Consider the following 57,671-nt stretch of genomic DNA (forward strand, 5'->3'; position numbering starts at 1 on the left):
GGCGCGCCAACAAATACTGTCCCTAGCCGCGATTGTTCAAGCTGCAATATTAGTCGACCAAATCGCCCGCACCGGCCAGGCCGAACCGCAGGCAGTAGAAGCCTCAATTGAAAGTTTGTTCGCATTTTCAGCGGCTACCGCCGAAGAAGCCTACGGTAGCGTTGAGAATCTCGAGATTGGCATTCGGGGCTTGCGCGACTTATTGAGTGGCAATGATTACGGCGAACGAAAGAGCGTCATGCGCTATTGTTTGGGCGTATTACACCTTCATAAAAAGCTACGGAGCGACTCCGACACTGCCGCATTACTCCGCAGTCGCTTGCAACACACCGCCAAACAGAAAGAATTTAATGGCAATGATATCAATGCGTTATCAAACGCTCTTTCAGCAATTTATCAAGATACAATTTCGAAGTACAACTTTAGAATACAGATAACAGGCAGCGCTCAAGAGTTACAAAACCCCAATAATGCCGCCCGTATTCGGACCCTGTTGCTCGCCGCTATACGAGCTGGCTATCTATGGCACCAAGCTGGCGGCAGTCGCTGGAAGTTGGTGTTACAAAGAAATCGTATTTTCACCCAAACCAAACACCTGCTGGCAACTGAAATTCGTCGATAAGTCGTGTACTATTACGCGCTTTCCGAACTGCCCGCCCCGCTCAAGAAAAGGTATTCAATATGGACTTATCCGCGCTATCTGCCATCTCACCTGTCGATGGCCGTTACGGCAGCAAAACAGCTAGCCTGCGCCCTGTTTTCAGTGAATTCGGACTGATCAAATATCGCTTAATTGTTGAAGTGCGCTGGCTCCAACAGCTGGCCGCAAATCCGGCAATCACTGAAGTGCCCAGCCTAAGCAGTGATGCCAATGCAGTATTAGAAGCCCTGATAAGTAATTTTGACGAAAGCGGCGCGCAAAAAGTAAAAGACATTGAGGCCACCACCAATCACGACGTAAAAGCGATTGAGTACTTTATAAAAGACGCTATTAGCGGAAATGCCGAATTAGCCGCGGTGTCTGAATTTGTGCACTTTGCCTGCACATCAGAAGATATTAACAACCTTTCCCACGCTTTAATGCTCCGCGAAGGTCGCGAGTTAATGCTGGCAGAATGCGATGCCATTATCAGCAAGCTGACCGAACAAGCGCATGAATTTGCCGAAGTCCCCATGTTGGCCCGCACACACGGTCAAACAGCCAGCCCAACCACCATGGGCAAAGAGTTCGCCAACGTCGTGGCACGCCTGCGCCGCCAACGCCAAGTGATTGCTGAGGTTGAGTTACTGGGCAAGATCAACGGCGCGGTAGGCAACTACAACGCTCATCTTTCCGCTTATCCAGATATCGACTGGGAAGCCAATGCCGAAGACTTTATTGGCAAGCTCGGCATCAACTGGAATCGCTACACGACCCAGATTGAGCCACATGACTATATCGCCGAATTGTTCGACGCCATCGCCCGCTTTAACACCATTTTGATTGATTTAGACCGCGATATTTGGGGCTATATATCTCTTGGTTACTTCAAGCAGCGCACCATTGCCGGTGAAGTGGGCTCATCTACCATGCCGCACAAAGTAAATCCGATTGATTTTGAAAACTCCGAGGGTAACCTCGGCATCGCCAACGCGGTTCTGCACCATCTCGCGGTAAAACTGCCAATTTCTCGCTGGCAACGCGACCTCACAGACTCTACCGTGCTCCGTAATATGGGCGTGGGTATTGCCTATAGCATCATGGCATATCAAGCGACAATGAAAGGCTTGAACAAACTAGAAATCAATGTTGCGCGTATTGCTGCAGACTTAGACGATAGCTGGGAAGTCCTAGCGGAGCCTATCCAAACGGTTATGCGTCGATACGGTATCGAAGAACCGTATGAGAAGCTTAAAGCCCTTACCCGCGGTCAGCGCATCACCGCCGACATCCTGAAGGCGTTTGTCGACAAGCTAGATATGCCAGACGCAGCCAAGGCGGAATTACGTGAGCTGACACCGGCGCGCTATATCGGCAACGCCGTTGCCCAAGCTAAGCGGATTTAATGTCATGGCGCTGCAAAATTTTGATCAGCAATGGTTTTTAGATCAGGTTTGGCAGCGCGAAGCGCTTTTGATAAAGGCGGCTCTACCTGACTATGAATGTCCGCTGGACGGCAATGACCTCGCTGGCCTCGCCTGCGAAGACGATGTGGACAGTCGTATCATTATTGAATCCGACGGGGCATGGGACTTACGTAATGGCCCCTTCAAAGAAGACGATTTCAGCAAGCTGCCGGACACCAAATGGACGCTGTTAGTACAAAGTGTCGACCATTACCTGCCTGAATTAGCTGAGTTATTAGCGCACTTTCGTTTCATTCCTCGCTGGCGTACCGAAGATATTATGGTGAGCTACGCCTGCGATGGCGGCAATGTTGGCCCCCACTACGACCAATACGATGTCTTTTTAGTACAGGGAAGCGGACGCCGTCGCTGGAAGATTGGTGGACACTGCAGCAGTACCACACCACTATCAAGCAATGCCGGGCTGCGGCTATTACAGGATTTCAGCGCTGAGCAAGAGTATCTACTCGAAGCGGGTGACATACTCTACGTGCCGCCGGGTGTGGCGCATTGGGGCGTCGCAGAAGGTGACGACTGCATGACCCTATCTGTTGGCTTTAGAGCGCCATCAGAAGCCGCCCTGCTCAGTGACTATAGTGACGATATCGCCAGCTATTTAAATGAAGCCCTGCGATACAAAGACCCGCAACTCGATGCTAGCGCGCATCCGGCTGAAATTTCTAGCAATGTTCGCCGGCATGTTAAGTCATTAATTTTGAGCCACCTAGATGATGACGCACATTTAGCACGCTGGTTCGGCGAAATGATGACACGCATCCCCGATCAAGAAAGCATGATCGACGATTCCTTAAGTCCCGAAGAGTTTTTGCTAGAATTGGCCGAAGGCGCTGTTTTACAGTTACGCTTAGGTGCAAGACTTGCTTTTGATGAACAATATCTGTTTGCCGACGGACTGGCCTTCCCCTACCCGCCAGAACAGCAGGACGATGTTAAAGCACTGTGCGAGATAGAGTGCGGAGTTACCATTGATACCGCGCACCGCCTAAGCCCAGATATGATTTACGCCTTATTCTGCAACGGTACATTGTGCTTCTATGATGATACGCAAGACTGACTGGCAAACCGACAGCGCCGAGCTAACGTCGATACGCCACGAAGTTTTCGTAGACGAGCAGCATGTCCCGATTGAATTAGAAGTCGACGAACAAGACTCCCATTGCCACCATTGGCTGGCCATCGAAAATGCTGAAGCCGTCGGCACAGTTCGTCTGCTAAATAACGGTATCATCGGCCGCATGGCGGTTCGCAAGGATTTTAGGCGGCGCGGGATTGGCAAAGCGCTTATACAAGCAACCATTGATTACGCGCGCCAGCAGGATTGGCGAACACTTAGCTTATTTGCCCAAGACCACGCTATCGGTTTTTATGCCGACGCCGGCTTTGTTCCCTACGGCCCGATATTTATGGACGCCGGTATTCCGCATCAATCCATGCAATTACTACTGAGAGAAAACCGAAAATTAGGCGTAGACGGTCAACAGTTTCATCCCGCAGATAGCACATCAACTGTTCTAGACTTATGCCGCCAGACTCGTCGCACTATCCGGGTCTTCAGCCGGGCGCTGGAGCCCGCTTTATTTGCCAGCGAGGAAATAAGCAACGCTCTATCAGCGCTGGCGAGACGCCATCGTCAAAGCGAAATACGCTTATTAATATGCGACGAAGAAGCGCTAAAAGAAAGCCGTCATCCCTTATCTGAGCTGAGTCAGCGTTTGCCAAGCGCCATTCCACTTCGCCTACTATCGCCAGATTATCGCGCGGAATTGGACGAGTTTTTTCTGTTAGCTGACCGCAGTGGTATTTTCGTATATTCGAATGACGCACCCGAGAAAAACTGGTGCAGCTACTACCTGCCACCCAAGGTCAAAGACTATCAGGAACGATTTGACCGAATGTGGGCACATGCAAAGCAGCCAAGTTACTTAAAAAGGCTCTATTAATACTGATAAGCGACGATCCGCCGAACGAACTCCTAGCCTAATGCTAGCGCAGTCATTTCATCAAGCTGCTGAAAACACAGAATATTCACCCCAATTTTGTTAGCAAACTCTAATATTTCTGTCTGCTAAGCACTATTACGAAAAAAAAATGAGGCAATCGCCCTGTTCTTTGTTTTTATACGAGCAAAATCGGTCGATTTGCTGTACATTACCCGCCTATTTTCAACCCAGCTTATCTAGAGATCGCTATGACTGATTTATCCCTTTACAGAAATATTGGTATTTTCGCCCACGTCGATGCCGGTAAAACCACTACTACCGAGCGTATCCTTAAGCTGACCGGTAAAATTCATAAAATCGGTGAGGTTCATGAAGGGGAATCAACAACCGACTTCATGGAACAAGAAGCTGAGCGCGGTATAACCATTCAGTCTGCTGCGGTAAGCTGTTTTTGGAAAGGATATCGTTTCAACGTTATCGACACACCGGGCCACGTTGACTTCACCGTAGAAGTATATCGCTCGCTGAAAGTACTCGATGGCGGTATCGGCGTATTCTGTGGTTCTGGCGGCGTTGAGCCTCAGTCAGAAACCAACTGGCGCTACGCGAACGATTCAAAAGTATCGCGTCTTATCTTCGTAAACAAACTTGACCGTATCGGCGCCGACTTCATCCGTGTTACAGATCAAGTAACCAAAGTACTTGGTGCCAAGCCATTAATCATGACTCTGCCTATCGGTCGTGAAGACACGTTCAAAGGTGTTGTCGATCTGTTAAGCCGTAAAGCTTACATTTGGGACGAAACTGGGCAGCCAGAGAACTACTCTATCGAAGACGTACCAGCCGACATGGTTGATGACGTTGAAATGTACCGTGAGCAACTGATCGAAAATGCAGTTGAAATGGACGACGACGTGATGATGGCGTACATGGAAGGTGAGCAACCTTCTGATGAAGACATCAAGCGCTGTATCCGTAAAGGTACTTTGGAACTCGCGTTCTTCCCAACATACTGTGGTTCGGCCTTTAAAAACAAAGGCATGCAGCTGTTACTTGACGCTGTTGTTGACTACTTGCCAACACCAACTGAAGTTAACCCACAACCGTTAACCGACGAAGAAGGTAATCCAAACGGCAATTACGCAATCGTATCTGCTGACGAGCCTTTCCGCGCGTTAGCGTTCAAAATCATGGATGACCGTTTCGGCGCACTCACCTTCGTACGTATTTACTCCGGTAAATTGAACAAAGGTGACACCATTCTGAACTCGTTCACGGGTAAATCTGAGCGCGTTGGCCGTATGGTTGAAATGCAAGCTGACGAGCGTAACGAATTAAGCTTTGCACAAGCCGGTGACATCATCGCGATCGTGGGCATGAAGAATGTGCAAACTGGTCACACCCTGTGTGATCCAAAGCACCCATGTACTCTTGAAGCGATGGTATTCCCAGAGCCTGTTATCTCGATCTCTGTTACACCAAAAGACAAAGGCTCTACCGAGAAAATGGGTATCGCCATTGGTAAGATGGTTGCTGAAGATCCAACTTTCCGCGTTGAAACCGACGTTGACTCAGGCGAAACCATCCTTAAAGGGATGGGTGAACTTCACCTAGATATTAAAGTAGATATTCTGAAGCGTACCTACGGCGTTGATTTGACTGTAGGCCAACCGCAGGTTGCTTACCGCGAAACCATCTCTATGCCTATCGAAGACAGCTACACGCACAAGAAGCAGTCTGGTGGTTCTGGTCAATACGGTAAAATCGACTACAAAATCAAGCCAGGTGAGCCAAACACAGGCTTCACCTTCAAGTCTTCTGTTGTCGGCGGTAACGTTCCTAAGGAATTCTTCCCTGCAATCGAGAAAGGCTTTAAGTCTATGATGGGCATTGGTCCATTAGCGGGCTTCCCAGTACTAGACGTAGAAGTTGAACTGGTAGACGGTGGATACCACGCGGTTGACTCCTCGGCTATCGCTTTCGAAATCGCTGCAAAAGGCGCATTCCGTCAGTCTATGCCCAAAGCCGGCCCGCAGCTTCTTGAGCCGATCATGAAAGTGGATGTGTACAGCCCAGAAGATCACGTTGGTGATGTTATTGGTGACTTGAACCGTCGTCGCGGCATGATTTCTGGTCAAGAACCAAACACTACTGGCGTTCGTATTAAGTCAGATGTACCACTTTCAGAAATGTTTGGTTACATCAGCACGCTGCGTACGATGACTTCTGGTCGTGGTCAGTTCTCAATGGAGTTCTCCCACTATGCAGCATGCCCAGCAAACGTAGCTGAAGCAGTCATTGCCAAAGAGAAAGAAAAGAAAGCAGCTGCCGCTAAGTAATTAGCTCAGCCAAACAAAAAGCCCTGTCAGCTCTCACTGACAGGGCTTTTTTTATGCTAACAAATTTTGGTAAGCCAATTTAGTTAGCCGTCCAGCATCACGCCAACTTCATTGTCTCGATCAATGACCTCATAGCAACGCAAGTTTCGGCACGGTTCCTCGCTAAAATGTGTTAATTCGCCATTTCGAATATCGAAACGGTATGCGTGTTGGGGGCAAACCAGTTCCATACCAGACACGTCGGAGCTACTTAGCGGATACTCCCGATGGGGGCAGTTGCTCTCTATCAAATAACGAGCGCCATCTAGCTGCAACAGCATCAAATTGTGACTATCGATCTTGAATACCTTTCTATAGCCATCAAACAAGTTAATGTACTTTTCTAAACTGTAATAACGCATAGGCACAATGAGCAGGGAATTTCCCAAAGCTTACCGCAAACCATGTGGCGACAGTAATTATTTCAATCTAAGACTCTGTTTATGCTTACTGAAAGTGGAATCCCAAGAGCACGACGTTACGTGCAACTACCCATTTACTTTGCTATTCACAGGGCTAAACTGAGAGGCAGAGTTAAAATCATACAATAACTGCACTCGATACTATTGGTCTGATGTAGTAATAATCGTTCGATAGCGGACTCAGGAAGAGAGAATCCCAATGGACACTTACAAGCGCGCCAACTGGCACTCCAACATACTCACCATCACTCTTCTCAGCACTTTACTGGCAGCCTGTGGCGGTGGATCCGGCAGCAGTTCTACTACCACGAGTACGGATACATCAAACAGCTTATTACGATCAGTGAGCAGCGACGAAGAATTCGTGGCGCGTTTTAAATCTGCGTATACACAACCCAATGGCAATAACAGGGATCAACTTACACCACAGGCCGCAGAGGGTACTGCAACAGACAATAGCGGATCAGCTGAGGGATACTCTAGTACCTATACTCTGGAAAATAACGTCGATGAATTTGATGTACTCAAATACGATGGTGATTACCTTTATATCGTACCAACCATCCAGCAAACCTGTTGTTTTGTCAGCCAAGGCAACGCCGCTTTCGCGAGTGATGCCCTAGTCGCGCCGCAAAATCCTCAAAATCCAGGTAGCATCCGAATTTTAAGCACCAACCCTGACGACGCCAGTGCGCAAGAAGTGACCACAATTCCGTTGGCAGACGGTGAATATGTGCAGGGATTGTACGTGCAAAATAATCGCCTCATCAGTATTGGCACGAGTCAGTTTTATGGCAGCTACGGTGATGCGTGGCAACAAATAGCGCCGTGGGGACAACAGTCAGTCGCGGTAAAAATTTACGATACTAGCAACATCAACAATATCTCACGGCCTTGGAATATTAGTATCGAAGGTGGTTTTGTAGACAGTCGTCGCATTGGCGACACCCTCTATCTCATCAGTCGCCACACGCCTTACTGGGATAATATTTACTACTACCCTTCTAGCCAGCAAGAAGCGAATGCCAATAAGCAAATTTTAGCGAACACAACATCGGCAGATATCATTCCTAACATCACGATCAATGAACAAACTAAATCTTTATTCACAGCGCAAGACTGCTTGATCACCCGGAACGATCAAACGAATGAATACGCTTATCCGGTTATTACCAGCATTACGGCAATTCCACTCAACGATCCGAACAATACCCAAACCACCTGCTATGACGAAGATGCCAACGGCATTTATATGTCGCCTAACGCCCTGTACTTAAGCCAAGCGCGCTATGGCAGTAGCGAAGGTCAAACTCGGGTACATAAATTTGCACTTGGTGCAGGTAAACCTAGCTACCGTGGCTCGGCTGACTTACCGGGATATTTATGGAATCGCGGTCAAGTCGATTTCAGAATGTCAGAAAAAGGCGATCAACTTCGCGTCGTCACCACCCTTTACACAGGCGATAGCGCAGACATTCGTGATCATCAATTAACTATTTTGCAAGAGGCCGCTGACGACTTACGCTTAGACCAAGTGTCTACCCTACCGAATAGCAGCAGACCCGCCGAACTCGGTAAGCCAAATGAATCACTCTACGGCGTACGCTTTTTAGATGACCGTTTATACCTCGTTAGTTTCGAACAGATTGACCCTTTGTACGTTCTGGATCTTAGCAACCCAACAGATCCCTATATTGCGGGTGAGTTAGAGATACCTGGTTTCTCTGACTTTTTGCATCCAGTGAATGACAATTTGCTACTTGGCTTGGGCCAAACAGCACAAAATCAGGGCTTGGTAAAACTTAGCTTATTTAATGTCTCCGACATCTCAAACCCAATCGAATTAACTACCGTCCTCCTCGGCAAAGACGGCGGCTGGAATTATTCAGAAGCCCAATACAATCGCCACGCCTTTACTTACTTGCAACTGACGGATGGTAGCGATCGATTAACAGTGCCCGTACAGAGTTCTTACAATAGCGATCAAGGCGCGTATATCAGCGAAAACCGTGTATACCTGATGGAGATAAACGACAAATCGAATCCTGCCGCCGCTAGCTTAGATTTAATCGGCAATATCATTGCCAGCCCCAGTCCTAAAGAAAATTGGTACGGCGGCCAGAATCGCTCAGTCATTCATGATGATGCCGTGTATTTTCTGTCTGGCGACCATATTTGGTCGGCATTATGGACCGATCCTAGCCTGCAAACTGGGCCTCAATAACATATCGTAAAAACCCGCAAGGGCGTTTAGGAGGTGTTTTCTAAGCGCCCTTTTCTCTTCCCAAAACCCTGCTAATTGCTATACTGCGCGACCTTAAAAATTCACTGCGCGCCAGCACATGTCCGATACCATTCTCTATACCGATTTGTCTGGCTTTTACGATCTCATGTGCGCAGATATTGACTACCAAGCCCAAAGTGACACGGTACGTAGACTCAATCAGATATTTGGAAACCAAGGTAAAAATCACCTCGATTTAGGCTGCGGAACAGGCCCCCATATCAGACACTTCATTGACCACGGCTACAACAGTAGTGGATTAGACTTAAATCAGCCCATGTTAGACATCGCTAAGTTACGCTGCCCCGAAGCACTGTTTAGCCAGCAAGACATGTGCAATTTTAAGCTAGAAAACGCCGTTGACCTTATTAGCTGCTTTCTCTATTCAATTCACTATAGCGGCAGCATCAATAGGCTGAGTGACTGTATTCAGCAAGTCAATAACGCCCTAACACCGGGAGGCGTATTTTGTTTTAATGCAGTCGATAAAAACAAAATCGATAACAGCTCATTTACTAGCCACACCGCAGTACATAAAGACAGTCACTTTGTTTTCAGCTCAAAATGGCACTACCTTGGTAAGGGAGAAAGGCAGTCACTCAAACTCAGCATTCAAAAAACCTCAAACAATAAAACCCAAACTTGGGAGGACGAACACTCAATGGTGGCAGTGAGCTTCGAGGAATTAACGGCGCTACTCAGCCCCTATTTTGAGGTTCATGTTTTTGAACACGACTATGAAAAACTTATACCTTTTGAAGGGGCTAACGGTAACGCTCTTTTTGTTTGCGTCAAAATAAACACATAAGTGCCACACAGAGTGCTCTGCACAAAGAGATAAATAGCAGCGAGGATTTACACAGCTAAACACTGAAGGTGGCTAGCAAGGGTCAGTTACCCGTGATTGCTTCATCGGCAATCGTCGCTTCTAAGAGCAGCTCCTCAGTTTGTCCAACTAACTGCCGAAGCAAAAGTCCACTCCCACTCGAAATCCAAATATCACTACCTTTTTCGCCACCGGCTATCTCAATAATAGCACCGTCAGATACTGACTCCTTGCGCGGGCCGTTATACAAAGAGAACTTACAAGCCTCAAATGCACCCGCAGGAACAATAATTGTCTCGCGGCCCTCATATAGAATCTCATATTCGACTTCAGTCGAGGCGTCTTGAACAGGAACACCATTCGCCTCTACCTTCCGACGCTGCTGAAAAGTTTGACTATAGCTATCACCTCGGCTCAGATCAAAACGACTTAATGCACCAGGTGTATTGGATTCAATGGTTTCTATATTGAAACCATCTTGCATTGTAGTTTCAACAAAACCATGAGTCAGCAATCTGGCATTTATTTCTGCCGCGCTAAAATAGCGTTGATCGACGCTTTCAAACACTTGATCAGGCGCAATACTAGAAACTACTTCGACCACCGAACGGGCCTCAAATGTTTGCTCACCGTTAAACTCAACACCACTTTTTGTCGTTGTGTCGGACGACGTAGTTGTTTTGATACCATTGTCCAAGTTAGTGACTTCATAAACCATTTGATAAGCCAAACCATCGACAAGCTGCCAAGTTTGACTGCAATCCTCTGCAGTACTAGTTCCAGTTTCTGGCTCCCTCAATACCAAAATCATGTCCGAAACATTACTTTTATTTGTATCACCCTGGTATGCATACGTAGCGGCCGCATCTTTCAGCGCCATATTAAAATCAGACATAAATGAGTTATAAGGCAAATTGGTGATTGCCTCATCATTTTTACGTCCATCAACACGACCATCGACAATATCCTGCGCTAGCGCTTTTAATGTTGCGATTGCCGGTTGACCAGAGGTATCGTCATCACCAAGTAATGCTAGAGCAGCTAGCACAAGTGCATAATTACCGGCGTCATCATCAGCCAAACTATTTACCGCTGTATCGCCAAGTAAAACCGGCGCAGATAAAATACTGGCAAGATTGGGAGCGAAAACTGACTTTATTGCATCATTCAACATAAGTGCTGAAGCTGTGCTTAGAGGAAATGAATCAAGAACCAAAGCATACTGGTAGGCTAGCTCTGTTAGGGGTGTAATCGCTATATCATTAACACTACTGCTGAGCGCATGCAGAATTAGACCCTCAGGCAAATCAATAGTCGTTGCCAACGCCTCATCGAAATACTTAGCATTTTCTAACGCAGTCAATTTTGCCAGTATTGGACCTTCATAGCCCTCGATACTAATTTCAGCGTTTCCCTCCCCACCAATTATTGAACTAGCCAAAAGGGACTCACCATCGGCTTGGTAAACTTCAATTTTCACTTGGCTAACCTTGCCTAGCGAAGGCGTTGCCATAATACTCTGGGTACTAATACTAGAAACGCCTGCCCCACTATTGCTCCCGCCGCCACAGGCAAGTAGAACAGACGATAACAAAATAAGTGAGTTATTTCTGAGAGAAATGACCATCGCAAACTCCATGTAATTTGAAATTAAAAATCCGTTTTAAATGCGCCAGAAATTGGCTGAGAGACGTTGCAACTATGCTTTAGAGCGTAAAAATTCACGAGCCATTTCGGAAACCAGAATCCATTATTTTTTTAAGTTTCCGAACGATCACCTAAGACCAATTACCTTAAGTACTTCTCAGCAAAATATAGAAAAAAGTAGCATTCACTACGACAATATAAACTGCACTTGATACTCAAACTGCGACAAAAGAGCATCACCTTCAGCCGATGATTCCCGCGACAAGTCCAGTAAATCAGGAATCAAGCCCAAACCCAAAGAGACAATCGCCGCTACTGCAGCTTGCTTCTCTGGCAAACTGAACCGTTCAAACAACCCCCGCGCATGAAAGTCACTTGCCATCTCATCTACTATCTGACGAACTTCATTCCGAATTGCGCTACGAATCAAGGCCGAACTTCCTGCCCTCTCCCGTGCTATAAGAATAAAAAGAGACTCATTGCCACGAATATAACCAAATGCGGCGTTAACAGACGCGGCAATGACTGATGCCTCGGTATCAGCATCTCTAACCCCTTTCAATAGCGCTCTAAGCGTACTTCCTACATCGCTAACGAGTGCTAAGCCTAGCTCTTCCATAGATGCGAAGTGGCTATAAAACGCCGGAGGACTTAAATCGCAGGCCTTAGTAATCCTCCGCAAGCTTAAACCGGACAAGCCGCTTTGATCCTCTAAAAGTAACTCTAGAGCCGCGCCCATTAACTTCTCTCGATTTCCCTTTCGGCTCTGTTTGGGCTTGCTAGAACTCATATTTTCCTCGATTTAAAAACATACAACTCCGCTAAATAGTATGGCTAGAGAGCCGTACTACGGCAAACAAATACTTTTGACGCGCTGAATAAGAAATACCTCAATGCTCAACTTGACACATGTAAAGTTATAACCTAAATTATCAACTTAACACTTGTAAATATAATAAAGGGTGATGGTAAATGAATACAAGCACTGAAACACATTGGCGCGATCCTAAACGTTACCTATGGTCATTGGGACTTCTCGTTCCTCTATTTCCAATTTTCGGTGCAATCGTTTACATGCAAACCGGACATATATGGGGTTGGTGGCTTACTCCGGCCATCGTCTATTTCATTATTCCAGTGCTCGATTTTTTGATCGGAACAGATCGTTCAAACCCTCCCGAGTCTGCGGTTAAACAACTCGAAGCCGATAATTACTACCGCTATATCGTTTACGCCTACATTCCACTCCAATACGCAGGCACCATAATCACCGTCTGGTTTGCCTGCACTGAACTTGGCCCCTTAGGTATTATCGCCGGCTTATTCAGCTGCGCTTATGTAAATGGAATCGGTATTAATACAGGACATGAATTAGGTCATAAGCGTGACGCGCTTAGCCAATTCCTCGCCAAGCTTGCACTCGCCCCTGTTGCCTATGGTCACTTTTATGTTGAGCATAATTTTGGTCACCACCGCAGGGTAGCAACACCGGAGGATCCAGCAAGTTCAAAAATGGGTGAGAGCTTTTGGCGGTTTTTACCGCGAACGGTCATCGGTAGTTTGCGCTCTGCTTGCGAGATTGAGCGTCTACGCTTACACCGTAAAGGTATGGGATTTTGGCATTGGCGTAACGATGTGCTGCAAGCCTGGGCAATGACAATTGTTCTTTTCGGTATCTGTACGGCACTCTTAGGGTGGCCTGCCCTCGCTTTTCTGGTTACACAGGCAATTCTCGGTGCGTCTCTACTAGAAGTGATTAATTATGTTGAGCACTACGGCCTTCTTCGTCAGCAAGGTGCCAATGGACAATACGAGCGGTGCCTACCCAAGCACTCTTGGAACAGCAATCATATAGTCACAAACCTTGTACTCTATCAATTGCAACGTCATTCAGATCATCACGCACATCCGAATCGCGCCTTTCAAGCCCTGCGCCATTTCGAGGACAGCCCACAGCTGCCCTCCGGTTACGCGTCAATGATGATGCTCGCCTATTTCCCACCCCTTTGGTTCAGGGTTATGAATCCTCGTGTTGTGGCGCACCATCAAGGTGATTTCAGCAAAGCAAATGTACACCCGAATAAGTCCGAAAAGCTGAAAGTGTATTTCAGCTCGTTTAATCAAGGCGTGAACGCGTAATAGCGAAACAACAATAATTAGCTTGGTGCAGTGCCAACAGGCGCTAGCATGGGAGTAGCAATATGATTAAAAGAATCTCAGTTATCGGCGCGATATCTGCCTGCGCAATGCAAAGTCCACATCTTTCAGCTGCGCAGCTCGAAGAGGTGATTGTTACTGCACAGATAAGAGAACAAAGTCTTCAAGATGTTCCAGTGTCAGTCAGCGCTATCAGCGGCAGTAAAATGATGGAGGCAGGTCTTTCTAAAATCGAAGATCTGCAAGCCTACGTTCCTAACTTTACAATGACCGAATCCAGTATCGGCACAGATATCTATATTCGCGGCATCGGCTCAGGTGAAAACCAAGGCTTTGAGCAATCAGTGGGCATGTATGTAGACGGTGTATATTACGGACGCGCACAGCTTGCCCGCGCGCCCTTCCTCGATTTAGAACGTGTCGAGGTATTACGTGGCCCACAGAACATTCTTTTAGGCAAAAACAGTATCGCAGGTGCGATCAATATTAGTAGCGCATCACCAAGCAACGAACCAGAGTTTCTTGTTTCGGGCACTTACGAGCCGGATCTAAACGAACAAGTAATCGATTTTGTTGCCTCCGGCCCAATAAACGACGACCTCAGCGCACGATTTGCCATGCGCCAACGCCACACAGACGGATTTGTTAAAAACCAAGTATTAAATCGCGACGAAGCTGAGCGTGATGAAGCTACCTACCGGATCAAATTTGCATGGGACGCAGGCAAGGACTTCGACGCCAAACTCAAGCTAGAAATGGGCAGCTTTGATGTAGTCGGAAGGCAATCTGAAATTCTTACTGACAACCCGTCGGACTCAGATATCTTTCTGTTCACGGGACGTACCTACGGCGAAATACTCAACGATACCGTATTTCCTGACTTTGGTGCAGCAGGTGCTTTGCTTGGTTCATTACCTGCAGGCATACGCAACCTGATACAACTGCAGCCCAATGGCTCTATTCTGAATATGCAAGCTGATGACTCGGTGTTAGATTCCACCGCGGACCGAAAACGCTCTTCAAATGGCGATTTCAGTAATAACGACACCCAAAATATCACCTTGAATATGAACTGGTATTCCAACGGCAATACCTTCACATCCATTAGCGCTTACATGGCCTATCAGTACGATGAAGAATGTGACTGCGACTTTACCGGCGCACCGCTATTTCAGGTTGTATTTGAAGAAGAATACGAACAGTTCAGCCAAGAGTTTCGCTGGGTGTCGGCACCAGGTGAAAACTTCGACCTGATCGCCGGTGCATATTTTCAATATAACGAACTCTACTTCTTTGACTCCATCGTTCTGCCATCCACTCTTATTCCTCAGTTAATTAATGCTGCAGATATCTTAGAAGGTGGCGCCCGCGGTGACATTGATCCCGGCGCGAACGGCAACACAGGCTTTGAACTACTGGGTATCGGCGACGCAGGTAACTCGCTCATAGATATTCGATCACCGCGTGATTTTAAAAGTGACTCCATCATTGCATCTACTTTTATGCAAGGTACGTGGATAATAACCGACACCTTGCGCCTTACTTTAGGCGGGCGTTATACCTACGAAAAGAAAAGTGGTAGTAGGAAACTAGAGTTTGGTCTACCAGATGGCACCATTTTGCCAATCGGTGAAACCGACACTGCCGCAGCAGTCACCTTTGCCGCAGAACGTCATGATTTGGCCGGCAAGCGAACAGAATCACAGTTCGCGCCGCTGTTAAATATCCAATGGGACGTGAGCGATGAGGCGATGGCCTACTTTTCAGCCCGACGTGGTTTTAAATCCGGCGGTTACGATGCTAGATCAAACGCATCGCCGAGCGCTGAGCCAACGCCCACCAATCCAACGGCAACCTCTGCTAATCCCCGCGTATTAATCGGTAGTTTTGAATTTGAGGAAGAGCGTGCAACCTCCTATGAATTTGGCTTGAAGACTTCGCTGTTCGACGGTGTCGCTGAACTGAACTCCGCCCTTTTCTACACCCAGTTCGATAACCTACAGGTCAGTGTTTTCGATGGCACACTAGGCTTTAACGTGGGCAATGCCGCAGGTGCTGTGACCCAAGGTGTGGAATTCGACGGTCGTATCGCATTAAGTGAGCATATTATTCTTGGTGCGGGGCTGGCATTTTTGGACTTCGAATTCCAAGACCATAAATTTGGCACCTGTATTCAGGATCAAGTACCGGACAACCCAAACGGCATAAACTGTGATTACACGGGTAAAACCAACCAGTACGCTGCAGACTATTCTGGCAACATACTACTGGGCTACGAGCGAGAAATTAGTGATTCACTCATCCTAAGAGCTAACCTTGACGCTATATTCAGTGACGAGTACCACCCCTCACCCAACCTTGATGACCGTGTAAAACAGGATGCGTTTATTCAATACAATGGCCGGATTTCACTATCGTCGAATGACGGTGAATGGGAATTGGCACTGGTTGGGAAAAACTTAACAGACGAACTGATCATTCTGTACGCGATTGACACACCGGTCGCTAAAAAAGTTATCGCGGGTACCACTACTCATCACGGTTTTACCAACCCACCTAGAACCTTTGCACTTCAAGCGACGTATCGCTGGTAGGCGACCGAGTAACCTGCTTGCCGATTTTGAGTTTGGACGCTCAAAGTCGGCTTTTTTTAACTCTCCTCTAATACATAGCAAAGCCCACAGCTCCCACCTATAAACAATCTCATAAGCTCGTATTTAGCGATTCTTCAACAACGATAGCGATTGCATAATTGCTACATAGGGCTATAAGGTCTTAACCATTCGTTTTGCAAGGATGCTTGGATTCTTGAACTTGGTTGTAACGACGAGCCAAAAAGGTCACTACACGCTATCTGATAGTAAGCTCAAAATACTGCTATTGTTATTGCTGCTACTAAGATGGCACAAGGGCATGTTCTATGGCTGGTTTGGGCACACTAAAAAGTGTTAATTCTTTAGTCATATGCTTTATTTGATCAATGAGTGTATATCCTATACCGCTCAGCTGTAAGATTAACCATGTTAAATGGACAATCACTACTCAACCACCAAATCTAATGTCGATGCCGGACAACGGCAGTTTACTCAGTAATATAATATTTAAATGGCTGCATGTTATGAAAAAATTCACCTTCCATATTCTGCTACTGACTAGCCTGTTTTTTAATCATGGTGCGCTAGCCGGTGCGCAGCTTCAACAGACTATCGAAAGCTGGCTTGGCGGCTACCCCGCTATTTTGAAAGAAGAAACAGTATTAAATAAAGATATACTGAATAAGTTTTATATAGAGCGGAATTTTGAAGCAGCGTGGCTTGATTCTAAGGGATTAACAAAACAGGGTCGTGAACTACTTGGGGCTATTGCAAGTATCAATGAAGAGGGGCTGCTTCCTGCCGACTATCACGGAGCCCGTGTTTTAGCGATATTGACGGCAAGTATTAGCCCTCAGGATACCGCCACTTACGATTTACTTCTAAGTGATGCCTTTCTTACATTGGCCAGTCATTTAATTTCGGGCAAAGTTGACCCAAAGGATTTAAACGCAGAGTGGGAAGCTAATCGACGACACAGTGATTTGCAGTTACTACTCGAAAACGCGCTTAAACAGGGTGATATATCTGCAGCACTCGACGGATTACGCACTAAACAGACCCGCTATTTCCGATTAAAAAAAGCACTCGCAACCATGCGGTTACTGCCAAATACCGCATGGAAACAGAAACTCGCAGAGTCACCAGCAATAAAACCTAGCGCTAGCGATAATCGCATACCCGTAATTGCCAAACGCCTACAGGTATGGGGAGATTTATCACTTCAACAGCCTAGTAATGAAACCGCTCAGACTTATAGCGCCGTATTGGTAGAGAGTATTAAGGCGTTTCAAGGCCGACACGGCTTGGATGCCGATGGCGTCATCGGTAGAGAAACCATTAAAGCCTTAAATATATCTCCACGGGAACGGGCAAAACAGATCGTTGTCAATATGGAACGCTGGCGTTGGCTGGCGGAAAACTTAGGCGATAAGTACTTGCTTGTGAATATTGCCGCGTTTGAACTTAAAATAATCGACAACAATCAAACCGTGTTTGTTAAACCGGTTGTTGTGGGTCGCAATTATCGAAAAACACCTGTTTTCAGCAATAAGATTCGTTACATAGTATTAAACCCAACGTGGACCGTGCCCTATAAATTGGCGGTAGAAGATAAACTTAGTGAAATACAAAAAGATCCGGCTTATTTAAACCGCTTGGGTATTCGTGTTTTTAAAGGCGACTCCCCAGTGCCAATTGATCCGTTTTCAATTTCATGGAATGAGATTAATAAACGCAACTTCCCGTTCCGTTTAGTACAAAGTCCGGGGCCACAAAATGCATTGGGGCAAGTAAAGTTTATGTTTCCTAATCCGCATGATGTCTATCTTCACGACACTCCCTCTCGGGAGTTATTTAAAAAGGCGGAGCGCGCGTTCAGCTCAGGCTGCATAAGAGTGTCTGATCCACTCGAACTCGCTGAATTTTTATTGCGTAGTCAGGGCTGGGATAAAACAAGAATCGCGGCTGTAATTGAAAATGGTGAAACGGAAACTGTGACATTAAAAACACCGGTGCCAATTCATATTGAATACTGGACCACTTGGGTCGATCGCGAAGGTGTCAATCATTTTAGGAATGACATATACGACCGTGATCAGCCGCTATGGCAAGCATTAAGCAAGCCCTTGAATCATGTAGAGCACTAAATGAGAAAAAACTCAGTTTTCTTTAACGATCCAAATTTACTAGTAGCGTGCTGTTTCTTAGCCAGTTTTATTGGTAGTTTTGCTAACGCGGGTGAGATTCAGGATTTTGATCCTGGTCTCGCGCCTTTCAATGTTGTCATTGAAAAGCACTCGCTACGCCTAGCCGTAAATATGAAAACTGTGTTGCCCGGTAAAACACTCTCTATCGCCGTAAAGCAGAAAAATGCCGGGGAATTTTCACTCTATCAAGGTCCTAATAAACTGACGCTGAATGCGACAGGTAGCCACAGATGGATTGCGCCTAAGAAGCCCGGCTATTACCCACTTACCGTTATCCGCAATCGAGACGAGGCGCAACTTACACTCAATATTTTTGTTTTACACCCAGCCAGTCAACTTATAAATGGAAAGTTGAATACATATAGAATTGGTCAGTATCCCAGCGCCTTAAACGGACTTGAAGCTTACAAAGCGCCAAAAGGCTATATTGAAGTGACTCGCGATGAGGAAAATATACTGGTTTCACCACATTTCAAGCTAGGTCAATTTTTATGCAAACAAGATGGAGGCTATCCAAAGTATCTAGTATTGCAGCCAGAGCTACTCGACAAACTGGAGTTGTTACTAGAGCACGTAAACACCAAGGGCATACGTACTGACGGCTTCACAGTAATGAGCGGCTATCGAACGCCTTTTTACAACAAAGCCATAGGAAACGTGCCGAATAGCAGTCATATTTACGGCCGGGCAGCCGATATCTTTGTGGACGTTAAACCAGCCGATGACTATTTAGATGATATAAATGGTGATGGCGTAGCAAATATCAAAGACGCCGAAGCGCTTTATGATATGGCCGATCAATTAGTGAATCACAATAGGCACCCGCAATTAATGGGTGGCGTCGGCCTTTACGATAAAACGCCCGCCCACGGCCCCTTTATACATGTTGACGTGCGCGGTATGCCAGCACGCTGGGGGCACAAGTAAGTCAAACGCCCTTTTAATAGCGTAGGAGCCGATGCAATCCACCAAGAGGGGCACGTCCCTCCCCTCTAACCCCGCGCTTTATATCGCCACCTGCGTCCTAGATAGAAAAATCTAAATCACTCCGTCGACTTGTCCTCGAAACTGAATAATTTATCTTCGTGATAGAACGGATAAGGAGGCCCACCAAAGCCATACCAAGCAAATAACAAAAATGACCATCTGAATCGATACTTTCTTTGAAACCTGCCATAGTCCCCTAAGAAACAACAAGACGTATTACTTTCTAGAATTGAAAACATATTGCGGTTGTCACACGTTGTTCATACTGGCAGCCTACCCTCGACCCGATTGATTTGAATCATCGACCGATCTTGACCGGCTATCACCGTGGTAGAAAACTATGTCTCACAAAGTAATACTGATCGTGCTCGATGGCCTTGCCTATAACACTGCCGAACAGTGCATGGGTTTCCTACAAGGTTTAAATGAACAGAAAACAAGCACACTGTACAAGCTACAGTGCGAGCTACCGTCAAAGTCTCGCCCTCTTTACGAAACTATTCTCACTGGCGTTCCGCCGGTGCTAAGTGGCATTGTGCATAACGACGTGGCGCGCAACTCTAATCAGCAAAGTGTCTTCAGCTTGGCGCGCCAACAAGGTTTGACCACCGCCGCCGCTGCGTTTCATTGGTTTAGTGAATTGTATAACCGTAGCCCCTATGACACTGTCCGGGATCGCCATACAAACGATCCTGCGCAACTGATTCAGCATGGCTGTTTCTATCATGGCGACCACTACCCAGATAACTATGTGTATCTAGATGCGGAATCCTTAAGACGTCGGCACAACCCTGATTTTTTGTTGATACACCCCATGAATATAGACAATGCCGGACACCACGAGGGCGTAGATAGCTCACACTACCGGAATACTGTTCGCAACTCAGACGGCGAATTATCAAAATATCTACCGACGTGGATCGAGGAAGGATATCAAGTTTTGATCACCTCTGATCACGGTATGAATTCAGATAAAAGTCACGGCGGCACTCTCCCAGAAGAACGGGACATCCCCTTATTCGTCATCGGCGAGCGTTTCACCCATCTCACTGATTGCGAGCCCAAACAAACCGAAATCTGTGGTTCCGTTTGTGATCTGCTTGGTCTTACTAACCACAATAAACCAAGCACAGAAAAACTGCTTTTTAAGCAAAATACGAACAATCAATACATGGTCGCGCTCGCCAACTAGGCATGTACTTTTCAGCAGCGCGCGAATGGTTTTAATATTCAATGCTGATTTTTTGCTGGGTTCTGCTTAAAGAAAAAGATAAAAAACAGGATAAATACCATTAGAGCAGCGGTCGCTGAATAACGGCTCAATTCAAGACCGCCCGCACTCACGGGCTTGTCGAGCAAATCACCAACGACCGCGCCGAGGGGTCTTGTCAGAATGAATGCGGTCCAAAACAAGATTGTCCGCGAGATATTGGTTCTGAAATAGGCCAGTGCAGTTAGCGACAACAGTCCGCCAAATATCAATGCGCTCGCGGCGTACCCCAAGCCTTCGGAATCTGCGACCCAGTCGCCTAGAGCCGTACCGAGTGTTTGTGAGAACATAATCGTTAGCCAATAGAATGCTTCAGATTTTGGCGAACTTACCGTTTCTACGGCAACTGAACCCATAATCCGCTGCCATGCAAACAGAGACCCCAGCAACAGAACTAACAATATGCTTGAGCCGCCCGCATAGCCAATACCTATAGAACGATCTGCAAAATCTGCCAGTGTTGTACCTAAGGTAGTTGTCGCTATTATCGTCGCCCAATAAGTAGCAGGATGGAATTTCTTCGAGTACATTTGTATCGCTACTGCGACGATAAATACCAAAGAAAATATTCCTGTACCGACCAGATAACCTAAGTCCATTGACATCGAAACGACATCACCGCCAGTCTCACCTAAAGTGGTTGCCAATATCTTTATAACCCAGAAAATTAGAGTTACTTCTGGAACTTTGCTGAGCATAACTTTATCTGCTGCATTCATTTCATGAACTCAATACTGACTAATGACTGTATTTTCAGAAACACACTTTTACTATCTCACTGAAAGCCTACGACAAATATTTTGGCATAAAGATTCACTGTCTTTTGTAACTCAATCATCGCATCAACATTAAACTCACTACTAAAACTGCCAATCTGCCCGCAAATACATAAAATAGTCATTGCGATCAAACTGAAATCCACCGCGGTCGGAACTCAGCTGTTCTGCGCTGAATTCAAACTCGAAAGTCCAATTCTCAGTTGGTTCGTATTGCAATCTCATACCCGGCTGTAACGAAGTTTGACTCCCCGCCAAATCACTGTAGTCGCGCTGATAAAACTGTAACTTTGGCCGCAGGCGCCAGTGCTGGCCTATTGGTAGACGGGTTTCCAAGCCTAGAGAATATAGCTTACTTCTGGTCAATTCCGAGTAACGCAGTGTAATCCAGCTTATTGTGCGCTCCTTCCAAATATCGTTTGCGATAAGTTGTGCACTGAAATTACCTTCCACATCGGTTCCGTCAAAGCCGGGCACCCCAAATGATTCTGGCGTACCTGTAAGCTGCCAGAAGCTTGTATCAAGAGACCAGCGCCAATGTGTTGAAAACCGACGCGATGCACCGAGCGCCAAAGATTTACTAATCGCAGTACGGTCAAGTGCGATGGTCTCAAAATCATTTTGACTGATCCCACTTGCCTCGAGCTGATTCAAATCGGTGACGGCCTGCCCAATAAGCGCATTGGACACACTCAGCATTGGCGAACGCCGATAATCTGCCGAAAAATAATAATGAGATTCGTCATCACCAAACCAGTTTGCACTAAGCAACGCGGTATTGAGTTCTGCGAAACCGGTGTCGTAATCCAAATAGGAAAACCAAGAGTAGCGCTGGGACTGGTAACTGACCTCCGCTCCCAGTGCTTCACGCTCAATAATATTGCCGCGTTCCTGCTTAGTAACAAACACATTGCTGCGCCACGGCGATTGACGGGCTGCGAGATCCAGACTAAGGCCATAGACCTGTGCATCGGAGTTCACCGACACATCACGACTAGACAGCACTGGATAGCCCCAAACCAAATTGACGCCAAAACTGTCGCCAACGTCGGAGTGGTACCGAACGCCATCGAAACGCCCCAAGATGCCTTCCCCACTCACATTTTGCCTGCCGATGCGTATTTGCTGTCCCGCAGGTTTATACAATGTGTCGATATAGGCTTTGCTCAAACGTTTCGGGTTGAACGTATCAAACTCAAAATCCTTCCAGTAACCACCAGAAACGACCAAGCGGGTGTCGTATGTATCGCTTCGATAACGGCCATTCAGGTTTAAATCAGTTATCCACGCCGATTGAAGCACCTCGCTTCCGCTTCCACCATTGTCTGTACTGTAGTATTGATAGGCGTTGCTGAGCACACCGAACCAGCGTAGTGAAGAGGCTTTTTCTGCGCTTTTCTTGTCCGGTGCCGCCGCCACTTCGTCTACGTCCATTAGTGAAATACCCGCCAGACGTTGACGTACACGATTGACCCCGTTTGATTGAGGATAGCGCTCCAGAAAAAGACGGTAGCTCGTTGCTGCCTCATCGAACTTGCTTAGCCGTTCTTGGGCCACACCAAGATATTCCAGTGCTTTTTCCTGCAAGGAATTTGGTGGGCCACGAAGGACTTCACGATATAAAACTTCCGCAGCGGCTGCATCACCTTTGGCAAGTGCTGCGCGTGCGGCGGCGAATTTATCTTCAATTCCTTCGGGTAGTTGTTGGGTCGGTGAATCCACAGCAGTCCATAGACTTTGCTGATCGGCACTGATCTGAAAGCGGCAATTCACATTGCGGTTAAAATCGAAGCGTAACCATAGTTGGCCGGCAATCCATTCTGAATTCACCCGATTAAGGGGCAATGATTCACTCGCCTGCCAAGGCAAAAATTCATTACCACTATAATCAGTGGCGGCATTTTGCCCGGTAAATGCGGGCTGCAATCTCACCACACAAGAATTACCTGTTTCCGACTCCACGGCGGCAAGCTGAAATCTATTTGCCAGATCAAGTTGGAAGGCCGCGCTGCCCTGCTTTTCAAAAAGTACATTGATCGACTCAACCCACGCAGGTTCTGCGACTAAAGAAGGGGCGAACACAGCCAAGACTAGAAGTATCATCAAGTAAATACAGCCTTGCCGTATGCAATCAGATCTGCGCGAATACGTTCTATGCATCGTGATATTCATAATGATCAATCCCCAAAATCAGGATCAGTTACCCGATGTTGCCCGGAACGTGTGCGCTGAATCCGCGAGAAAGTGCTGTCGGTATAGGTATGACAGGCCCCGGTACAATCACGTAGTTCACTAACGGTATAATTTATCCTCGGAGAGCTCACCTTGGTGTGCTCCCCTGCCCGGTATTGATTGGCGTGACAGCCAGCACAGTCAGGTTGATAAGCCGGCGTGCTCCAATTAACCGTTTCAGAATTACCTCTGTGGCAATCAACACACTGCAGGTTTTGCCGATGATCACCTGGGTAGCCAGGGCTTTGATGACGGAATGTTGTCGGAACCCAGCGCGTGGTGCTGTGGCAATAATCGCATTGAAGATTGCTTACAAAGTGACCGGTATTTTTGCCGGTGGCGCTACTGCCATTGTGGCAGGAGTCACAACTAGCACTGACATTATTATGATCAAAGTTGGCGGGCACCCACGCATTACTGGTATGGCAAACATCACATTCAGCATTTGTATTAATGTGCGTACTCGATTTTCCTGTGGCCTGACTGCCGTTATGACAGCTTGAACAAGGCTGCGTAATACCGCTGTGATCAAACTCGGCTGGGATCCATCCGGTAACCCGATGGCAGTCATCACATTCCAGATTAGTGCTAACGTGATTCATCGTTTTACCTGTGGCCTGAGTGCCGTTATGGCAGCTTGAACAAGACTGCGTAATTCCACTGTGGTCAAATCCGGCGGGGATCCAGCCCGTAACCCGATGGCAGTCATCACATTCCAGATTAGTAGGAACGTGATTCATGGTTTTTCCGGTTGCCTGACTGCCGTTATGACAGCTTGAACAAGGCTGCGTAATACCACTGTGGTCAAACATAGTCGGCAGCCACGCTTGGGTGCCATGGCAAGCTTCGCACTGCTGGTTAGTAGGAATGTGATTTGGTGTTTTACCCGCAGCCTGGCTGCCGTTGTGGCAACTAGAACAAGCTTGAGTAATATCACTGTGATCGAATCCAGCCGGGAGCCAAGCCACCGTCCGATGACAGTCGTTACACTCCAAGATCGTGGCAACGTGATTCATCGGCTTACCTGTGGACTGAACGCCGTTGTGGCAGCTAGAACAGGCGGCAGTAATACCTGAATGATCGAATACTGCGCGCTGCCAGTTAAACGTATTGTGACAACTATCGCATTGATTACTGGACTGCGGATGATGGATTGGTTTGCCCGGCTGAGTCTGGCCGTTGTGGCATTGACTGCACTCCCCCCTTACCTGGCTGTGGTCAAACCGAGTAGTGACTTGCCAATCCACCGAGCGATGGCATTCAGAGCATTCATCTGTTGTCGGCATGTGACGAAAGGTTTTTCCGCCCGCAGGTATTACCGAGCCGCCATTGTGGCAAGAAACACAGCGCGTTGGTGTACCCTTGAACTGCCCGTTGACGTGGCATTCCTGGCATTCGACATAACGATGAAATCCCTGAAGAGGAAAACGACTGGCGTCGTGGTCAAATTCAACCGCCCATCCTGATGACATCCCGCATAAGAACATCGTCAACGCAAAAACAATATGGCAGTACTTTTTATTAGAATACATCGCCATGTTTCACCTCATTTCAACTTCGGTAAACGTACTTGTGTTGTGACAGCGGTCGCAGCGCTCGCCATAGGCGCCTCGGTGTTCGTCATCGGCTTTATGACAGCTACCACACAGTGGCGCAGTGCCTTTAAGGGTGTCTAATTTCTGGCTGTGACAGCTCCCACAGGAGACATTTTTGTGGGCACCATGGAGCGGAAATTCACTTTGGGTGTCGTGATCAAAACGCCAGCTGCGCCATGACACCGGATGATGACAATTAGCACACTCTTGACCGAGATTGCCTTTGTGTGGATCGTTTGCGCCGTGACAGTCCGCGCACTTTTTTCCGATACCAGCGAATACAAAATCAATATGGCATGATTCACAGGCTTGAACCGCATGCATTCCCAACAGTGGAAAGTCAGTTAGATCGTGCACAAAGCGAATATCGCCATTCCAACTCCCCTCGCTGTGACACTGCTGACAGTCGGTGCCAAGGGATTTTTTGTGCACATCGTTCGACTGATGGCAGTCGTAACAGGTCTTATCAGCAATGGGTGCATTTACATCACCTTTATGGCATTGCCCGCAGGCAACTTGTTTATGCGCACCACGCAATGGGAAATCAAAATCAGCATGGTTGAAAACTGTTTTACCCCAGCGATTATTGTCATGACACTGATCACAGCGATCGCCGTTCTTCCCGAAATGAGGGTCATCATTTTTATGGCACGCTGAACAAGTCGTCGGTGCATGTTTCGCCGCGACACCAGGCGTGTGACAACTCTCACAACTCAGTGTCTTGCGGGCGCCCTGCAGCTCGAACTTGGTATCTCGCTTATGGTTGAATTTATGCTCGGTCCATTTTTGCGTGGCGTGACAACTTTCGCACTTCTCTCCAAAGCCATTGCTATGAACATCGTCGATGCGATGACAGGACGCACAATCGGTCTGAGCTTGTGTGAAGTCGGCGCTGTGATGACACTGCCCACAACTTGCTTTTTCGTGCATGCCAAGCAGTGGGAATTTGGTTTTCTGGTGATCAAACACCACCTCACGCCATGCCATTGCTGAATGGCAATCGCCACAGGAGTCTCCCTGCCCGCCTTTGTGAATATCGTCGCTTTTATGGCAATCGACGCATTGTCCTGGCGCTTCGCTAAATTTCTTTTCTTTGTCGTGGCATTGATTACAGGGGACACCCTGATGATGCCCAAGCAACTGAAAGTCGGTGCTTCCATGATCAAAAACAGCACTATTAAGCTGTACGATATCTGCATTCCTACCGCGATGTTCTGAGTGGCACAAGCGGCATTCACTTGTCGCGATGCCGGGCTTTTTGGCATGAAATCCCAGATTATTTTTAAGATCAGCCGCAACTTCCTTGTGGCAATCTAGGCACAGCGGGTTTTGATTCTGATCTTTAAAGCTGGAATGGCAGGCTTTACAGTCGCCATCAAATTTCTTGTGTGCCTCACTAAGCTCGCCAGGGCTTAGCATTCGCTCCAAACCAAAATCAATAGCTAGCGCTGAGCCTGACACACTCATCAAAAGCAACAGCGTCAAGCCGAGCGGCGCGCAAGCTTGGCGCGTCCAGTTGCAAAAAATCTGACAGATTTTCCGCATAATATTCATCAGATATTTTTAACCTCAGTAATAATGCACCGCCCAGACGTGCAGAGTCGCCGTCAGTAACATCATCACAAAAAATGGCAAATGCAGTACATGCCACCAAGAGAACAATCGTTCAAAAAACCGCAGTTGCGCGAGCCTACCTAAGGTCTCTGTATACGCCTTAAGAGTTGTTTTTGAATCACGCCAAAGTGCAAACGCGGCTGGATCATTCTGACGCTTTGCAGCGCGTCGCAAAAACCGCTGCAAACGTCGTCGCCGAGACCCTGCAAGAACCGCATCCACAGTGGTGAGCTTCTCCAATTCGCTGGGTAGTAGGCTGTTATAGAGCCTATTTACAATATCGATCAATTCTGGAAACGGCTCAAACTGGCTTAGTAGTTGTTGACGTTCGCGATTTGCTTGCACTGCTAACATTTGACCGTTGGCGCGCTGTCCGTACAAGCCAATATGAATCTTGGTGTAAATGTACCGACCCACAAAACCACTGATAACAACGAGTATCATGCAGCTTAATGCCACCCTGCTATTAAGTGAGCCAAATCGAAAATTTGAATGGAAGGCGATGGCTAACGGGCCCAAAACACCCAGCATCATGTGAATTCGAAACCAATGCCGAATAGGCATTAATTTTTGAAGTTTCGCCGATCGTTTTGCAAGTGGGTAGCTAAGCAGCAAAAGCATGCCACTGACGCCAATTATCCCTAGCGCGTAGCCAAATCCGCTCTCTGCGCTGAGAATTTGATCCTGTCTCTGAATCCAACCCCAAACAAGGATAATGAACGTGGTGGTGAAAAAAAGCACAGAGCTAAGTCTGCCACTCTTAGATGGACGCAAGGTCTTAGGTAAATTCGTCGTTGCATCTGCCGTCACTTAATTCTTCCTTAATGTAACAAATATATCATTCACATTAGAGAGTGTGTTTGGCAGAACACGTTCTCAGATACTGATACTAAAGCTAGCAGAAGAGGCAAATATTAGCCACACATTTTGTAAGGTTTTTATGTTATAACACGGGCTCTCTCATGCGCATTTTGGAAGCAACCGATGCCACCTAACATCTCGGCTATGCTGATATACCTACTTCCGCTAATGGCCATCATGGGCTTATACATTTTTTCTCAGCAACGTCGTCACAAACGGAGTCTTGAGTTGCTTCGCGAGGCTACTGAGACAGGATTACTTGAACCTGCGTCGCTACATCCATTAATAAATGAAAGTCTTTGTATCGGCTGCAAGTCATGTATAAATGCCTGCCCCGAACACGATGTTCTCGGCCTAATAAATAATATTGCAACCTTAGTGGGGCCTAGCAATTGCATTGGTCACGGTGCTTGCCGAGAAGCCTGCCCAGTCAACGCAATTGATTTGGTGTTCGGCACAGCGACGCGAGGCGTTGATATCCCGCTGTTGCAGGCCGATTTTCAAACATCAGTGCCAGGCATTTATATTGCTGGCGAATTGGGAGGAATGGGACTGGTTAGAAACGCCATAACTCAGGGAGTTCAAGCGGTGGACTGCGCTGCAAAAAATTTGCGCAAATGTCCAAACGACCCGCTAGATCTTGTTATTGTGGGCGCGGGGCCCGCCGGACTCGCCGCTTCACTTGCGGCAAAGGAGTTGGGCCTCAGCTATGTCACACTGGATCACGAATCCGGACTCGGTGGCACCATCGCGCATTTCCCACGGGGCAAACTGGTTATGACACGCCCCGCTACCTTGCCACTGGTTGGCAAGTTTCAGTTTGTAGAAACGAGTAAGGAGCATTTGTTGGCGTTTTGGCAGGACGTTGTCGACAAACATCCGCTAAATCTTCGTTTCTCCGAAGGCGTTACGGCAATCGATGGCGATATCACGAACGACTTCACTACAACGACAACATTAGGTCAGTTCCGCAGCCAGCGCGTATTGCTTTGTATCGGCCGACGAGGCACACCGAGGAAATTGAACATTCCGGGAGAAGACCTAAATAAAGTCGCTTATCGCCTCCAAGACGCTACTCAGTACGCTGGTATGAATGTGATGATCATGGGTGGCGGAGACAGTGCCCTAGAGGCTGCAATTAGTCTCGCTGAACAAGAGAATACTCAGGTTAGTTTGTGCTATCGCGGCAAAGCCTTTAACCGCGCAAAATTCAAAAACAGAGAGCGAATACAAATACTGAGCCAAGAAGACAAGCTGACTCTCCATATGGAGTCTGAGCCAACTGCTATTGAGCGGGAGACCGTAACATTGACTACTCCAGACGGCACCAAAGTACTACCTAATCAGGCCGTCATCATTTGCGCTGGAGGAGTACTGCCGACAGCATTTCTCCAAAATATCGGCATTCAGGTGGATACTAAATATGGCAGTCGCTAGACTTATATTTGGCGCCACAACGTCGCTAAAACAACTACAGCTAGTATTCATTATTGTCTTGAGCATTGGCGTCTCTGCTGCAAATGCAGAGATAGATGTCTGGCAAGAATACGCGCAGCTAATACGTGTCCGCCATTATGGTGAGGCCGCTGTTCTAATCACTGCTCAGGCTGAAAAAGGTGATTCTCGAGCGTGCTACGAACTTGCACAGCTTTATCGGAACGGAAGAGGTGTCGAAAAAAACGAGTCTAAAGCCCGCACGCTATTATTGCGGGCAGCCAAACAAGATCATATACCCAGCCAGTATTTACTTGGACTGTTCTATAGCAAGGGAACCGGTGGGCCAGAGAGCCGGACAGAGGCGAGGCGATGGCTGGAAAGTGCCGCACAGCAAAACTATGGCCCGGCCAAGTCAGCGCTAAATTCGCTTAACACTGAACGGGAAAACTCAGAACTCAGTAAGGCGGAGATTCTTTCCGCTGCTAGAAATTCTGATGCAAATAATACAAAAATACAAAACACCATCCAGCGTGCAATTCATGAGAATAAACATCTCAGCACCTTGGACAGCGATGGCAATACCCTACTCAGCATTGCTGCTATTTGGGGTGCGCAGCCCACAGCTGAACTATTGCTCAACGCTGGCGTGGATATCAATCAACAAAACCGCTTTGGAGAAACCGCGCTCCACTTGGCGGTTCAAGAACAACAGTTGAGCGCACTAAATTGGCTGCTCAGCCATAAAGCGAGCTTAGACCTGCAAAGTGTCGCCGGTAAAACCGCCCTTCACATTGCCTTGGAACGTAATCTCACCGACTATGCCACGCGCCTGCTAGCAGAAAAAGCAAATCCGCTTATCACCGACAAGGACGGAAAGACCGCGCTGAATATTGCGGTACAACGCCAAAACAAGCCAATACTTGCGCTACTCGCTCGCGATGGATTTCGGCCGGAAGCCACTAATGACATAGAACGGCGGCTAAAAATAGCACAGCAAGATTCCGGCGACGGTATCTACCCGATTCAGCTGGCCGTTGAACGAGATGATTTACCTCTTATTAAAAAACTAATTTCAGGTAGCACGACTCCTTGGCAAGCCAATGCACAGGGGCAAACCTTAATAACCTTAGCTGCACAGCACGCGTCTGCGGAAACATTGCGTTATTTATTAAAACTAGCACCGAATCCATCAGAGCGTGGTCCGCAAAAGCGCAATGCTTTGTTTTTTGCGCTGGATGCGGATAACAACGAAAACCTACAAGTATTGCTGGACAACGGAATTTCCCCCACTGATGAGGATGAGACCGGCCTCAGTGCAATTGAATACGCATTTAGCGTGCGCCCTGAATCCGCGTCACGATTAATCAGACAACTTCCCTCTTCCCAGTGGCAGGCATTGTGGCTACCTATGGCGGCGGCACATGATCAAAACGAAACTTGTCTGCTATTTATAGATCAGGGTGTCGACGTCGATACTGTTGACGAGACGGGCAAAACAGCGCTGTGGTATGCGAGCAAAAGGGAAAACGGCGAGCTGGTGGAAATTCTACTAGGAGCTGATGCAAACGTTCTGATCAGCGACACCAACGGCGATACCCCAGTACATATCGCTGCTGGATACTCACCAACATCCCTAGAGATATTGCTTAGAAATAGCGATGCAGTGAGCCTTCTAAATACAGCAAATCATACTGGAAATATGCCCCTCCACCTTGCTGCAAGTCATTCTCAGGCAAAAAATATTACGCTGTTAGCAAAGCTAGGCGCCGATATAAACAGTCGGGACAACAGCGGAAATACGCCGCTTATGCTGGCGGTTTTAGCGAACTCTATCGACACTATCGAAGCCGCCTTGGTCTCTGGCGCTGCACGTAATAAGCGGAACAAACAGGACCAAGACGCGCTGACAATGGCCCAACAACTTGGTTATAAAAAAGCGGTCGACGCGCTAAAAAAACCTCAGAAAAACGGTTTTATTGACCTGTTTAAATAGTTTATCTACGCGGACATTTACACAGCACTTAGCAGAACTGAGCCAGTTATATCACCGTCCCATAGTGATGCAGTAATCCCCAATGTGCTTTAACACCCGCTGGTGAAAATAAGATATGCGGATGTAGTATGATTTAGTGATATTTATTCGGTCACCCAGTTAGGCACTACATTTTAACTACAGGAAATTTTTAATGGCGGCAGGTTCACTTTTAGCTCTGTTCGATGATATCGCGACTCTCCTAGATGATATTTCAGTACTGTCTAAAGTTGCGGTTAAAAAAACTGCGGGGGTATTAGGTGATGATTTAGCCGTCAATGCCGAGCAGGTTGGTAATGTGCGAGCCGAGCGTGAGCTACCCGTGGTATGGGCCGTGGCTAAAGGATCACTACTGAATAAAGTGATTATCGTTCCGGTGGTGTTAATAGCCAGTTTGTTTATGCCATGGCTAATAACCCCAGTGCTAATGCTTGGAGGCATGTATTTGTGTTACGAAGGTGCTGAAAAAGTCTGGCATACCATTGCCCATCGGAATAAAAAAGATCATACCCAAGCAAGAGCCCTACTTGCGAACAGCGAGTCAGACTTGCTCGCACTCGAGAAAGTACGAGTTAAAGGAGCTATACGCACTGACTTCATACTGAGCTTAGAAATTATTGTTATCGCACTTAGTACCGTGCAAGAGGCGCCCTTCGCCAAACAGATTTTGGTGCTATCGATAGTCGCGGTGGGAATTACCTTGGCTGTTTACGGCTTGGTCGCCTTAATAGTAAAGATAGACGACTTGGGACTGTATATATTGAAGTCTACTAGCTTGGCGGCGCAGTTTGTCGGTAACTTTTTACTTTGGCTGGCACCTGCGTTAATGAAAACACTCACCGTCGTTGGTACTTTGGCCATGTTTTTGGTAGGTGGTGGCATATTAAGCCATGGCGTCGATCACTACGTGGAACTTAACTTTGCACTTTCACACATTCATATTTTCAACAACGCCTTTGCCAATGGTCTTAGCCAAAATTTGTTCAACGGCGTTATCGGTCTATTCGCCGGCGCTGTCATCGTTGCTGTTATATCCGTGCTTCATCGACAGCAGCATTAATAAGTCGACACGCTTTATTAATTTAATATACAGCGGCTCAATACGCAGTGAAGCGATTTAGTCGCTGTTTCAATTGGTGATTTTCTGCGCGAAGTTGCTCTAGGTCATCGAGTAAGCTTATTGCCAAAGCGATACCCGGCCAGTCTATATCCAGATCTCGGTGCAATCGCACGGCCTTTTTGGTGATGGATACCATATGGGTGGTGAATACCCATTGGTCGGGAGAATCACCTTCGGGTTCAATAATACCCTGCTCCACAATTTCCAACACGAAATGCTCAGGCAGATCTGCAACGCGACATAGCTCATCAAACTTCATTATATACAGTTGGGTGTTATTCATCATTTATCACTCCACTCAGAACGTGGATCAAAGGCAGCCTGATCAGCCAGTTCTTGCCATTTTTTCTTAATGTCATCGTTTGTCGTTTTGGGCATGACTACTTTTAATACCGCAAATAAATCACCGCGCTCACCAACCGGGAGTTTTTTCACCAGTCCTTTACCGCGAATACGCAGTCTCTGACCGGTTTGGCTGTTTGGTGGTATCGACATCGTGATTTTGCCATCGAGGGTGGGCATTGCGAGCTTGCTACCTAACGCCGCTTCCCATGGCGCTAGCGGTACAGTAATGATCAAATTGTGCCCTTCGACATCGAATAGAGGATGGGGGACCAGCCTGATACGCAGATATAAATCGCCGTCGATGCCATTTGGTCCACCTGGCTCGCCCTGCCCCTTGAGACGGATACGCTCCCCAGCTTCTACACCAGCCGGAATCTTGACGCTTAGGCTCTTGGTAATTTCAGTAACACGACCATCAGCGGTGTATTGTGGGATTGTGTATGAAATTGTCTTAGATTCAACGGACAGAGTATCTTCGAGAAAAATGGGGAGATCGGTCTCAATATCCCGTCCTTTCGACGCTTGCCGGCGGCGGCTACCAAAGTCTGATTGCTGGCCAGCCTGACCAAACATTGACGAAAAGAAGTCAGAGAAATCGCTACCTGCCGAGAAATCTTCCTGGCGGTCTGCACCCGGCCGCCAGCCTGGAGGTGGTCTAAAACCGCCATCATTACTGCAGTATTGCCGAACTTCGTCGTATTCTGCCCGTTTTTTTTCGTCGTATAAAACTTCGTAGGCTTCGGTTACTTCCTTAAACTTTTCTTCGGCATCTTTGTGCTCACTGACATCCGGGTGATATTTTCTGGCAAGTTTACGGTAGGCGACTTTTATTGCCTTTTTATCCGCGTTGGCCTCAACACCCAGAATTTTGTAGTAGTCTTTAAATTCCATTATTTGCGATTTCCACGCTGTGCATTGCTATTAGTCAAATTCAATTGCTGGTTCCATTTAATGCCAGTTAAAACTGCTCACTAACACTTTGTACCCATCGAATAATGGAAGCGGTATCCATGGCACCATTTTGGCGAGCAAGCTCTTTACCCCGGAAAAAATACACCAAGGTTGGAATACTCTGAATTTTAAAACGGTTAGCGATGGTCTGTTCAGTATCAATATTAACTTTTGCCATACGAATTTTAGGCTCTAACACCTTCGCCGCCTGTTCAAAGGCGGGAGCCATTGACTTACAAGGTCCGCACCAGGGTGCCCAAAAATCGACAACCATCGGTATTTCGTTACGTTCGATCATGGCAGCAAAGCTAACGCCAGAGAGGGTTGCTACCTGTCCGCTAAATAACGACTTTTTACACTTTCCGCAGTTGGGTGAACTTATCAGCCGCTCACGCGGAAGCCGGTTACTTGCCAAGCAATGTGGGCAAACAATATGGACAATATCACTCATCACATCTTCTCTGATTGTCACCAATAGTTAAACTGTACCCCTTTTATATTGGGTCTCAATGACGCAGATCAAGCGAATGCGAAAAACCCACTCACGTTCCTTTGCCCCACTAGGAAATACAAAGCAACATTAAGATTGTAACCACGAGATCGCATCATCGTGATGATCAAAAAATTTCACATCTCCAGAGACAAACCATTTGCCAACCTTCGCCGCCATTTCTTGCCATCGTTTGTTTCCATAGATGGCAATTTTATCAAACTCACTGCCGTGCTTTAAGCCGAGTTTGAAATCATGCCATGCAGCCCTCAGCTCCCAGCCCTCTAGCTCTGTGCCGTCAAACAGCATTTTCACACTAGGCTGCTTAACTTCTGCTAAGGCCGCATCAATCATCGGTGTAATGGTTTTATAGTCATCATGAGTGAGTTTGCCCTGCGCTTTTAACGACAAGAACACATCACTTCCAACGCGCTCTATACCAATTGATAAGCCATGCTTTTGTATTTTCATTTATGCGTCCTCTCACAGAATTTCCAGAGCAACAATGGCCCCGAAGTCAAACTAGTCTATGAATATCTTTTATTAGCGTAGGCAAATTTCAGGGACTGACCAATATGCCCTGACTAGCATCAGTTAATAATCGCCATGTGGATAAAAATACAATGTCATTGTCATAATCCCAACTCTGAATTTATCAATGAGCCAAATTTTCACCAAAATAACTCAGTGCAAAGACACTGCGATGCGTAAAATACCGACAAGGTTGTCAAATCGTCGGTAAATGTGTTTTCCCACAGGATTAGATTCCCTAATTGCACGCAGTATCCACTGTGATTTAGGCCTGCAGTCCCCTTTTTAATCACCAAATAAAATCGCTTAACTCGGGAATCGACGGAGAAATTATGGGTAACACACAAAAAAGCTTGTCAGAACTCGCCTTATATCTTGATGCGGAGTTAATAGGCAATGCAGACCACATGATCTCTGGTATCGCAGACTTACAGTGCGCATCTTCATCTGAGTTATCCTTTATTAACCAAGAATCCTACGCACAGCATTTGGCAACCTCTGCTACCGGTGCTGTAATTCTTAACGCCGAATTCGCCGACAAATACGACGGCAATAAACTGATTGTTAGCAACACCTATCTTGCCTACGCAAAAATATCTGCCTTGTTCGAATCACTTTCCTTACTTGCAGTTGGTATTCACCCGACAGCTGTTGTTGCAGCCAGCGCTAACGTCGATCCGAGCGCCTCGATAGGAGCCAACTGTGTGATCGGCGAGAACGCCAGCATTGCCCCAAACGTTAGACTCTATTCTGGCGTTTCAATCGGCGATAGAGCCAGTATTGGTGAAAACACCCTCATTCATCCCAATGTTGTTGTTTACCATGCTGTAAACATCGGCAAAAACTGCGTTGTGCATAGCGGAACTGTGATTGGCTCAGATGGTTTTGGTTTTGCGCCAAGCCGCGAAGGCTGGCATAAAATTCACCAACTAGGCGCGGTTATTATCGGTGACAACGTCGAGATTGGATCCAATTGTTCAATAGATCGTGGTGCTTTAGGGAATACCGTGATCAATGACGGCGTGATTATCGACAACCTCGTCCACATTGCCCATAACGTCAAAATAGGCAAACGCTCCGCGATTGCAGGCTGTGTGGGCATTGCTGGCAGCGCAAACATTGGTGAAAATTGCACTGTTGCCGGTGCGGTTGCCATCAATGGACACATCGACATTGCCGACAATAGTCATTTTCATGGCGGCACCATTGTTACCAAGGGCAATACCGAAGCAGGTGTTTTTGCTAGCGCGACACCTATGCAAGAGGTTAAAAAATGGCGTCGCAACTCGGTGCGCTACACTCAATTAGACGACATGGCCAATCGAATTAAGCAATTAGAAAAGCAATTGAAAGCCTTGTTGCCGTCAGAGTCAGACGCATAGTCAGGCTTATAAAGTAGAAAGGCCGCATACGCGGCCTTTTTTATGTTCCCACACTCCGCGGGACCGGAATGTAACAACTAGTTCAACTTAAGCTTTTAGCTTCTCTGCTAGGAACAGCCATGTTTCCAATACAGAGTCGGGGTTGAGCGACACACTATCAATCCCCTGCTCCATCAACCATTGTGCAAAGTCTGGGTGATCTGAAGGACCTTGACCGCATATACCGATGTACTTGCCATGCTTTTTACAGGCATCAATCGCCATTTTTAGCAGTGCTTTTACTGCATCGTTACGCTCGTCGAAGAGATGCGCAATCAAGCCTGAGTCGCGATCTAAACCCAAGGTAAGCTGGGTCAAATCGTTGGAGCCAATTGAGAAACCATCGAAGTATTGCAGGAATTGCTCAGCCAGTAATGCATTTGCTGGCAGTTCGCACATCATCACAACACGTAGACCGTTTTCGCCGCGCTTCAAACCATTTGCTTCTAAGAGTTCGACAACTTGCTTGGCTTCGCCTACAGTGCGTACAAAAGGCACCATGATCTCAACGTTAGTGAGATCCATATCGTTGCGAACTTTCTTAAGCGCGCGGCATTCCAGTTCGAAACACTCGCGGAAAGAATCAGAGATATAGCGCGATGCACCACGGAAGCCCAACATAGGGTTTTCTTCAGACGGTTCGTACAAACTTCCGCCAATCAAATGAGCATATTCATTTGATTTAAAGTCTGACATCCGCACGATGACACGTTTCGGATAGAACGCACTGGCGATGGTAGAAATACCCTCCACCAGTTTTTCTACATAGAACTCGACTGGGCTAGCGTAGCCTGCAATACGGCGCTTAACGGCAGCTTGTACGTCGCGGGGAATATCGTCGTAATTCATCAGTGCTTTTGGATGAACCCCAATCATGCGGTTGATGATGAACTCCAAACGCGCCAAACCAACACCCGCGTTGGGGTAGCCCTGGAAGTCAAATGCGCGATCAGGGTTACCGACGTTCATCATGACTTTGAATGGCAGATCTGGCATGGCATCTAGCTTGTTGCGGTTGATGTCGAAATCTAGAATGCCTTCGTAAACCATACCGGTGTCACCTTCGGCGCACGACACAGTAACGGGAGTTCCCTCTTGTAATAACTCAGTGGCATCGCCACAACCGACAACAGCAGGAATGCCAAGCTCACGAGCAATAATCGCGGCGTGACAAGTACGGCCGCCGCGATTAGTCACAATCGCTGATGCACGTTTCATGACCGGTTCCCAATCTGGGTCAGTCATATCAGTAACCAGCACGTCGCCCTGCTGAACCTGATCCATTTCGCTGATATCAGCAATAACACGAACCGGACCCGCGCCAATGCGCTGACCAATAGAGCGGCCTTCGCATAATACAGCGCCCTTTTCCTTCAGCAGGTAACGCTCCATCAAGGTAGTGGATTCGCGGCTTTTCACGGTCTCTGGACGCGCCTGAACGATATACAGTTTGCCGTCATCGCCATCTTTAGCCCATTCGATATCCATCGGACGGCCATAGTGCTTTTCAATAGTCATGGCTTGTTTGGCGAGGCCAAGCACTTCGTCGTCGTTCAGGCAGAACGTGCTGCGATCATCTTCGCTCACATCCACAGTTTCAACCGACTTACCGGCACTGGCGTCACTGCCGTAGACCATTTTGATCATTTTGCTACCGAGGTTACGGCGCAATACTGCAGGACGATCCTTGGCAAGAGTCGCCTTATGAACATAAAACTCGTCTGGGTTAACTGCGCCCTGTACAACGGTTTCACCCAAGCCGTAAGACGCGGTGATAAATACCACGCCATCGAAACCAGACTCGGTATCCATCGAAAACATAACACCCGCAGCGCCGGTATCTGAACGCACCATGCGCTGTATACCTGCTGACAACGCGACGTCCGCGTGCTCAAAACCTTGGTGGACACGGTAGGCAATGGCGCGATCATTGTATAAAGACGCAAACACTTCCTTGATCGCAATCATAATATTGTCGAGACCGCGAATGTTTAGAAAGGTCTCTTGCTGACCAGCAAAGGATGCATCGGGTAAATCTTCGGCGGTTGCCGATGAGCGCACCGCGAATGACATAGCATCATTGCCATCTACCAATTTGGTGTAGGCTGAAACTACCGCAGTGTTCAGCGCCTCAGGGAAGGGTGTTTCTACAATCCACTGGCGAATTTTCTTGCCAACAACGGCTAGATTTTTCACGTCCTCAATATCAAAGCCATCCAGCTCTGCAATAATTCTATCGTTTAGGCCACTTTGTTGCAGGAAGTCTCGGAAGGCATCGGCGGTGGTTGCAAAACCGCCAGGAACAGAAACACCAACCTGCGACAACTGGCTAATCATCTCCCCCAAGGACGCGTTTTTGCCGCCTACGCGGTCGACATCATTCATTCCAAGGTCGTTAAACCAGATTACGTATTCAGACACGTGTATCTCCCATTTTACAAAGCGACCGCATAACGGTTATAAGGGTGCAAAACATTAACACGGGCTATACTAAAGTAAGTAATTTGGAAATTCCCGTCGAAAAACACCGTGCTTTAGGTAAAAAAACTACATGACTCGTCCGGCCTTTTTTATATCAGACAGTACAGGCATCACCGCAGAAACCCTTGGTAGCAGCGTATTAGCCCAATTTGAGAACCAAAAATTCGACCATATCATCGTTCCCTATGTCGATAATGCGCAAAAAGCGCAGTCGGCGGTAGAGAAAATAAATCGAGCCGCCGATGACAGCGGCAAGCAACCTATCGTATTCGATACCCTCGTCAACGAAGATCTACGCGCAATCATCGCCACCAGCCGAGGTTTTATTGTAGACGTGCTGGGGACCTTTGTTAGCCAATTAGAAACTGCGCTAGGAGAGAAGCCCTCGCGCACGGTTGGCCGCGTACAAAATGCCGACAAGGATATGCTCTATAAACAACGCATCGACGCCGTGAACTACGCCTTAGACAACGACGATGGCGCCAGATTAAACCGCTATGACCAAGCTGAAGTTATTTTAATTGGGGTGTCTCGCAGCGGAAAAACGCCAACCTGTCTTTACTTAGCCATGCAGTCCGGGATATTCGTTGCTAACTACCCAATCACTGATGAAGACATGGAAAGCGATCGCCTACCCAAGGCTTTGCTAGATCATCGTAGCCGATTATTCGGACTAACCATTGACGCTGACCGTCTCTCGGCAATTCGTAGCGAACGCAGACCTGATACCCGTTACGCGTCACTCCGTCAGTGCGAAGACGAGCTGCGCCAAGCCGAGGCCATGTTCAAACGATTCGGTATCCCCTACCTCGATATCACCCACGCGTCAGTGGAAGAAATCGCAACACGGGTATTGTTGGACACGGGTTTACGCGGGCATAAACGCTAGTGAGTGCGATGAACAATAACCACACAGTAAACGAAGATGGAATACCGCCCGAACGCAATTACCGTTCAAACACCGCCATGGTGTTACCCGGCGGTGGCGCCCGTGCAGCCTATCAAGTAGGCGTGCTCAAAGCACTTTCAGAAATTCATGGCAAACGCCCTGGCAATCCCTTTCCGATACTTGCAGGCACCTCTGCTGGCGGTATAAATGCAGTTTCTATGGCTGCCGGTGCGCATCATTTCTCCGGCACGGTGGAGAAGTTGGAAATGCTCTGGCGAGACTTGAGCACCGAAAAAATTTACCGTGCAGATTTCTTCGGCGTACTGCGCAACGCGATGCGCCTCGCCTTTTCACTGTTCAATTCCGGCTCCTCCCACACTAAGCCCGTCGCACTCTTAGACAATAGCCCCTTGCGGGAAATTCTGAGTCAACATGTGAGCTTCGAGAATATAGGCCGAAATATTTTAAATGGCGATTTGGACGCGCTCTGTCTAACCGCCATGAATTACACCCAAGGGGTATCCGAGACCTTTTTTCAGGGCGGCCCCCAATACGCGGGCTGGCAACGTTGGCGCAGGCAGGGCTTGGCCACGCCGATTCAATTGCAACACCTCATGGCATCAACGGCAATTCCTACCATTTTTCCGCCAGCAAAATTAGGCCGCGATTACTACGGCGATGGCGCACTGCGTCAATTGACACCGATCAGCCCTGTCATTCATCTTGGCGCCAATCGGGTGCTGGTTATCCCCGCTAACGGCCACAAGCGTCAGTACCCAAAATTACCTCAAGAGATTACGTCACCGGGGTTTGGCCAAATTATTGGCCACCTTTTGAATAGCGCGTTTATTGATAGCATCGAAACCGATATCGAGCGTTTGGAAAGAATCAATGAGCTAGTTCGCATCATACCCGACGAGGACCGCGGCATGATGGGCAAAGAGTTATTACCTATCGACTGCCTTGTTGTCAGCCCCAGCGAAGATATCGACCGTATTGCCGATAAGCACGTCAACGAATTGCCCCGTTCTCTGCGCATATTTTTGCGCCGTACCGGCAGCACTGGTAGCAGCGGTGGCGGCGTGAGTATCGCCAGCTACTTACTATTCACCCCAGAATATTGCGGAAAATTGATTGATCTCGGCTACCGTGACGGCATGGCTCAGCGCGAAGAGCTAGAGGCGTTTCTCTATAAAAAGTGACCATCACTGGAACTGATCGCGCGCCGATAAAATCTGTCACTGCCCCCTCCCCGTAGAAGCTTCACAACAACGGAGCTTTTCATGTTTCACTTTCGCACGTTTTCCTACCTTGTCTTACTTTTATTCTTGAGTGTGATTCGGCCGATATCCGCATCAGAAAATTCAGCCATTGAGTGGCGGGATTGGAGCCCCGAGGTATTTAGCGAAGCCAAGAAATCCGGCAAACATATTATTCTTAATGTTGAAGCTGTGTGGTGCCATTGGTGCCATGTTATGGATCAACAAACCTATAGCGATCCGAACGTAGCCAAAGCCTTAGCCGAAAACTTTATCGCCATAAAAGTCGATCATGATGCGCGACCAGATATCGCCGCCCGCTACCGGGCCTGGGGATGGCCAGCGACTATCTTTTTCAATAGTAATGGCAAGGAAATTGTTAAACGCGCGGGCTATATACCCGCCGAGGGTTTGGTTAAGTTGTTAGCGGCCATTGTCCGAGATCCGTCGCCAGAAAGCACAGCGAAGGAAATCAGCCTTGCGTCAGACAACCATGTGTTAAGCACTGCCAATAAAGCTAAATTGCTGAAAATGCATCAACAAAGCTACGATCCAGACAATGGCAGTCTTAACATTGCGATGAAGTTCATCGACCCAGATTCGGTTGAATATGCATTATTAACCGGCATGAATGGCGATACGAAAGAGTTAGCACGTGCCAACAAAACCTTAAGTAAAGCGCTAAAATTAGAAGATCCTGAATGGTTTGGTTTTTACCAATACTCAACCCATGGCGACTGGGAACATCTGCACTTTGAGAAAATAATGCGCACCCAAACTCGCCATATCAAGCTTTACGCCCAAGCCTACGCTGCGACTCAAAACTCTGCCTATATAACTGCAGCTGAAAACACTGTCACCTATTTAAACCGGTTTATGAAATCGCCAGACGGTGGATATTATACCAGTCAAGACGCCGACTTAATTCAAGGACAAAAGAGCGCCAGTTATTTTGCGTTAAAAGATAAGCAACGCCTTGCCTTAGGCATTCCTCGCATCGATACGCATCGATATACCAAGGAAAACGCCACACTTATTTCCGCCCTTGCGCGACTGTATAGTACGACCGGCACCGCTAAGGTAAGAAATGAGGCTGTCGCCATAGGCCGATGGTTATTAGAGCACCGCCTGCGCGCAAATGGCGGTTTCAACCATGGTGATAGCGACGATAATAGCCGCAACGACAGCAAATTATTCCTGGCTGACAATATCAGCGCACTCGCGGCATTTACCGACTTATATGAAATCACTGCAGATCGACAATGGCTTAAAGAGGCGATTAACTGCGCAGACATTATTCGAGCAAATATTAGCAGTCCGGACATTGTTGGCTTACCCGCTGCGAGTATTGACGCTAGTGATCCTCTCGCCCCCTATATCGATTTAGAAGAAAACATTCAGGCCAGCCGTGCTGTGAACCGCCTATTCCACTTCAGCGGTCGAGATAGTGACAAAACGCTGGCAGACAAGGCAATGGCTTACATCAGCAACAGCGAGGTGATTGCCACCCGCTACACCGAACCCGGTATATTGCTCGCTGACGCCGAATTAAACCGAGATCCCTTACACCTAGTCGTCGTCGGCTCGAAAACTGACGCCAAGGCAGCCGCGCTGTTCCGCGCGGCTTTAGAAAGCTATCAAAGCTATCGACGCATTGAATGGTGGGATCGGAGCGAGGGAGAACTAATGAACCACGATGTTGAATACCCTTCCCTAACTATGGCCGCGGCATTTGTATGTAACGACAAACGCTGTTCAACACCAATTTACAAAGCAGACGAAATTCAGGAAGTCATCACATTAATAGAAGGCACGACGAAGTAATTTTTAACGGCTATTTAACGCCAATAATTGCGTAGAGTCCTTTAAAGCGAACGGCCACTTCGCCGTTGACGATAATCTCAGAACTCAGATTAATCTTGGCTTTACCGCGCTCTTCGAAGCGATCAAAAAAGTGTTGCCAATTTTTCTCTTCAACCGCCACTGAGCTCGCAACTATATCGCCGGTAACGGGCCTGAGGTATTCGATTGAGGCTTCTGCCACCACAATGTCGGGATCTAGGCCGTAATCTACGCAGCGCATATATACCATACCCCAGCAGGCCATTACCGCGACAACGTATATACTGCCGCCAAAAGCCGTCAGTTTGTCGTTAATACTGGGCGCTAAGGGGGCGTGTAATCGCAAGCTACTGCCGTCGTAGTCCTCAACACTGATTTGCATGTGCTGCGCCGTCGGCAAGTATTTAGCAATAAAGTTATCGAGTGCCTCGCCGTTCATATACTTAGGCTTCCGGTTTAAACAAAAGGTTAATCAAGCGCGTAGCCGCCAAATAGGGGGTAGTTTCACCCTCGGTTACCTTATGATTAAGCTCAGGTAATAGCACTTTTACTTCGGGGTTTTGTTTGAGCTTCATGTCGAGCATTTCATGCAGTAGTTTAGTCATCCATTCGCGGGCTTGACGCGAACGTTTTTCCTGCATCGAACCGTTCTTTGTGGCGTCAATTTTAAAGCCACTAATCATGCCCCAAATCGCTTCGATATTTTCATTCTTTAGCGCGGAGCAGCTCATTACTTGCGGCGTCCAGAAACTGTTCTGACGAAGCAAATGTAGGGCATTTTCATAATGGCGGCGGGTTTGCTGGGCGAGGTTAATACTTTCACCATCGGCCTTATTGATCACTAAAGCATCGGCTAATTCGATGATGCCCTTTTTAATACCCTGTAGCTCATCACCCGCATTGGGCAGCATAAGCACCATAAAGAAATCGACCATGCTGGCGACCTCGTATTCTGACTGCCCTACACCCACGGTTTCCACCAGAATAACGTCGTAGCCCGCCGCTTCGCAGAGCAACATGGTTTCGCGGGTTTTTTGGGCTACGCCACCCAAAGACCCTTCGGAGGGCGATGGACGAATAAACGCGTCTTTACTGCGCGACAGCAATTCCATACGGGTTTTATCACCCAAAATAGAACCACCTGCAATCGGCGAACTAGGGTCAACTGCCAATACTGCAACACGTTTGCCTTGGCTTAATAAATACAGGCCAAAGGCTTCGATAAATGTGGACTTACCCACGCCCGGAATACCCGTAATACCAATGCGGATACTATTGCCTGTATACGGCAGAAGTTGCTCCAACATTAATTGGGCTTCGGTACGGTGCTCTACGCGCTTACTCTCTACCAAGGTAATAGCCTTAGCCAGGGCGCGGGAATTGCCGCTTTTTAATGCTTCGATATCTATTGCCATAATAATTTCAAGCTAAACGAAAAACGGGAGACGCAGAACGCATCGGCGCTGAGTCTCCCGTCAAACGTCTGCTTTACTTATGCCTTATATGCTTCGTTAACAGCGTCTAGTACACCGCGTGCGGCCAAAGGAATTTTAGTGCCCGGACCAAAAATACCTTTTACGCCTGCGTCATAAAGGAAGTCGTAATCTTGGCGGGGAATAACACCACCGGCGATCACGATGATGTCATCGGCACCAACTTTCTTCAGTTCTGCGATCAATTCTGGAATCAGGGTTTTGTGACCCGCCGCTTGAGATGACACACCAACCACATGCACGTCGTTTTCCACCGCCTGCTTCGCCACTTCCTCTGGCGTAGAGAACATCGGCGACAAGTCGATATCAAAACCGACGTCGGCAAAAGCCGTGGCGATAACCTTCGCTCCGCGGTCATGACCGTCTTGCCCCATTTTACACACTAGCATCCGTGGGCGACGGCCGTGCTTATCAGAGAAATCTTCGATATCTTTGGTTATGCCCTGCCAGTTTTCGTCATCTTGGTAAGCGCTGCCGTAAACACCAGACACAGTTTGTGCCTGTGCATTAAAGCGGCCGAACTCACGCTCCATCGCAAAGGAAATTTCACCAACCGTGGCGCGTAAACGGGTTGCTTTAACTGCGAGGTCTAGCAAATTGCCTTCACCGCCACAGGCGCATTGGTAAATCGCCTCAAGCGCATCCTCAACCGCAGCTTCATCGCGAGAAGCGCGAATTTTTGCCAGTGCCGCCACCTGAGATTCACGTACCGCATTATTGTCGATATCGAGAACATCAACATCGTCTTCTTCAGACAAGGTGTATTTGTTGACGCCGACAATAACGTCTTCACCACGGTCAATACGAGACTGCTTACGCGCTGCCGATTCTTCGATACGCAGTTTTGGCAGACCTGTTTCAATGGCTTTAGCCATACCGCCCTTTTCTTCCACTTCTTGAATTAATTCCCAAGCGCGGTCGGCGATGTCTTTGGTCAAGGATTCCATCATGTAAGAACCACCCCAAGGATCAACGACCTTGGTAATGCCGGTTTCTTCTTGAATAATTAACTGAGTATTACGTGCGATACGCGAAGAGAACTGGGTTGGCAGTGCAATCGCTTCGTCCAATGCATTGGTGTGCAGTGACTGGGTACCACCGAAAACAGCTGCCATCGCTTCGATAGCGGTGCGGACGATATTGTTGTAGGGATCTTGCTCAGTCAGCGACCAGCCAGAAGTTTGGCTGTGGGTACGCAGCATTTTTGAGCGCGAATTCTTTGGTTCAAACTCGCTAACAATTTTTGACCACAGCAAACGTGCAGCGCGCATTTTGGCAATTTCCATATAGAAATTCATACCAACGCCCCAGAAGAAGGACAGACGGCCAGCAAACTTATCGATATCCAAGCCCGCAGCGATCGCGGTGCGGATGTATTCCTTACCATCAGCTAGCGTATACGCCAGCTCTAGCGCGGCGTCAGCACCGGCTTCTTGAATGTGGTAACCGGAAATTGAAATGGTGTTGAATTTCGGCATATTGTCGGAGGCGTAAGCAATGATGTCGCCGATAATTTTCATTGAGGGTAGCGGTGGGTAAATGTAGGTATTCCGCACCATGAATTCTTTAAGAATATCGTTCTGAATAGTACCGGATAGTTGATCTTGACCCACGCCCTGCTCTTCTGCAGCGACAATGTAACCAGCCAGAACCGGCAATACCGCGCCGTTCATGGTCATGGATACCGACACTTTATCTAATGGGATCTCGTTGAATAGGACTTTCATGTCTTCAACAGAGTCAATCGCCACTCCAGCTTTACCCACATCGCCAGTTACACGGGGATGATCCGAGTCGTAACCGCGGTGAGTAGCAAGGTCGAAGGCGACAGATACACCCTGTCCGCCCGCGGCCAAGGCTTTGCGATAGAAGGCGTTAGATTCTTCAGCAGTTGAGAAACCCGCGTACTGTCGAATCGTCCAGGGACGACCGGCATACATTGTTGGCTGCGGGCCACGAATAAAAGGTTCTACACCCGGTAAGGTGTTTGTGTACGGCAGATCCTGAGTATCTTCTTTGGTATATAAAGGCTTAACGTCGATACCTTCTGGGGTATGCCAAACTAAATCATCTAGCGTCTGGTTGCCTTTGGCGAGGGTTTTATTCGCCATTGCTTTCCACTCTTCTACGGAAGTCTCGGGAGCTTTGTAGTCAGCCATACTAATACCTGTCTGTTTTCAATGAGGGTCAGTGTTTGGTGGCTCTGAATACGTATTCATTTTAGCGCTGGCGACATCAACGAGATGCGAACCCTGCCAGAACAAAAATTTACGATAATTCAGAGCGTCCTTAGTAAAACGCGATCGTGCCGCTTATGTGCATCACCACCTGTTGCGCGGCATCTATCGAAAATCAGTGGTGATCATCTCCTGGCTGACTTAACTCGATGAGTACGCCGTCGCAAGATTTAGGATGAATAAATATAACTTGGCAATTATGCGCACCCAGTGACGGTGCGTCGCTGAGAAATTGGTAACCTAGACCCTTCAACCGCGCGACGTCGGCCACGATATCGTCGGTGCTAAAGCACAAATGGTGAAGACCACCAGGCTTTTTCTCCAGATATTTAGCAATGGGACCTTCGCCACGCAGCGGGCTGACAAGTTCAATGCTAGTTGATTTAAGGGGGAAAAATGCAGTTGAGGTCTTCGCTGTTTCTACCTCTTCAGTCCCTTCGTAAGTGAGGCCAAAGTCTTCTAAAAAGCGTTTTATTGCTTTTTCTAAGTCGGGTACTGCAACTGCAATGTGATCAAGTCCGGTAATCATCTGAATACTCCTAATGTTTCAAAAAGGCCGGCAGCGCACCACCGGCCAATGCCATTACTTCAGGGTCGCTAAAAACTCGATGGTTTTAGCGCGACGTGCCTCGGCAATTTCCTCAGGGGTTTCCATGACGATTTTTTCGTCTGGGATGATTTTGAACAATGGCTGACCTTTCTTAATGATCACCCCATCGCCTTCCACCAACACTTTATCGATGGTACCGGCAAATGGCGCAATAACTTTGTTGAACATTTTCATTACTTCAACAATGTACAGGGTATCGCCAGCTTCGAAATGATCGCCAACATTAACGAACACGTCCATGCCCGGCGCTTCGCGTGGATAGTACATACCGCCGCTAGCAGCCAATACTTCATCTGACTTCGCCGCTGGTGGTGGAACAAGTACCTTCGCCATACGTTTTTGCAGAGTTTCGTCGGTCAATCGATCTGGAATCGTAATACTCAAATCCGCATTGACACTCAGTTCGAAGAAACCCGTTTTATCTGCAATATAAGCCAATACAGACAGTACTTCTGTACCCGACATGTAACCAACGTGCGCGCTGCGCACCGCCGCCCACTCGTCAGCGTCAATCCCTTTTGGCGCCTTATCTGAGGCAAGTAGCGCTTCAAGCGCAGGGAAGTCCGCCGCGTCTACTTTCTCGTTCAAGGTTTTGTAGAAGCTGACCGCAGCACTCAGGATCTCGTGGTCGTGATCCCAGATCATGTAACGGGCGGGTTTGCCAGTTTCAAAATCCATATTTAGGAAGTGGTACAGCTTCTCTAATAGCTCAATGGGGTTAACCGCCCATTTAATCTTACCTTTTTCAATGCTCAAGCTGTCTTTGTTCATGCTCAGCCAACCCGCCATATAGTGCGGTTCGGCAAATAGGCGCTCCAACGGACGAATCATCAGCAATTTCTTGGCATCTAAGGCCGCAGCCCATGCGCCAGCATTGGCGCCAGCTTCACTAACATAGCGCTGGCGAATTTCATCGTAGGCCACATCCAAATCAATTTGGTTTGCCTGTTCTTTAAGCAAACCAACCGCCGTCAGATAAGGAACAATAAAGCGTGTCGAAGGACGCGCATTGATCCCATTGCCGATAAACCAGTGAACAAGACCATAGTGGAATTCAAGGTTTGTCGACAAATCCTTACCACGCAGTTCAGTGCGGCGCAGAATTTCCGCTAAGCGCTGGTAGCTGCTTAGGCGGGTATCACCGGTAGTGAGCAGCAAAGCGATGTTTGAGTCATACGCACCAGCAAGGTGGTATTTCATGAATACATCGGTATCCGGGTTGTGGGTAGAAATGCCTTGATCGTCACGGATTTCACCGGGAATCGCGTTGGACCAGTTTTCGATAACGCCGCCAGCATGAGGTTGCAATGCTTGGTTGGTGGCGTTCATACGCGCTTCAACAGAGGTTTTCTCACGCAGAATACGAGTTGGTTTAGGTAGATTTTTGCCATGACGTGCCAGCAGTACCATAACCTCAACTAAACTCTCGGCAATAAAATAATCGCCAGAGTCGTCAGGGTTGGTGAACTTGAGCTTGTAGCAAAGTTCTGTCACGCGATGCTCGACCTGAATACGGGTATTCATTTCCATGAAGTAATGCGATTCGCCATCGACAATACATTCAAACGTGCCCACAGAATCCAGTTTTACCGCTTCACCAAAGACAGCGCCTTCTTCTTCCATACGCTGCAAAATAACCAAGTCTTTCTTTAGTTGCTCGGCCTCGGCTTTGCTACCAGCAGCTTCGGCTACTTTAATTGCCGCTTCCAGCTCTTCTTCAGTGACTGACACTTCGAGAAGCTTCTGCTCATGCATCTGCAAAGAACAGTCGCGACCGCCCATGGTCATACACCATTCGCCATTACCCACTACCTGAATTTCCTGGTGGCGAGTTGTGTCGATGTTCATTTCGATAAGGACGTTTTTATTGTCGCCCACACCGTTGGTTTTCAACTCGATCAGACACTCTTGTACCAATGACGGTACTTTAGCGACGGCCTTTTCAAGCTTCTCTTCAATCGTCGCACCCTCATAGGAGTTTGCAGATTGCAAAATACGCTGACCTTTACCACCGCCACCAGCAATCGCTTTTAAGCGGAAGCGGTTGTTCGGCTTTTCTGCCAACATGCGCTTGGCTTCAACTTGCAGCGCAAGTCCGATATCAGCGGCAGTTATAATATCGATACCCGCCGCATATGACGCAGCTAACAAGGCTAGCGCTTGCTCTTCAACGTCTTTGCAGGCCGCGAAATCCACGCTCAGTTTGTTGTCTTTAGCGCATTTCTCAAGACCATCGGTGCCGTACTTGGCAAAGAGAGCCAAACTTGTCGCATTGTTCACACCAGGAGTAACCGATACGCCGGTTTCCAGGGCGGTACGCTTTGCTTGGTCTTTCATACCGGCAGACTTTTGGGTGTAAGAGCACGGTCCGATAAAGTTCAGCCCGGCCTTTTCCATAGACTCCACCATTTCGGCGTCTTCGGACATAAACCCATAACCAGCGAAGATTGCGTTGTAGCCGTTGTCGTAAGCAATGCGGATGATTTGCTGAATACGGCGAACGCGCTCTTCTTTGGTGGCACCGGTGTAGTCCGGTACACGGTGAACCCGATCTGGATCGGTCAGCGTGCGCAGCTCAGGTGCCAATGCGTTGGTGTAAGTGATTGAGTCTTTTTCAGAAAGCAAAATACCGTAGTGGTGAATGCCCATTTCATCGAAGACATCCATGGCTTCCTTACGGATTGGGCCACGGCAAATTATTAATGGTTTCAAATCATTACATGCGAAACTTCTAGTCCATGCTGTGTTTGATTTGGCCAGTTGACGGTCCTTATGCACCATCGGATTGTTTAGGTAGTAATTGTTACTTGCTTGCACGTCGAATAACCTCGTTAGCGAATCGTCTAGAGTCAATGAATTACGGAACAGCTCTACACTTGGAAATTAATGGAATTCCCGCTGTGTACCGCTCATGGGCTCAGGCTTGTAAGCCTTGAGATGCAGTTCCAGTTGTTCACCTAAGACCTTGCGAAGGTCAGAAGGCATGACGATCTGGGATATCGATCCCAGGCTTAGTGCTTCATTCGGATTCATCAGTTCGCGTTCATAACGCTGGGTCAATAACAGCTCTTCCTGTTTTTGCCATGCTGCTACTGCGTCTTTTGCGGTGCTCGCCGCTTCAGCATCAGACATACCTGCCTTAACATTTTGTGCAGTCAGTTCAGCAATTTTAGGTTTCACCGCCGTACGAATTTTACGAACTTCATCTTTATAAACATATTCAACCCCAGCTGGGCCCATTACCGCCAACCGTGTGGTCGGTAGTGCGCAAACAAAATCTGCCCCAGTGGGGTAGTTATTGAATGCCGCATAGGCGCCACCAAAGGCGTTGCGAACAATCATCAGGAAGCGCGGAGTGCGCAGATCAATAATCGCATCTAACATCGCGCGACCAGCTTGCACAATACCGCCCGCCTCTTGCTCTTTGCCTGGCAGGAAGCCTGTGGTGTCTTCCATGAAGATCACGGGAATGTTGTACACATTACAGAAGCGGATGAAACGGGCATTCTTATAGGCCGCATCAATGTCAATTTGACCAGAGGCAACCGCCGAGTTGTTTGCCACAAAGCCAACGACGTTACCACCCATACGGCCAAGCGCACACACGGTATTACGCGCGCGCTCAGGCTGAATTTCAAAGAAATCGCCGTGGTCGCACATTTGCTGAATGATGATGCTGATATCAAACGGCGTATTAAAACCGGTGGGGCTGTTAAACGCTTTCTTCAACAGCAAATCGATGTCCCAAGTTCTGCGGCTAATCGGGTCTGAAGTCGGCTGAAACGCTGGCGCTTCTGCGCTGTTATTCGGCAGATAGTTCAACAGCTCTTTTACTTTACGTAGCGCCGCGACTTCGTCTGGCACGACAAAATCGGTGACACCAGATTTAGAGTGAACACTGGGGCCACCGAGCTCGTCTGCGGTGACGTCTTCACCGAGTACCGACTTAACAACGCCGGGGCCGGTTAAACCAAAGAAGGTGTCATTAGGCTGTATTACAAAAGAGCCCTGACGTGGCAAATAAGAGCCACCACCTGCGTTATAACCGAACATACACATGATCGAAGGCACTACACCATTTATATGGCGAAGTGCGGTAAACGCTTCGGCGTAGCCATCTAGACCACCTACACCGGCGGGAATATACGCACCGGCAGAGTCATTCATGCCGACTAGCGGAATACCCAATTTACCAGCTAGCTTAAATAAATTAGCGAGCTTGCTGCCGTTGGTGGCGTCCATAGAACCGGCACGAACGGTAAAGTCGTGGCCGTACATGGCAACATCACGTCCGTTAACTTTGACGACGGCGGTTACTAGCGACGCACCATCTAAATTTTTACCCCAGTTTTGGTAAAGGATTTTAGGTTCAGTGCCGGCATCTGCCAGTACGTCGATCCTTTCCCAAATAGTCATCCGTTTCTTTTCATGCTGTTTTTGAATGCCTTTAACACCGGCCATTTTCCGTGGTCGTTGTTGCAAGTCATGTCCAGCTTGAAGAGCGGCTTCGTATAAGCCAGGATCGTAGTCAATTTGACCAGGGACAGTAAATTCGAGCTCTGCTTTCTTCTCGAAGGGATTTTCCAGTGAGGGTATCTGTGAAGCTATTTTTGTCATGCCTGTCAGTTCCAGCTGCATTTCATTTATGGGTAACCCGCGCTCATGCCGCAAGCGATTGTCTCTTTGTTGTGTTTTACCAGTACGAGATTCTAACGATCCCTAACACGGTGATAAAACCAAAGGGGCATTACGCCAGCAAACATATTGAACTGCGGATGAATGAGAATAACCGTTCTGTGTGTTGCAATGACGGCTTGGTGTTTCTCAAAGCGGCGGCTAACATTACTGGGAAAGGCCTTCTCTGTCAATCTAAGCGGCCCTTTTCGAGGCATATGTCAATTTGACAAAACACTAGATTTTCAGGCTCATAGCACGTAAAATCGACCCCTACTCGCTGCTTTTGAACGACACTCTGAGCAACATCTAATGGCTAGCCTTCGTCGCATTCCTCTACCCTACCACTGCGACAGTTGCGGTTTTTTCTCCAAACTAAAACACCTGGCCTATCCGGTATTTTTAGACAGCGCCGCGCCCTTCAGCGACTTTGGTAGATTTGACATCATCTGCGCCCAACCCAAAGAAATTATTTCATTAAAAACAAATTCATACGATAACAATCGCACATTTTTGATTAACACCGAGAATCGGATAAAAACCCTGTGCAACGAGTTTGTTAGCACAGACGATTTACCTTTCTGCGGCGGCGCCATCGGCTACATGAGCTACGAATTTGGCAGACCCTCCGCTAAAATTGACTGCGATATCGAGCAAAAACCACCGATAGCCTCACCGCCAACCCCAGACTTCCACGTTGGCGTTTATGAATGGGCAATTGTGGTTGACCACCTGAACAAGCAGTGCGAATTAGTTGCACAAGCTGGTGTAGACGATCAAACGCTGGCGCAAATAGAGCAATGTGTTCTCTCAGCCAAACCGAACTCGCCCATTACTCCATTTAAACTAAGCGGCGACTTCGTCTCCTCTTTAGATCAGCGGCAATACCGGCAGGCATTTAATCGGGTGCAGGACTATATCCGGGCCGGTGATTGCTACCAAATCAATCTTACGCGGGCCTTTAATGCGAATTATCGGGGCGATCCATGGCAAGCATACCAGCGCCTTCGCGAAACCGCTGCCGCGCCCTTTTCTGTGTTTATGGACCTAGGCAACAGCCAAATTCTTAGTTTTTCACCAGAGCGTTTACTTTCTGCACGTAAAGGTCATCTGCAAACTCAGCCTATCAAAGGCACGGCAGCCCGTGATCCAGACCCAATTAAGGATCAAGCCCTTGCCGCCGAACTACGGGGCAGCGAAAAGAACCGCGCCGAAAACGTAATGATTGTAGATTTACTTCGCAATGACTTCAGTAAGAGCTGTCTAGCCTCCACTGTGAAGACAGAGAAGCTATGTGAATTACAAAGTTTCCGCACGGTTCATCATTTGGTGAGCACGGTGTCTGGAGAGCTACGCCCAGATTGCACGCCATTCAACGCCCTACAGAACTGCTTCCCCGGTGGATCGATCACTGGCGCGCCAAAGCGTCGAGCGATGGAAATTATCGACGAGATTGAACCTCACCGCAGAAGTGTCTATTGCGGCAGTATTTTCTATTTAGGCGCTGATGGGAAAATGGACAGTAATATCGCCATACGCAGCTTTGTCTGTGCCGACAATGAGATTACTGGCTGGGCCGGTGGCGGGATAGTAGCTGATTCAGATGCAGACGAAGAGTTTATCGAAACGGAAACAAAGATCGGCAAGCTATTAGCGGCGCTTGCCGATCTTTAAAAGATATCTTATAAACTGAGATTACGATTTGAGGCTTTAATAAATTCTAGTTTAAGCGCTTCGTAATCATGCACTGCCGGAAATTGCGGGAACTCACGGATAACGTTGTCAGGGGCTTTAAATAAAATACCCGCATCCGCTTCGGCCAGCATGGTGGTGTCGTTGTAGGAATCACCCGCTGCAATAATCCGATAATACAAGGTTTTTAACGCCAATACCGACTGACGCTTTGGATTCACTTGGCGAATACGGTAATCCACTACCTTGCCCAAGCTGTCTGTTTCCAACTTATGACATAACAGCGTTGGCCAACCCAGTTGCTTCATTAAGGGCGCGGCAAATTCATAAAAGGTATCGGAAAGAATAATCACCTGAAAACGCTCGCGCAGCCAATCCAAAAATTCGCGCGCACCTTCCATCGGCGACATATCGGCAATCACTTCTTGGATATCAGGCAGACCAAGACCATTTTCACTTAGCAAACGCAGACGCTGCTGCATTAACACATCGTAGTCTGGAATGTCGCGGGTGGTTGCCTTTAAGGCCTCAATACCGGTACGTTCCGCAAAATCGATCCAGATTTCTGGGATAAGCACCCCTTCAAGGTCAAGACAGGCGATTTCCACAACACTACTCCTAAAATTGATTAAATTACGCTTCTGCGCCGAAAAACCGCGTCAATCTAACGGCTTGAGGCCGATAAAGCAATCTTGACTAACACGCCAATATCAGCCTAGTAGGTCGGCAGCTCTATATTGGCAAACAGTTCATCTAGCTCGGTTTTACTGTGACACTGGTAGGCCTTGTCGACCAACTCCGCCGTTAAATGGGGGGCAAATAGTTCGACGAAATCATACATAAATTTGCGCATATAGGTACCGCGCCGAAAGCCAACCTTAGTCACACTGGGCTCAAATAAATGGCTGGCATTTACTGCCACCAAATCCGAATCGGCGATTGGGTCAAAGGCCATTTCCGCCACAATACCAATACCGAGACCAAGTCGAACATAGGTTTTAATTACGTCCGCGTCAGTCGCCGTAAAAACCACCTTAGGCTCCAGCCCTTTCTTCGAAAACGCTTCATCTAGTTTTGAGCGCCCGGTGAAGCCAAATACATAGGTCACAATCGGATACAGTGCGACATCTTCAATTCGCATCGTCTCCAACTCTGCCAAAGGATGGCCTTTTGGAACGAGAATAGTTCTGTTCCAGCGATAGCACGGCATCATAATCAGGTCGGTAAACAATTCTAATGCTTCGGTGGCAATAGCAAAATCAACCTGACAGTCAGCCGCCATTTCTGAAATCTGCATCGGTGTGCCTTGATGCATATGCAGAGACACGTCTGGATAACGTTCAATGAAGGTTTTTATCACGCTAGGCAGCGCATAACGAGCTTGGGTATGGGTCGTGGCGATAGAAAGACTGCCGCGCATTGGGTTTTTAAATTCCTGCGCGATGCTTTTAATGCCTTCAATTTTACCCAATACCTCACCAGCGCTTTTTAAAATAATGTGTCCTGCTGGGGTAATTTCGGTGAGATGTTTGCCGTTACGAACAAAAATTTCTACACCGAGTTCGTCTTCCAACATTCGAATTTGCTTACTAATACCCGGCTGCGACGTAAACAGGCTTTGCGCGGTCGCAGACACATTCATTTCATGGTGCGCGACTTCCCAGATATAGCGCAGTTGTTGCAGTTTCATCCTGATGTGACTCCTGAACCTGTACGTGCTCGATACACTCGCGCCGCTGACTCTTTTATGATTATAGGCTTAGCCAAATCTTCCTATCGCCTTTAGATCAATCATCCAATTTGTTCGCAATGCCATGGGGTACATGACCAGTAGAAACATGTTCACTCGCCGACTCGCAATGGCCGGGCTGATCATCAAAAAACACATCGGCACCATAGGCTGCTAAGAACTCGCCTTTCTCCAAACCGCCAAGAAACAGTGATTCGTCGATCCGAATATTCCAATTTCGCAATGTCTGAATAACACGCTTATGTGTGGGCGCCGAGCGTGCGGTAACTAAGGCAATGCGAATTGGCGGATCATCGTCAGACAATTCGCATTGCAGCGCATTCAACGCCGCCAAGAAATTCTTAAATGGTCCACCGCTCAGGGGGGTGTCTGCCGCCGCTACCTCACTAGCCGTGAAGGCCTCCAAGCCATCGCGTTTGAAGACTTGCTCAGCTTCATCAGAAAAAATCACCGCATCACCGTCAAAGGCAAAACGTAGTTCTCGCTTACTGAGGGGCTGGGATTTTTTAGATCGGGGTAATAGTGTCGCGGCAGCCACGCCGTTATCTAGTGCGCGTCGCACGTCTTCAGCGTTGGTCGAGAGAAACAGATGGCAGCCAAAGGCAGACACATAGCGATAGGGACTTTCACCACCGCTAAATGCTGCGCGGCTAATATTGAGTTTGTAATGCTCTATGGAGTTAAACACCCGCAATCCGGTATCAGCGGAATTGCGCGACAGCAAAATGACTTCGACCCGCGCGTCATCTAGGTAATCGTTCAGCTGTAATAAGCGCTCAACAATGCCAAAGGCTTCGCCCGGTTCGAGAATTTCGTCTTCATGATCGATTTGGTATTTCTGATAGGCGCTGAGGCCTTCCGACTCGTAGACCCTGTGACTCTCATCCAAATTAAAGAGCGCTCTGGATGAGATCGCGACGACTAATTTATTCTCAAATCCTTTCGGCATAATCACACTTCATGGTGGAGTAAGCTCACTATACAATATGGCCAGACCAAGATAACAGCCCTACGCGCGTTTAGGGTTTTGCAGATGCTAATTTTGAAGGCTCTTGCCCTAGACCGATTGGCACCATAACAAATAGCTCGGACTTATCTTCTGCCAGTAAAGACTGAATTTCTTTGATCAAGATCGTATTTAAGGCCGCAAATACCGGCTGATCTATCTCGTCGTTATAGATTCGAGCCGATAATACACCCACAATTTGCCGCTCTCCATTATCCTCTTGGGTCAATACCGCCCCACTCTGCCCCGCGTAACTAAAGCAATCCAGAACATATAAATCACTGAGACTATCACTACCTTCTTGCCAAAAATTAGCGCGACAGCGAGACGCCCACAGAGTGTTTGGGCGTTTATCATTCGGGTAGGCAATACTATCTACCCAGGGATCATCTGATGTCGGCGTCGACAAGGCCGGCGGTTTTGCTAATGTAATTGGCCTAGCCAATTTAAATAAGGCGATATCCGAGCCGCTATAGCGACCAATTTCACCGTTGTATTGATCTTCTGGGCGATGCTGTCGATGACGCCAGACCTTATTTACAGGCGTTTTTACAACATCGCTAGCCTGCCGATCGAGGGGGTCAGCAAGGTAATTAACCGACACTAATTTGCCACCGCCCTCAGGTGTAAATAAACAATGTGATGCCGACAGCAACCACAGCGATGTAAGTTGCGTGGCAGTACAACGAGACTCATAGGGGCTGCCGTCCTTACGCTCAAACAAACTGACCAACACGCCGCTATGAGGCATTGTTGCGGGAACTTGCCATAGCTGCTGGCGAACGTCATCGACACGGCCACCCTTGTTAATGGAATATTGCTGAAACACTGCCTGATTTACTGATGAAGACCGCGCTGCACGAGGACCACCAAGCCAATACAGTGACGGCGCCCCACTGCTGTCAGCCAATAAAACCGGTCGCTTATTCGCATTTTGAGGCAACTGCAGGGCAACACGCGCAGGCAGATTAACCGGTTTAGTAAGACTTGAGTTTACGTAGAGCGAAGCAGGCGAAGTGTGAATATGAGGTAAAAAACCACTCAGCTGATTTAGCATGGCAAGTGCTTTGTCTCGACGTATCTGATTACCACTGAGAATTTCTCGCCTAAAACGACGAACCGCCTCGTCAACACCAATTGCACTGTCTAAACCTGCAATTACGAACGCAGCATGCAAAAGCGATAATTCAAAGGGCCACTTATTTTCCACTAACGCGAGCGATGCATAGTGATATGCCTTATTAAGGTCGGCGACCTTTTCTCCACCGCCCCAGAAATACCACTGGGCAAGATCACTGCTCGTGTCACTGCAGTGAGATGAGTTGACGCGCTCACGATCTTCAAACATCTGCGGACTGGGCAATAACCATTCCGACGATGCGACTGGAAATAGTGCCTGTTCACAATCCTCTGCGAACGCCGAGCAAGAAAACAACAAAGCGAACACAAACGCATTGCGCGCTGTTATCACTGCGTTAAGACCGCTAGAATTCA

Annotated in this window: 43 protein-coding genes (2 of these 43 cut by a window edge); 20 read left to right on the forward strand and 23 right to left on the reverse strand. The window is 47.8% G+C overall.

Annotated elements, in window-relative coordinates; genetic code table 11:
• From hflD to fusA, 5 genes are all read left to right on the forward strand, one after another.
• On the forward strand, positions 1-622 hold the 3' portion of the coding sequence (hflD, locus tag O9X78_RS03655; protein ID WP_269618256.1) for a high frequency lysogenization protein HflD. The gene continues 44 nt to the left of window position 1, outside the view; 622 of the gene's 666 nt are visible here — the last part of the coding sequence; the start codon falls outside the window, past its left edge; its stop codon occupies positions 620-622.
• Between the two features lie 59 nt (positions 623-681).
• Positions 682-2,046 (forward strand): adenylosuccinate lyase, encoded by a 1,365-nt coding sequence (gene purB / locus O9X78_RS03660; protein WP_269618257.1) that lies wholly within the window; start codon positions 682-684, stop codon positions 2,044-2,046.
• Between the two features lie 4 nt (positions 2,047-2,050).
• Positions 2,051-3,181 (forward strand): JmjC domain-containing protein, encoded by a 1,131-nt coding sequence (locus O9X78_RS03665; protein WP_269618258.1) that lies wholly within the window; start codon positions 2,051-2,053, stop codon positions 3,179-3,181.
• Positions 3,162-4,067 carry a GNAT family N-acetyltransferase gene (locus O9X78_RS03670; protein ID WP_269618259.1) on the forward strand — a complete coding sequence of 302 codons (906 nt, stop codon included), beginning with the start codon at positions 3,162-3,164 and terminating at the stop codon, positions 4,065-4,067. Before O9X78_RS03665 ends, O9X78_RS03670 begins: the two co-directional genes overlap by 20 nt.
• A 248-nt stretch (positions 4,068-4,315) precedes the next feature.
• The gene (gene fusA / locus O9X78_RS03675; protein ID WP_269618260.1) at positions 4,316-6,406 is read left to right on the forward strand and encodes an elongation factor G; all 2,091 of its coding nucleotides are present in this window, start codon (positions 4,316-4,318) and stop codon (positions 6,404-6,406) included.
• 83 nt (positions 6,407-6,489) lie between these two features.
• On the opposite strand, the gene O9X78_RS03680 is transcribed toward fusA, so the two are convergent.
• Complete coding sequence (locus tag O9X78_RS03680; RefSeq protein WP_269618261.1) at positions 6,490-6,834, reverse strand: Rieske (2Fe-2S) protein; 345 nt, start codon at positions 6,832-6,834, stop codon at positions 6,490-6,492.
• Between the two features lie 232 nt (positions 6,835-7,066).
• Here O9X78_RS03680 and O9X78_RS03685 point away from each other — a divergent pair, with 232 nt between their 5' ends.
• Both O9X78_RS03685 and O9X78_RS03690 read left to right on the forward strand, forming a co-directional pair.
• Positions 7,067-9,091 (forward strand): beta-propeller domain-containing protein, encoded by a 2,025-nt coding sequence (locus O9X78_RS03685; RefSeq protein WP_269618262.1) that lies wholly within the window; start codon positions 7,067-7,069, stop codon positions 9,089-9,091.
• Positions 9,092-9,209: 118 nt separating this feature from the next.
• Entirely contained in the window at positions 9,210-9,959 is a 750-nt protein-coding gene (locus tag O9X78_RS03690; RefSeq protein ID WP_269618263.1) for a class I SAM-dependent DNA methyltransferase, read from the forward strand.
• An 82-nt stretch (positions 9,960-10,041) separates the two neighbouring features.
• Here the strand turns inward: O9X78_RS03690 and O9X78_RS03695 are convergent, their stop codons facing one another.
• The gene (locus O9X78_RS03695; protein WP_269618264.1) at positions 10,042-11,604 is read right to left on the reverse strand and encodes a hypothetical protein; all 1,563 of its coding nucleotides are present in this window, start codon (positions 11,602-11,604) and stop codon (positions 10,042-10,044) included.
• Between the two features lie 207 nt (positions 11,605-11,811).
• Complete coding sequence (locus tag O9X78_RS03700; RefSeq protein ID WP_269618265.1) at positions 11,812-12,414, reverse strand: TetR family transcriptional regulator; 603 nt, start codon at positions 12,412-12,414, stop codon at positions 11,812-11,814.
• A 182-nt stretch (positions 12,415-12,596) separates the two neighbouring features.
• Here O9X78_RS03700 and O9X78_RS03705 point away from each other — a divergent pair, with 182 nt between their 5' ends.
• The 5 genes from O9X78_RS03705 to O9X78_RS03725 all read left to right on the forward strand — a co-directional run bounded on the left by O9X78_RS03705 (position 12,597) and on the right by O9X78_RS03725 (position 20,761).
• On the forward strand, positions 12,597-13,763 hold the full coding sequence (locus O9X78_RS03705) for an alkane 1-monooxygenase (RefSeq protein WP_269618266.1): 1,167 nt from the start codon (positions 12,597-12,599) through the stop codon (positions 13,761-13,763).
• Between the two features lie 62 nt (positions 13,764-13,825).
• Entirely contained in the window at positions 13,826-16,375 is a 2,550-nt protein-coding gene (locus tag O9X78_RS03710) for a TonB-dependent receptor (RefSeq protein WP_269618267.1), read from the forward strand.
• A gap of 524 nt (positions 16,376-16,899) precedes the next feature.
• Positions 16,900-18,522 (forward strand): L,D-transpeptidase family protein, encoded by a 1,623-nt coding sequence (locus tag O9X78_RS03715; RefSeq protein ID WP_269618268.1) that lies wholly within the window; start codon positions 16,900-16,902, stop codon positions 18,520-18,522.
• The gene (locus O9X78_RS03720; protein ID WP_269618269.1) at positions 18,523-19,509 is read left to right on the forward strand and encodes a D-Ala-D-Ala carboxypeptidase family metallohydrolase; all 987 of its coding nucleotides are present in this window, start codon (positions 18,523-18,525) and stop codon (positions 19,507-19,509) included.
• Positions 19,510-19,909: 400 nt separating this feature from the next.
• Entirely contained in the window at positions 19,910-20,761 is an 852-nt protein-coding gene (locus tag O9X78_RS03725; protein WP_269618270.1) for an alkaline phosphatase family protein, read from the forward strand.
• 38 nt (positions 20,762-20,799) lie between these two features.
• Here O9X78_RS03725 and O9X78_RS03730 read toward each other — a convergent pair whose 3' ends face one another.
• The 5 genes from O9X78_RS03730 to O9X78_RS03750 form a co-directional block, all read right to left on the reverse strand.
• Positions 20,800-21,558, reverse strand: a complete 759-nt coding sequence (locus O9X78_RS03730) for a COG4705 family protein (protein WP_269618271.1) — start codon at positions 21,556-21,558, stop codon at positions 20,800-20,802.
• 141 nt (positions 21,559-21,699) lie between these two features.
• On the reverse strand, positions 21,700-23,718 hold the full coding sequence (locus O9X78_RS21005) for a tetratricopeptide repeat protein (RefSeq protein WP_269618272.1): 2,019 nt from the start codon (positions 23,716-23,718) through the stop codon (positions 21,700-21,702).
• A gap of 74 nt (positions 23,719-23,792) precedes the next feature.
• Positions 23,793-25,379, reverse strand: coding sequence for a cytochrome c3 family protein (locus tag O9X78_RS03740; protein ID WP_269618273.1), 1,587 nt, complete (start codon positions 25,377-25,379; stop codon positions 23,793-23,795).
• A gap of 9 nt (positions 25,380-25,388) precedes the next feature.
• The gene (locus O9X78_RS03745; protein WP_269618274.1) at positions 25,389-26,996 is read right to left on the reverse strand and encodes a cytochrome c3 family protein; all 1,608 of its coding nucleotides are present in this window, start codon (positions 26,994-26,996) and stop codon (positions 25,389-25,391) included.
• 15 nt (positions 26,997-27,011) lie between these two features.
• A complete protein-coding gene (locus O9X78_RS03750) occupies positions 27,012-27,866 on the reverse strand; it encodes a hypothetical protein (protein ID WP_269618275.1) in 855 nt (284 codons plus the stop codon).
• Positions 27,867-28,040: 174 nt separating this feature from the next.
• Here O9X78_RS03750 and O9X78_RS03755 point away from each other — a divergent pair, with 174 nt between their 5' ends.
• The 3 genes from O9X78_RS03755 (at position 28,041) to O9X78_RS03765 (ending at position 32,446) form a co-directional block, all read left to right on the forward strand.
• Positions 28,041-29,354, forward strand: a complete 1,314-nt coding sequence (locus O9X78_RS03755) for an NAD(P)-binding domain-containing protein (RefSeq protein WP_269618276.1) — start codon at positions 28,041-28,043, stop codon at positions 29,352-29,354.
• Positions 29,341-31,347 carry an ankyrin repeat domain-containing protein gene (locus O9X78_RS03760; RefSeq protein WP_269618277.1) on the forward strand — a complete coding sequence of 669 codons (2,007 nt, stop codon included), beginning with the start codon at positions 29,341-29,343 and terminating at the stop codon, positions 31,345-31,347. The genes O9X78_RS03755 and O9X78_RS03760 overlap by 14 nt, the downstream gene beginning before the upstream one ends.
• 193 nt (positions 31,348-31,540) lie before the next feature.
• Complete coding sequence (locus O9X78_RS03765) at positions 31,541-32,446, forward strand: DUF808 domain-containing protein (RefSeq protein ID WP_269618278.1); 906 nt, start codon at positions 31,541-31,543, stop codon at positions 32,444-32,446.
• Between the two features lie 37 nt (positions 32,447-32,483).
• Here O9X78_RS03765 and O9X78_RS03770 read toward each other — a convergent pair whose 3' ends face one another.
• From O9X78_RS03770 to O9X78_RS03785, 4 genes are all read right to left on the reverse strand, one after another.
• Complete coding sequence (locus O9X78_RS03770; RefSeq protein WP_269618279.1) at positions 32,484-32,792, reverse strand: chaperone modulator CbpM; 309 nt, start codon at positions 32,790-32,792, stop codon at positions 32,484-32,486.
• Complete coding sequence (locus O9X78_RS03775; protein ID WP_269618280.1) at positions 32,789-33,742, reverse strand: DnaJ C-terminal domain-containing protein; 954 nt, start codon at positions 33,740-33,742, stop codon at positions 32,789-32,791. The genes O9X78_RS03770 and O9X78_RS03775 overlap by 4 nt, the downstream gene beginning before the upstream one ends.
• A gap of 67 nt (positions 33,743-33,809) precedes the next feature.
• Entirely contained in the window at positions 33,810-34,253 is a 444-nt protein-coding gene (gene trxC / locus O9X78_RS03780) for a thioredoxin TrxC (protein ID WP_269618281.1), read from the reverse strand.
• 129 nt (positions 34,254-34,382) lie between these two features.
• Entirely contained in the window at positions 34,383-34,763 is a 381-nt protein-coding gene (locus O9X78_RS03785) for a SpoIIAA family protein (protein ID WP_269618282.1), read from the reverse strand.
• A 392-nt stretch (positions 34,764-35,155) separates the two neighbouring features.
• Here O9X78_RS03785 and lpxD point away from each other — a divergent pair, with 392 nt between their 5' ends.
• The gene (lpxD, locus tag O9X78_RS03790) at positions 35,156-36,205 is read left to right on the forward strand and encodes a UDP-3-O-(3-hydroxymyristoyl)glucosamine N-acyltransferase (protein WP_269618283.1); all 1,050 of its coding nucleotides are present in this window, start codon (positions 35,156-35,158) and stop codon (positions 36,203-36,205) included.
• Positions 36,206-36,292: 87 nt separating this feature from the next.
• Here the strand turns inward: lpxD and ppsA are convergent, their stop codons facing one another.
• Positions 36,293-38,665, reverse strand: a complete 2,373-nt coding sequence (gene ppsA / locus O9X78_RS03795; RefSeq protein WP_269618284.1) for a phosphoenolpyruvate synthase — start codon at positions 38,663-38,665, stop codon at positions 36,293-36,295.
• A gap of 130 nt (positions 38,666-38,795) precedes the next feature.
• On the opposite strand from ppsA, the gene ppsR reads away from it, so the two are divergent.
• From ppsR to O9X78_RS03810, 3 genes are all read left to right on the forward strand, one after another.
• On the forward strand, positions 38,796-39,614 hold the full coding sequence (gene ppsR / locus O9X78_RS03800) for a posphoenolpyruvate synthetase regulatory kinase/phosphorylase PpsR (RefSeq protein WP_269618285.1): 819 nt from the start codon (positions 38,796-38,798) through the stop codon (positions 39,612-39,614).
• A gap of 8 nt (positions 39,615-39,622) precedes the next feature.
• Positions 39,623-40,816 (forward strand): patatin-like phospholipase family protein, encoded by a 1,194-nt coding sequence (locus O9X78_RS03805; RefSeq protein ID WP_269618286.1) that lies wholly within the window; start codon positions 39,623-39,625, stop codon positions 40,814-40,816.
• 81 nt (positions 40,817-40,897) lie between these two features.
• A complete protein-coding gene (locus O9X78_RS03810) occupies positions 40,898-42,697 on the forward strand; it encodes a thioredoxin domain-containing protein (RefSeq protein ID WP_269618287.1) in 1,800 nt (599 codons plus the stop codon).
• A 10-nt stretch (positions 42,698-42,707) separates the two neighbouring features.
• Here the strand turns inward: O9X78_RS03810 and O9X78_RS03815 are convergent, their stop codons facing one another.
• The 6 genes from O9X78_RS03815 to O9X78_RS03840 all read right to left on the reverse strand — a co-directional run bounded on the left by O9X78_RS03815 (position 42,708) and on the right by O9X78_RS03840 (position 51,672).
• Positions 42,708-43,154, reverse strand: coding sequence for a YiiD C-terminal domain-containing protein (locus O9X78_RS03815; protein WP_269618288.1), 447 nt, complete (start codon positions 43,152-43,154; stop codon positions 42,708-42,710).
• A 4-nt stretch (positions 43,155-43,158) separates the two neighbouring features.
• On the reverse strand, positions 43,159-44,130 hold the full coding sequence (meaB, locus tag O9X78_RS03820) for a methylmalonyl Co-A mutase-associated GTPase MeaB (RefSeq protein ID WP_269618289.1): 972 nt from the start codon (positions 44,128-44,130) through the stop codon (positions 43,159-43,161).
• A 77-nt stretch (positions 44,131-44,207) separates the two neighbouring features.
• Positions 44,208-46,367 (reverse strand): methylmalonyl-CoA mutase, encoded by a 2,160-nt coding sequence (gene scpA, locus O9X78_RS03825; RefSeq protein WP_269618290.1) that lies wholly within the window; start codon positions 46,365-46,367, stop codon positions 44,208-44,210.
• Between the two features lie 193 nt (positions 46,368-46,560).
• A complete protein-coding gene (gene mce, locus O9X78_RS03830; protein WP_269618291.1) occupies positions 46,561-46,974 on the reverse strand; it encodes a methylmalonyl-CoA epimerase in 414 nt (137 codons plus the stop codon).
• A gap of 54 nt (positions 46,975-47,028) precedes the next feature.
• Positions 47,029-49,872, reverse strand: coding sequence for a biotin/lipoyl-containing protein (locus tag O9X78_RS03835; protein WP_269618292.1), 2,844 nt, complete (start codon positions 49,870-49,872; stop codon positions 47,029-47,031).
• Positions 49,873-49,938: 66 nt separating this feature from the next.
• Positions 49,939-51,672, reverse strand: coding sequence for an acyl-CoA carboxylase subunit beta (locus O9X78_RS03840; RefSeq protein WP_269618293.1), 1,734 nt, complete (start codon positions 51,670-51,672; stop codon positions 49,939-49,941).
• A gap of 369 nt (positions 51,673-52,041) precedes the next feature.
• Here O9X78_RS03840 and pabB point away from each other — a divergent pair, with 369 nt between their 5' ends.
• Positions 52,042-53,403 (forward strand): aminodeoxychorismate synthase component I, encoded by a 1,362-nt coding sequence (gene pabB / locus O9X78_RS03845; RefSeq protein ID WP_269618294.1) that lies wholly within the window; start codon positions 52,042-52,044, stop codon positions 53,401-53,403.
• A gap of 8 nt (positions 53,404-53,411) precedes the next feature.
• Here pabB and thrH read toward each other — a convergent pair whose 3' ends face one another.
• From thrH to O9X78_RS03865, 4 genes are all read right to left on the reverse strand, one after another.
• Complete coding sequence (gene thrH, locus O9X78_RS03850) at positions 53,412-54,029, reverse strand: bifunctional phosphoserine phosphatase/homoserine phosphotransferase ThrH (RefSeq protein ID WP_269618295.1); 618 nt, start codon at positions 54,027-54,029, stop codon at positions 53,412-53,414.
• Positions 54,030-54,136: 107 nt separating this feature from the next.
• Positions 54,137-55,111 carry an HTH-type transcriptional regulator CysB gene (cysB, locus tag O9X78_RS03855; protein ID WP_269618296.1) on the reverse strand — a complete coding sequence of 325 codons (975 nt, stop codon included), beginning with the start codon at positions 55,109-55,111 and terminating at the stop codon, positions 54,137-54,139.
• 97 nt (positions 55,112-55,208) lie between these two features.
• Positions 55,209-56,120 (reverse strand): 5'-nucleotidase, encoded by a 912-nt coding sequence (locus O9X78_RS03860; RefSeq protein WP_269618297.1) that lies wholly within the window; start codon positions 56,118-56,120, stop codon positions 55,209-55,211.
• Between the two features lie 70 nt (positions 56,121-56,190).
• On the reverse strand, positions 56,191-57,671 hold the 3' portion of the coding sequence (locus O9X78_RS03865) for a trypsin-like serine protease (RefSeq protein WP_269618298.1). It continues 28 nt past the right edge of the window; 1,481 of the gene's 1,509 nt are visible here — the last part of the coding sequence; its start codon lies beyond the right edge, outside the window; the stop codon is at positions 56,191-56,193.

It is taken from the genome of Zhongshania aquatica (genome assembly GCF_027257955.1).
GTDB lineage: Bacteria > Pseudomonadota > Gammaproteobacteria > Pseudomonadales > Spongiibacteraceae > Spongiibacter > Spongiibacter aquatica.

What these genes read in the sequence shown, in the direction of transcription:
- O9X78_RS03665 (WP_269618258.1), top strand. Translation starts at nt 2,051, where the DNA reads ATGGCGCTGCAAAATTTTGATCAGCAATGGTTTTTAGATCAGGTTTGG.
- ppsR (WP_269618285.1), top strand. Translation starts at nt 38,796, where the DNA reads ATGACTCGTCCGGCCTTTTTTATATCAGACAGTACAGGCATCACCGCA.
- O9X78_RS03685 (WP_269618262.1), top strand. Translation starts at nt 7,067, where the DNA reads ATGGACACTTACAAGCGCGCCAACTGGCACTCCAACATACTCACCATC.
- O9X78_RS03720 (WP_269618269.1), top strand. Translation starts at nt 18,523, where the DNA reads ATGAGAAAAAACTCAGTTTTCTTTAACGATCCAAATTTACTAGTAGCG.
- O9X78_RS03745 (WP_269618274.1), bottom strand. Translation starts at nt 26,996, where the DNA reads ATGAATATTATGCGGAAAATCTGTCAGATTTTTTGCAACTGGACGCGC.
- O9X78_RS03730 (WP_269618271.1), bottom strand. Translation starts at nt 21,558, where the DNA reads ATGAATGCAGCAGATAAAGTTATGCTCAGCAAAGTTCCAGAAGTAACT.
- O9X78_RS03740 (WP_269618273.1), bottom strand. Translation starts at nt 25,379, where the DNA reads ATGTATTCTAATAAAAAGTACTGCCATATTGTTTTTGCGTTGACGATG.
- O9X78_RS03715 (WP_269618268.1), top strand. Translation starts at nt 16,900, where the DNA reads ATGAAAAAATTCACCTTCCATATTCTGCTACTGACTAGCCTGTTTTTT.
- O9X78_RS03725 (WP_269618270.1), top strand. Translation starts at nt 19,910, where the DNA reads ATGTCTCACAAAGTAATACTGATCGTGCTCGATGGCCTTGCCTATAAC.
- O9X78_RS21005 (WP_269618272.1), bottom strand. Translation starts at nt 23,718, where the DNA reads ATGATACTTCTAGTCTTGGCTGTGTTCGCCCCTTCTTTAGTCGCAGAA.
- O9X78_RS03810 (WP_269618287.1), top strand. Translation starts at nt 40,898, where the DNA reads ATGTTTCACTTTCGCACGTTTTCCTACCTTGTCTTACTTTTATTCTTG.
- O9X78_RS03710 (WP_269618267.1), top strand. Translation starts at nt 13,826, where the DNA reads ATGATTAAAAGAATCTCAGTTATCGGCGCGATATCTGCCTGCGCAATG.
- O9X78_RS03815 (WP_269618288.1), bottom strand. Translation starts at nt 43,154, where the DNA reads ATGAACGGCGAGGCACTCGATAACTTTATTGCTAAATACTTGCCGACG.
- O9X78_RS03765 (WP_269618278.1), top strand. Translation starts at nt 31,541, where the DNA reads ATGGCGGCAGGTTCACTTTTAGCTCTGTTCGATGATATCGCGACTCTC.
- cysB (WP_269618296.1), bottom strand. Translation starts at nt 55,111, where the DNA reads ATGAAACTGCAACAACTGCGCTATATCTGGGAAGTCGCGCACCATGAA.
- O9X78_RS03785 (WP_269618282.1), bottom strand. Translation starts at nt 34,763, where the DNA reads ATGAAAATACAAAAGCATGGCTTATCAATTGGTATAGAGCGCGTTGGA.
- trxC (WP_269618281.1), bottom strand. Translation starts at nt 34,253, where the DNA reads ATGAGTGATATTGTCCATATTGTTTGCCCACATTGCTTGGCAAGTAAC.
- O9X78_RS03775 (WP_269618280.1), bottom strand. Translation starts at nt 33,742, where the DNA reads ATGGAATTTAAAGACTACTACAAAATTCTGGGTGTTGAGGCCAACGCG.
- fusA (WP_269618260.1), top strand. Translation starts at nt 4,316, where the DNA reads ATGACTGATTTATCCCTTTACAGAAATATTGGTATTTTCGCCCACGTC.
- O9X78_RS03705 (WP_269618266.1), top strand. Translation starts at nt 12,597, where the DNA reads ATGAATACAAGCACTGAAACACATTGGCGCGATCCTAAACGTTACCTA.
- meaB (WP_269618289.1), bottom strand. Translation starts at nt 44,130, where the DNA reads ATGGCAATAGATATCGAAGCATTAAAAAGCGGCAATTCCCGCGCCCTG.
- O9X78_RS03760 (WP_269618277.1), top strand. Translation starts at nt 29,341, where the DNA reads ATGGCAGTCGCTAGACTTATATTTGGCGCCACAACGTCGCTAAAACAA.
- mce (WP_269618291.1), bottom strand. Translation starts at nt 46,974, where the DNA reads ATGATTACCGGACTTGATCACATTGCAGTTGCAGTACCCGACTTAGAA.
- O9X78_RS03670 (WP_269618259.1), top strand. Translation starts at nt 3,162, where the DNA reads ATGATGATACGCAAGACTGACTGGCAAACCGACAGCGCCGAGCTAACG.
- O9X78_RS03690 (WP_269618263.1), top strand. Translation starts at nt 9,210, where the DNA reads ATGTCCGATACCATTCTCTATACCGATTTGTCTGGCTTTTACGATCTC.
- scpA (WP_269618290.1), bottom strand. Translation starts at nt 46,367, where the DNA reads ATGGCTGACTACAAAGCTCCCGAGACTTCCGTAGAAGAGTGGAAAGCA.
- O9X78_RS03695 (WP_269618264.1), bottom strand. Translation starts at nt 11,604, where the DNA reads ATGGTCATTTCTCTCAGAAATAACTCACTTATTTTGTTATCGTCTGTT.
- pabB (WP_269618294.1), top strand. Translation starts at nt 52,042, where the DNA reads ATGGCTAGCCTTCGTCGCATTCCTCTACCCTACCACTGCGACAGTTGC.
- O9X78_RS03860 (WP_269618297.1), bottom strand. Translation starts at nt 56,120, where the DNA reads ATGCCGAAAGGATTTGAGAATAAATTAGTCGTCGCGATCTCATCCAGA.
- O9X78_RS03755 (WP_269618276.1), top strand. Translation starts at nt 28,041, where the DNA reads ATGCCACCTAACATCTCGGCTATGCTGATATACCTACTTCCGCTAATG.
- O9X78_RS03805 (WP_269618286.1), top strand. Translation starts at nt 39,623, where the DNA reads ATGAACAATAACCACACAGTAAACGAAGATGGAATACCGCCCGAACGC.
- purB (WP_269618257.1), top strand. Translation starts at nt 682, where the DNA reads ATGGACTTATCCGCGCTATCTGCCATCTCACCTGTCGATGGCCGTTAC.
- O9X78_RS03770 (WP_269618279.1), bottom strand. Translation starts at nt 32,792, where the DNA reads ATGATGAATAACACCCAACTGTATATAATGAAGTTTGATGAGCTATGT.
- O9X78_RS03700 (WP_269618265.1), bottom strand. Translation starts at nt 12,414, where the DNA reads ATGAGTTCTAGCAAGCCCAAACAGAGCCGAAAGGGAAATCGAGAGAAG.
- O9X78_RS03840 (WP_269618293.1), bottom strand. Translation starts at nt 51,672, where the DNA reads ATGACAAAAATAGCTTCACAGATACCCTCACTGGAAAATCCCTTCGAG.
- lpxD (WP_269618283.1), top strand. Translation starts at nt 35,156, where the DNA reads ATGGGTAACACACAAAAAAGCTTGTCAGAACTCGCCTTATATCTTGAT.